We start from the raw sequence: 56069 nt of genomic DNA, 5'->3' as shown, positions 1-56069 counted from the left end.
TCACGGCGTACAGCGGGCCGTCGAAGTCGTCGGCCGTGGGGTCGGCGGTGGTCGCCCAGATGGTGACCTCGTCGTCGTTCGAGTCGTTGCTGTCCGCGGGGACGATGGCGGCACCGAGGTACCAGCCGCCGTCACCCTTCTGGATGTTCGCGAACTCGGTGGTGTCGTGCGACCCGACCGCCTTGTCGATCATGTCGACGGCGGCGCTGGCGGCCACGTCGCACTGGGCCGACTGCGACTTCTCCTCGGAGCCGGGGACCTTGCCGACGGGGTTGATGTTCTGCGCTCCGCCGGGGTCGCAGGCGGTGAGCAGGAGGGCTACGGTGGCGGCGCCGAACAGCGCCGTGACGGTCTTCGCTCGCGTGGACATGGCCCTGAACGTAGGCCGGCCCCGGTGGGCGGCGGTTCAGCCAGGAGCGTCCCCCGACGACGGACGGGAGGCCCGGCGCACGTCGTGCCCCGGGCCTCCCGTCCGTCACCTGGTCCCGTTGCCGGACCGGCGTCCCGTCACAGGATCGGGGTGCCGCCGGTGACGGCGACCCGCGCGCCGGAGACGTAGCTGCCGTCGTCACTGGCGAGCAGCACGTAGACGGGCGCGAGTTCGGCCGGCTGGCCGGGACGGCCGAGCGGCGACTGCTTGCCGAACTGCTCGACCTGCTCCGGCGGCATCGTCGACGGGATCAGCGGCGTCCAGATCGGACCGGGGGCGACGCTGTTCACGCGGATCCCGCGTTCCCCGAGCAGCTGCGCCAGCGCGGCCGACAGGTTCGCGACGCCGGCCTTGGTGACGTCGTAGGGCGCCAGGTTCGGCTTCGGGTTGTCGGAGTTCACCGAGCTCGACCCGATGATCGACGACCCCGGGCCGAGGTGCGGCAGCGCGGCCTTGACGAGGTGGAAGTAGGCGCTGAGGTTCGTCGCGAGGGTGTGGTCCCACTCCTCGTCGCTGATCTCCTCGATCGTCTCGTGGGTCATCTGGTAGGCGGCGTTGTTCACGAGGACGTCGAGCCCGCCGAGTTCCGAGACCGCCTGGTCGATGACGGATCGGCAGTACGCGGGATCGCTCACGTCGCCCGGGAAGAGCACGGCCTTCCGACCGGCCTCCTCGATCCAGCGCTTCGTGTCCTGCGCGTCGTCCTCCTCTTCCGGCAGGTAGCTGATCAGGACGTCAGCACCCTCGCGCGCGAACGCGATCGCGACGGCCTTCCCGATGCCGCTGTCCCCACCGGTGATGACGGCGCGCTTGCCGGTGAGCTTGCCGGAGCCGCGGTACGACTCCTCGCCGTGGTCGGCCTTCGGGGTGAGTTCCTGGTCGCTCCCCGGGGGCTGCTGCTGCTCGGTCATGTCTCTCCCTGTGGTCGGTTTCCCTGGACGTCCCCGATGCTGGGCGGGCGCCACTGAACGCCTGTCCAGGGTCACGGCGTACCCCGTTCGATGCTCGAAGATGTGTACCCGGCACGTCGGCGGCCTACCGTGGCACCGGATCAGGGAACCGTCACCGCGACGGAAGCTCCTCTTCACCAGGGAGCAACGTTGAAGTACGTGAACTACGCGGGCACGGTCCGTGTCCTGACGAGCGACTCGATCGCCGACGCGGTGATCCGGTACGCCGCCGCTCTGCACCAGAGTCGGCTGAGCGACGTCGTGTCGATCCCGACGGCCGACGACTTCGGGGTGGCGAGCACGATCGAGGTGCTCCTGGCCCCGGCGATCCCGGTCGCCCTCGAGCCCGCTCCGGACGACGACCTCGAACCCGAGGGCGAGGTGTTCCTGCTCGAACTCGGTCGGCGCACCGAGGCCGTGCTCGCCGTCGACACCAACGCGTCGCCGCCGGACTTCGGGCGCTGAGCGGTCGCTCCGCGGGGGCGCTGCCTACGCCACCGGCCCCTCGGTCAGGTCCGTCCGGGTGTCCGCGTGGATCACCTCGTCGTGCTCGAACGTCAGTGCTGCGGCCCGCAGCCGTGCCACGAACACGGTGTCCTCAGCCTCGAGTTCGTCCTCCTCGGCGTCCTCGACGACGAGCTGGCTCGACGGACCGATGAGCACCTTGGTGGTCGTCATGGTGCCGTCGGCCGCCACGGCGGGGATCGCCACGGTGTCCGCACGGCTGCCCCCGGCCAGTGCGGCGGCGTACTCGATCACGGCATCGGCCACGTCGTCGCTCGTCAGGATCGTCGAGCGGTCGTACTGGATGTACTTCATGTTCGACCTCCTGGAGCACAGCCAACAGCGCCGTTGCTGGCCGCCGTACAGGAACACGGCGCGTCGCTCGTTGCGCCGACGCCGACTTGTCGTCAGGATCATCACGTGCCCGAGACCATGCACCGCCTGCTGCGGGAGATCCAGACCGCCGAGCCGTCGGTGGCGGCCGAGGCGATGGCCCGGACGCACATCACCCACGGACTGTCGGTCGAACCGACGGACGCCGAGTTCGTGTTCGAGGAGCGCGTGCGCGGAACGGCGCTGCTGTCGCTCGAGTCGACCCGCTGCACCGGGGTCCTGAGCGGCACGATCGAGCCCGGCGACGCGATGATGATCTTCTGGATGAAGTCCGGGGTCGCCCAGCTCGACGAGAACACCGTGAAGATCGGCCGGCCGACGCTCTTCCGTCAGGGGCCCCAGCGCTTCCGCTGGATCGCCTGCAACAAGGACGTCCTGCGGATCGACCGCTCGATCGTCGAACAGGTCGCGGCCGAGCGCGGCGACTGGGCCCCGGGTCCCATCGAGTTCCGTCCGCGGCACGTCCCCGAGGGTGCGCCGCTCGCTGCCTGGTGGCTCATGGTGCGGTCCATCGCACAAGAGGTCCTGGCCGGACCGGACGCCGTCCCGATCGAACGCGAGCGGGAGCTCGCGCGCTTCGCCGCCGGTGGGCTGCTCACCGCGATCCCGCACTGGCCCGTCGGGCAGCACGAGCCGGCGATGGCCGCCACCGCCCGCTTCGCCCGTGCCGAGACCTTCCTGCTCGAGCACGCCACCGAGCAGATCACCGTCGACGACGTCGCCGAGGCCGCAGGCCTGAGCGTGCGTGGCGTGCAGGCGGCGTTCCAGCGGCACCACGGCATCACCCCGACCATGTACCTGCGTCGCATCCGGCTGCTGCTCGCCCGCGAACAGCTCGAGTCGGGCGACGGTCGGAGCATCGCCGAGATCGCCCGGGCCACCGGGTTCGCCCACCTCGGCCGGTTCGCGGGGAGCTACCGCGAGGAGTTCGGCGAGCTGCCCCGGCAGACGGCGTCCACCGCGCGGGACGGCGCCCGCGCCTAGCGAGCAGCCGCGCGGGCCCGCAAGAATCCCGCAACCGCCCGCCGTCCGGCCGATCGCCGACGATCGTCGCCCTACGTTTGCGCTGCACGGACACGCAGCCACGACGAATGGAGACCCCATGGCCGGCTCAGCAGCACCACCCGTCCCGACCACGGCCGTCCCACCGACGACCGATCCGTCGACGTTCGGCCGTCGGCTCGTCGAGGACGCCTCCTACGCCCGTGAGCACTTCGTCTTCACGGCACTGCTCGGATCCCCGCTGCTGCCTCGGATCGTCCGGCGGCTGCTGCTCCGTGCCGCCGGGGCACGCGCCGAGTCCGGAGTGGGCACCGGGTTCTCGCTGACGGGCGACCCGAAGCACCTCACCATCGGCCGGGGCGTCTTCTGCAACCGCAACGTGACCGTCGAGGCCGTCGCCCCCGTGACGATCGGTGCGAACACCGCGATCGGGATGCAGGTGCTCATCATGACGAGCCACCACGAGATCGACGCCGAGGGCCGGTGGAGCGACGTCGCGACCGGCCGCCCGGTGGTCGTCGAGGAGCACGTCTGGATCGGCGGCCGCGCTACGATCCTGCCGGGCGCCCACATCGAGCACGACGTCGTGGTCGCCGCCGGCGCCGTGGTCGTCGGCCGCCTGGCGGCGCACGGCGTCTACGCCGGCGTCCCCGCCAAGCGGATCCGTGAGCTCGCCCCGTCCGCGCGACCGCCGGTGGTGGACCCCGCCGTGTGACGGCCTGGAGGCCCGTGGCGGCGCCGCCACGCGCCTCCCGTCCGGCGTCGGTGCTGCTTCGAACACGCCGGTGTGTTGCTGCGACGCCGTGCCGTCGTCGAGACGCCGCCGAATGTGGAGGCGTCTCGACGACCTGGCGGCGCCGAACGAAGACGACGGCGTCTCCTTCCGCGGGGACGCGCACTCTGCCAGCATGATCACGACGCGGGCGACGACGCCCGCGCAGGACGAGGGAGATCGTCATGACCGTTCGCCTCAACCCCTACCTCGGGTTCCGGAGCGGAGCCCGCGAAGCGCTCGAGTTCTACCACTCGGTCTTCGGCGGCACGCTCACCATCGGCACGTTCGGTGAAGCCGGCATGAGCCAGGACCCCGCCGACGCCGACAAGGTGATGCACGGCCAGCTCGACGGCGACGAGGGCCTGCTCCTGATGGCCTCGGACGCGCCGTCCGGCATGCCGACGCCGGCCGAGAGCAGCATCTCGCTCTCGCTCAGCGGTGACGACCACGAACTGCTGACGCGGTGGTGGAACGGCCTCGCCCAGGGCGCAACGATCGTCGAACCGCTCACCACCGCCCCCTGGGGCGACACCTTCGGCATGCTGACCGACCGCCACGGGGTGTCGTGGCTGGTCAACATCAGCGGCGCGACGAGCTGAGCGGCACCGAACCCACGCGTGCCGGCACCGGCCACCGCGGCACCCAGCACCGGACCTGCTCGGCGTAGCGACGGAAGTCGTCGCCGAACCGTTCCGCCAGGTCGGATTCCTCGAGCGGGCGGACGATGCAGTTCCAGACCACGGAACCGGCGACCGCGTAGACGACGACCAGCCACGACGACAGCAGCAGGCCGACGGCGACGCCCTGGGTGATGCCGGCCAGTGCCATCGGGTTCCGCACCGATCGGTACGGCCCGGCGACCACCAGGCGGTTCGCGGTGGCCGAGGGAAGCGGCGTGCCTTCGCCCTTCGTCGACATCGCCGCTGCCGACGCGATGCCGAGCGCGCTGGCCAGCAGGAGCACGACCACACCGACGACGGTGAGGGTGGTGACGAAGGGTGCCGGCAGTTGCGGGTGGAGGCCCCAGCGGTGCTCGGCGAACGCGATGAGCAGGGGGAACGCCCCGAGGAACAGGCCCCAGAAGACGACGATCTGCAGCGCGGTCGCGGTGACGTGCCGGGAGCGCGGGGCGCTGGCGTCGGCGGTGCGGATCCGCAGCGGACCGCTCGTCACCCACTCCGTCGGGACCCGCCCGAGCAGCACCAGGGCGAGGGCGAGGGCCGAGCCGATCGTGGCGGCGAGCATGACGAGCACGCCCCAGCCGGCCTCGCCGGTCACGGTCGCCCAGACGCTCAGGGCGACGAGCACCAGGGCGGTCCACACCGTCGTGACCACCGCGGCGGCTCGGACACCGGCGGCGGCGAGCGCTGAGGCGACGACGAACAGCGGGACGTCGAACACGGCGACGAGCACCGGGTCGAGCGAGCCGAGCGTCGCCGTGCGGATCCAGGGCAGCGTCGCGACGGCGATCCACCAGGCCGATCCACCGACGGCTTGCAGCGCGTAGTACCGCCGGCCCCAGGACATGGGTGCACGGTAGCAGTGCGCGGCGAGGGGCCGGGCCGTGGGCGCCCTCGCTCCCGCTGGGGGGTCAGTCGGTGTGGTTGATCTGTCCGAGCCAGCGACCGAAGGACGGGGTGCGCTCGTCGTGCAGGGTGGGCAGGACGGGCTTCGGCAGGCAGGCGCGCTCGTCGGTGACGGTTCCGGCGCCGGTGCTCTTGTGGAGGTCGAGGCTCATGGTGGGCTCCTTCGTGGTCGGTGGAGTGTTCGACACCGGGCGGGGCCGTTCCATTCCCATCTGACCCGGCCCGCCCTGCGCAGTCGTCCAGCACGGCCGGGTTTGCTCGACCGCATGAGCGAGCACGACGACGAGCAGACCCGGGCCGACTTCGACGACGCGGTGAACATGACCGCCACCGAGTTGCGGAAGTGGCTCGACACCGACGAGTCGAAGTCCGTCGGGCAGAAGCCCTCGGGTGGCGGCGAGTCGACCGGGCACGAGAGCGGCCGACACATCATCCGCATCCTCGAGAAGCACAGGGCCGACCGCACCGACGACGACCTGGCGCACATGCGGAAGGTCGTCGGCTACGTCGCCCGGCACTCGGAGCAGCGTCCCGACGGCGACGTGCACGACACCCCCTGGCGGTACTCGCTCATGAACTGGGGCCACGACCCGGAGAAGCACTGACGGCATCGGGCAGAATGGGTGGTGTGAACGAGACGGGCATGCCGCGCTTCCGACGGATCTGGTCGACCGTGCAGGTCGGTGTCCTCGCGATCGCCGTCGCGTTCTGCGTCGTGATGCTCGTGATCGGGCAGGGCAAGCTCGACCGGGTCTACGCGGTCGCCGCGGTGTTCTTCGGACTCGCCCTGGTCGGGCACAGCACCTACCTGTGGCTCGTCGCACGGGCGAACCGCCGTCCCTGACGCTCGTCCGCTTCGGCGATCCCGGCTAGGCGTTCTGGTGGACCCGCAGCCAGTCGATGGTCATCTGCTGGGGGAACCGTGTCGAGGCGTCGGGCGAACCCGGCCAGTTCCCGCCGACCGCGACGTTGAGGATCACGAAGAACGGCTTGTCGAACACCCACGTCGCCGAGCCGACGTCGGCCCGGGTGACCGTCCGGTACGCGATGCCGTCGACCGTCCAGGTGATCGAGCCGGGGCGCCAGTCGACCCCGTACACGTGGAAGTCGTCGGCGAACGCTGCTCCGGACGGGTTCGTGTACGCCGCCGAGATGCCCTGCGCGCCGGAGTACCCGGGCCCGTGCACCGTGCCGTGCACGATCCCCGGCTCGTACCCGACGTTCTCCATGACGTCGATCTCGCCGCACGCCGGCCAGCCGACCTGCCCGATGTCCGCGCCGAGCATCCAGAACGCCGGCCAGATGCCCTGGCCGCGGGGGATGCGGATCCGCGCCTCGATGCGGCCGTACCGCGCGGTGTAGGTGCTCTCGGACTTCAGCCGGGCCGACGAGTACGACCCGTCGGCCTCGCGGTGTGCGGTGATCACGAGGTTGCCGGCACCGTCGAGCGCCGCGTTCCGCCGCGAGTCCGTGTAGGTCTGCAGCTCGGCGTTGCCCCAGCCGCCCGCACCCAGGTCGTACCGCCAGATCCCCGGGTTCGGCGCGCTGCCGGCCGGGCCGTCGAACTCGTCGGCGGCGAGCAGCACGGGGGCAGCGGTCGGCGCCGCAGCTCCGGTCGCGGCCTGTGCCGACTCGTCCGAACCGATCGCCGTCGCGCCGAGGGCGGTCGTCGCGGCTCCGGCGAGTCCGAGCGTCATGAAGCGCCGTCGATCGATGTGCTGGTCCATGTCGTGCTCCCTGCAGCGCGATGGTGGTGTGGTCGTCGGATCATGCACCATCCGGCCGCACCTGAACAGGCCCGGATCCCGCTTCGTCCGCGGGACGCACCCGTCAGCCGAAGCGCATCGCCAGCGGCACGAGCAACCCCGCGACCCACACGAGCACCATCACGAGGGCGCCGACCGCGATGAGCCGTCGGCGACGCCGCAGCTTCGGGCTCCGCTCCTCGCCCCACATCTGTGCACGGACCAGCACCCGGTTCGCCTGCTCGACGACCTTCCGCACCTCGGGGTCGTCGACGTCGAGGACACCGGCGCGGGCGTGCTCGGCGATGATCGCGGCTTCGTCGACGGTCAGGTCGTCCTTGCGCATGCTCCATCTTCGCACCGCGTGCAGGGGTACGACCCGGCTGTGCGGGAACGGACCACGGCCGGGTACCAAGGACACATGGGACATCGGTACCGCGGGAAGATCGTCGTCATCACCGGAGCATCGAGCGGCATCGGGAGGGCCGCCGCACACGAGTTCGCCCGGCAGGGCGCCACGCTCGTGCTCGCCGCACGCGGGCACGACTCGCTCGAGGCCGCAGCCGCCGAGTGCCAGAAGCTCGGCGCCGAGGCGATCGCGATCCCGACCGACGTCGCCGACGAGCACCAGGTCAAGGACCTCATCGGCACGGTGACGACCCGCTTCGGTCGCATCGACGTCTTCGTCGGCAACGCGGCCCTGTTCGTCTACGGCCTGTTCGAGCAGACCCCCACCGAGGCGTTCAAGCGCGTCGTCGACACGAACCTGTACGGGCACCTCAACGCGATCACGCACCTGCTGCCGCACTGGAAGCAGCGCGGGAAGGGCACCTACGTGCTCGTCGGCTCGATCCAGTCGCTGCTCTCGGCGCCGTACCAGTCGGCGTACGTGACGAGCAAGCACGCTGCGCTCGGCCTGGTCGACGTGCTCGGCGACGAGTTCGCGGGCACCGGCATCAAGTTCACCGCGCTGCTGCCGTCCACGATCGACACCCCGATCTACCAGAACGGTGCCAACTACACCGGCAAGACCTCGCACCCGCTCCCGCCCACCGTCTCGGTCGAGCGGGCCGGACGTGCCGTCGTGCAGGCCGCCACGCATCCCAAGCGCTACCGCTTCGTCGGACGGATCCAGGCGTCGCTCGTGCCGCTGCAGTACGTGTTCCCGGGCCTGTTCCACAAGATCACGAAGCCGATGGTGGAGACGTTCGCGCTCCGTGGCAAGGGCGCCCCCACCGACGGGAACCTCTACGCCCCCGCCGACGCCGCGAACGCGACGGACGGCGGCTGGGTCGCGAAGCGACGGCGCGTCACGCGCCCCCTCGTCTGGCTCGGCGTCGCGGCTGCGGGCGCGGCGGTCGTGCTCGGCCGCTCGCGTCGGTAGACGCGTCCGCTGACGGACGGGAGGCCCGGTGCCAGCTGGCACCGGGCCTCCCGTCCGTCCGTGCGTGCGTCCACAGCCGGGCGTACCTGCCCGAACCGGGCGTACCTGCCCGATCCGGGCGTACCTGCCCGATCCGGGCATACCTGCCCGAACCGGGCGTACCTGCCCGAACCGGGCGCACCTGGCGGAATCGGGCGTACCTGCGGTGTTCTTCTTGGCAGGTACGCCCGATCTCGCCAGGTATCGCAGCTGTTCTGGGAAGGAACGGGCAGCTAGAAGAGCTTGGCGCTCGCGCGCCGGGCACCCTCGCCGAGGGACTCGAGCTTCGCCGCGGCGATCTGCGGGTGCACGCGACCGCCGAGGCCGCAGTCGGTGCCGGCGATCACGCGCTCACGCCCGACCACCGAGGCGAACCGCTCGATGCGCTGCGCGACGAGGTCGGGGTGCTCGACGACGTTCGTGGCGTGGCCGACGACACCCGGGACGATGACCTTGCCCTCGGGCAGGGTGACGTCCTGCCAGACGGTCCACTCGTGCTCGTGGCGGGCGTTCGCGGCCTCGAACGAGTACGCACCGGCGTCGATGTCGAGCATCAGGTCGACGATGTGGCGGAGCTCGATGTCGGTGGTGTGCGGACCGTGCCAGGAGCCCCAGCACAGGTGGAAGCGCACGCGGCTGGTGTCGAGGCCACGCAGCGCGTGGTTGAGCGCCTCGACACGGATGCGGGTGAAGGCGCGGTAGTCCTCGATGCTCGGCTCGGGGTTGATCTGGTCCCAGTTCTCGGCGATCGAGGGGTCGTCGATCTGCAGCACGAGGCCGGCGTCGAGGATCGTCGTGTACTCCTCGCGCAGGGCGTCGGCCCACGCCCAGATGTGTTCTTCCTCGGTCGCGTAGTACTCGTTCGCGATGCGGGCGGCGGAGCCGGGGGAGAGCGCCGTGATGAAGCCGTTGTCGGCGCCGGCGGCCTCGACTGCGTGCTTGAGGTTGGCGGCGTCGGTGGCCGCGGCCTCGTGGCCGGTGTACGTGATCGGGCCGGTCGTGGTCGGGAACGCGGTGGCGTTCTTGCCGGTGCCGATGCCCGACTCGGGGTCGGTGTAGGCGTCGTGGAAGATCGTCCAGTCGCGGCGGTCCGGAAAGCTCGTGAGCCGGATGTTCCCCGGGGTGGACCGGACCGGCTGCTGCGAGAAGATGTTCTCGTCGGTCAGGCTCAGGCCGCTGACGCGCTGGAACGAGTAGCCCCACCAGGCGCCGTAGTCGACGCTGTTCGACATCGCCTTGCCGAACTCGCCGTCACCGGGCTGCGTGATGCCGAGCGCGGTCTGCCGTGCGACGACGTCGTCGACGGCCGCGCTCGTCAGGGCGCGGACCTCGTCGGTGGTCTCGAGCGTGAAGCCGTCGGCGGCCACGGGCCGTGCGGCGTTCGCGGCGATGAGCTCCGGGGTGCGGGGGAGCGATCCGGCGGTGGTGGCCTGGATGCGGTCGGTGTTCTCGAAGGGCATGCGCTGCCTTCCTCTCGATGGGTGCGGACTGTCGGGAGTCGGGGGCCGCGCGCGAGGCTTCGCGGTGCGCTGCAGTGCCACTCTGCCACGAGGGGCCGGGCCCGTTACGTTCCGCGACTGTGGCTTCGTGCGGACGCCGAACGACAGGGTCGATGTCGTACGACACCGACTCGGTCGCCTGTTGCGTGCGCGGACGGTTGCACGCGCGTGCGAACGACAGGGTCGATGTCGGACGACGTCGACGGTGTCGTTCCGCATCGGCCCGCCCGCGCCCCGCCCGCCGCCCGCCGACGCACGGCGACACGATCGTCGCGCCACCGGGCCACGAGTCGTACGGTCGACCCATGAGCACGACGACCCCGACGAGCGACACCACCACGACGAACCCGGCCGCACCGACCTTCGCCGAATCGTGGACCGCCTGGCACGACGACCACGAGCAGGCCCGGGCGAGCGAGCACGGCTTCCTCGCGATCACGAGCATCCGCTGGCTCACCGCCACGCCGGAACGGTTCGACGACGCCCCGGGCACCTGGTCGACGGACGAGGACGGCCCGGTGGTCGCACTGACCGACGACGAGACGATCGAGGTCGACGGACAGCCGGTCACCGGGACGCACCGGTTCGGCCCGCTGCCGGAGCGCTCGAGCACGAACGTGGTGTGGCACGACGGCGACGAGGCCGTGGTGATCGAGGTCGCCCGGCGCGGCGGCAGTGACCTGCTGCGCCCGCGGCACCCGTCGAACCCGACCCGCGTCGAGTACCAGGGCACCCCGGCGTACGCCCCTGCTGAGCGCTTCGTCGTGGACGCGCACTTCGAGCCGTTCGACACTCCGCGTGAGGTCACCGTCGGCAGCGTCGTCGACGGCCTGCTGCACGTGTACGAGGCCCCCGGCGTCCTGACGTTCGACCTCGACGGGCCGCGGTCGCTCCTGGCGTTCAACGGGCACGCCGGCGGCCTGCACGTGCTGTTCACCGACCGCACGAGCGGGGTCACGACGTACGCGGCGAACCGGAGTCTCGACATCGCCGCACCGGATGCCGACGGTGCCACCCGCATCGACTTCAACCGGTCGAAGAACCTGCCGTGCGCCTACACCCCGCACGCGACCTGCCCGCTGCCGCCCGCCGAGAACCGGCTCGACGTGGCGATCGAGGCGGGCGAGCAACTGCCCGCAGCCTGACCGCGGAGCACGCACGGCCCGCCGAGCACACACGGCCCCCGGGCACGCACGCCCCGCCGCGCACGCACGGCCCCGGGCGCGCACCGGCGCAGCCGACCCGTCCACGAGAATGGGGGAGCCATGCCACGACCCACCTCCCGCATCCCGCTCAACACCCTCGCCGTCCCGTTCGGCCTCGCCGGCTTCGCCGAGACGTGGTCGTACGCCGCCCCCGTGCTGCACCTGCCCACCGTGGTGCCGCAGGTGTTCTGGGCGATCGCCGCCGTCGCGTGGGTGTGGCTGCTCGGTGCGCACATCGTCCGGGGCGCACGCGTCAGTGAACGGCTGGTCGACCAGCTCCGCCACCCGGCGCAGGGCCCGATCGCCGCGCTCGTCCCCGCGACCGCGATGCTGCTCGGCGTCGACCTGGCGCGGTTCGCCCCCGTCGCCGGGCAGGTCGTGGTGCTCGCCGCCGTGGCCACCGCGGCCGGGTTCGCCGCCTGGCTGCTGAGCACCTGGTTCGAGGGCCGGCTCGCCCTGGAGTCCGTGCACGGCGGCTACCTGCTGCCGACCGTCGCCGCGGCCCTGGTCGCCGCGGTCGCCACGCACGAGGTCGGCGTCGGCTGGCTGTCCTGGCCGGCCCTCGGCGTCGGCGTGTTCTTCTGGGGCGTCATGACCGGTCTGCTGCTCATCCGGCTGGCGTTCCGACCGGCGCTGCCGGGGCCGCTCGTGCCGACGATGGCGATCCTGGTCGCGCCGCCGGCGGTCGCCACCCTGTCGGTGTTCGCCCTCACCGACGGTGCTGTGACCCTGCCCGTGCAGGCCATCGCGGGCCTCGGCGTCCTGATGGTCCTCGTGCAGCTGGCCCTGCTGCCGCGGTACGTCCGCCTGGCGTTCTCGCTCGGGTTCTGGTCGTTCGTGTTCCCGGCCGCCGCGGTCGCCACCGCCGCAGTGGAGTGGTTCCGGGCACTCGCGCTGCCGTCCGCCTGGATCCCCACCGCCACGTTGCTGGCGCTGCTCAGCGTGCTCGTCGCGGTCGTCGGTGCCCGCTCGATCGGCCTCGCCGTGCACCACCTGCTCGGGCAGGCCGAGCGCACCCTGCACGACGCCGACGACGAGGACGCCGCCCCCGGCCCCGTGACGGGCGCGACGCGCGTGGTCTGACGAGCGGGGCGGTCGGGCCGCGCAGGCGGCGGACGGGAGGCCCGTGGCGGCCCCGCCCCGCGCCTCCCGTCAGGTCGCTGGGACGCGTCTCCAGCCGCTGGTCGCCCGCCAGGCGGGCGCGTCGAAGTGGAAGACGCTGCCCATGCCGGGCTGGTCGAGGGCGCGCGTGATCGGGACGCCGCGCAGGTGGGCCAGGAGCAGCGCGCCGACCGCGCCGTGCGACACGATCGTGACGTCGCCGGTGGCGCAGTGCCGGCGGACGGCTGCGACGATGCGCTCCTGGGCGTCGATCGCCCGCTCCCAGCCGCGGACCGACTGCTCGGGTAAGGCGAAGAACGAGTCGACGACGGCCTCGAACTCGGACGGCGGCAGGTAGCCGGTCGCGCTCCGGTCGATCTCGCCCAGCAGGGGGTCGCGCTCGACCGGCAGTCCGACGGCGCTGGCGAGCAGGTCGGCGGTCTCGACGGCCTTGCGCTCGGTGCTCGAGACGATCCGCCGGGAGCCCGGCGTCCACGCGAGCCGGTGTGCGGCGGCGGCCCGGACGCGTCCCTTGGGCGACAGCCCCCACGACTCGATCGGGACCGCGGGGTCGACCACCACTTCCGCGTGGGTCAGGAACGACGAGACCATCCGGCGATCCTCGCACGGTGCGCGGTGCGTCACACGGCGACACCGTCGGTCACGTTCCGCAACACCGCTTCGCCGCCCGGCCGAACCGTCCTAGCGTCGCCCCATGACCGTGCCCGACCGCATCACCCTCGTCACCGCGCTGCAGGGCGCCGGGTGGCACCCCGCCGCCTGGCGCGCCGCCGGCCCAGCAGCGCAGCGCCTCACGAGCCTCCGGCACTGGCGCGACGTCGTCGTCGAGCAGGACCGGCTCGGCATCGACGCCGTCACCCTCGAGGACTCCTTCACCGCCGGCCCCACCGACCCCGACGGCGACCTCGACACGTCGACCGTCGTCGGCCGCCTCGATGCCCTCCTCGTCGCGAGCGCGGTCGCCCCCGCGACCCGCGCGATCGGTCTGGTGCCGACCGTCTCGGTCACGCACACCGAACCGTTCCACGTCGCCACGGGCCTCCAGACCCTCGACCACGTCTCGCTGGGGCGGGCCGGTTGGCGGATCCAGGTGAGTCCGACGACCCGCGAGGCCGCCCTGTTCGGGCGCCGCCCCGGCGGCGACGACGCTGCCACGCTGTTCGACGAAGCCCGCGAGGCCGCCGAGGTCGTCTCCCGCCTCTGGGACAGCTGGGACGACGACGCGATCATCCGCGACGTCACGACCGGCCGGTTCATCGACCGCGACCGCATCCACAACGCGGCGTTCTCCGGTTCGTTCGTCTCCGTGCACGGCGCGTCGATCGTGCCGCGGTCGCCGCAGGGGCGCCCGCCGGTGTTCGCGCTCGCGCACCGCGCTGACGCGGCGGCGTTCGCGGTGGACGCCGCGGACGTCGTGCTGGTCACGCCCGGCTTCGACGGCCTGGAGGATCGGGGTGCGCTGGACCTCGTCCGTGACGCCGAGCAGGCGGCCGGGTCCGACCTCCGTCGTCCCGTCCTCGCGGACCTCGCGGTGCTCATCGGGTCGTCGCCGGCAGCCGCCGCCGACGAGCTCGCCGCGCTCGACGCGGCAGCGGGCGCCCCCTACGCCGTCGGCGCCGGGTCGGACACGTCCGTCCTCGCGACGACGGTGCCGGACCTCGTGGCACGGATCGGGGACCTGCGGGCCCTCGGGTACGCCGGCGTCCGGCTCCGTCCGCTGCGCATCCCGATCGACTCGACCGCCATCGCGCGGCAGCTCGTCCCGGCGCTCGTCACCGCGGGGCTCCGCGCCGACGTGGCGTCCCGTCCCACCGCCGACCTGCGCACGCGGCTCGGCATCGCGCCGGCGGTCAGCCGGTACGCGCGTCCTGCCGTCACCGGTGCCGGTGTCGGTGTCGGTTCCGTCTCCTCGGGGGTCTCAGCATGAGCGCCAAGCGTCAGGTCCACCTCGCCGCCCACTTCCCGGGCGTCAACAACACCACCGTCTGGAGCGACGACCGCGCCGAGAGCCAGATCGCGTTCTCGTCGTTCGAGCACTTCGCCCGGAACGCCGAGCGGGGGTTCTTCGACTTCCTGTTCCTCGCCGAGGGGCTGCGGTTGCGCGAGCAGAAGGGACGCATCCACGACCTCGACGTCGTCGGACGCCCGAACACGCTCGCGATCCTCGCCGCGCTGGCCGGGGTCACCGACCACATCGGGCTCGTCGGCACGCTGCAGACGACCTTCAACGAGCCCGTGGAGCTCGCCAAGCAGCTCGCCACGCTCGACCACCTGACCGACGGCCGCGCCGGCTGGAACGTCGTGACGAGCTCGGACGCGTTCCACGGTGCGAACTTCCGCCGCGGCGGGTTCCTCGACCACGCCGACCGGTACACGCGGGCAGCGGAGTTCGTGGAGCTGTCGCGTGAGCTCTGGGACTCGTGGGAGTCGGACGCGATCGTGGCGAACGGGTCGGGCGCCGCCGGGACCCTGGCCGCCGGCGCCTTCGCCGACCGCTCCCGCATCCACGACGTCGACCACCACGGTCCGCAGTTCGACGTGACCGGCACGTTCCCGGTGCCGCGCAGCCCCCAGCGGCACCCCGTGGTCGTGCAGGCCGGCGACTCCGACGAGGGCCGCGACCTCGCCGCCGGGCACGCCGAGGTGGTCTTCTCGCTGCACACCGAGTTCGACGACGCGCAGTCGTTCTACCGCGACGTGACCGAGCGACTCGAACGGGTCGGACGGTCGAAGGACGAGCTGCTGATCCTGCCCGGCGCGACCTTCGTGCTCGGCGACACGGCGGACGAGGCCGAGGAACGTTCCCGGGCGATCCGCCGCGCCCAGGTCAGCCCGGCGACGGCGATCGCGTTCCTCGAACAGGTGTGGAACCGCGATCTGTCGTCGTACGACGTCGACGGGCCGTTGCCCTCGATCGAGCCGGACCTGGAGGGCGCCGACATCACCCGTGGCCGCGTCCGTCACACCCGCGACGTCCCCGCGCTGGTGCAGTCGTGGCGTGACCTCGCCGCGGCCGAACACCTGTCGATCCGTGACCTGGTCATCCGGGTCTCGACCCGTGGCGGCTTCGTCGGGACGCCCGCACACATCGCCGCCGAGATCGACCGGTACGTGCAGGAGCGCGCCACCGACGGCTTCGTCGTCGTGCCGCACACCAACCCGTACGGGCTCGACGAGTTCGTCGACCGGGTCGTCCCGCTGCTGCAGGAGCGCGGCGTCTACCGGCAGTCGTACGACGATGGCGCCACGCTCCGGCAGACGCTCGACCTGCCCGGACGGGTCCTCGACCGGCAGCGGGTCCTCGCATGAGCCGCGTCCCGCTCTCCGTCCTCGACCTCGTCCCGGTGAGCAGCGGGTCGACCCCGGCCCAGGCCCTGGCGAACACGGTCGACCTGGCCGTCGCCGCGGAACGTGCCGGGTACGCCCGCTACTGGCTCGCCGAGCACCACCTCAACCCCGGCGTGGCCGGCAGCGCACCGACCGTCGTCATCGGTGCGGTCGCCGCAGCCACCTCGACCATCCGGGTCGGCAGCGCCGCGACCCTGGTCGGCAACACCCGGGGGCTGCAGATCGCCGAGACCTTCGGTACGCTCGCCGCGCTGCACGGGCCGCGCATCGACCTCGGGCTCGGCCGCTCAGGAGCACCAGCGCCGGGCACCCCGAAGCCGCCGTCGCTCGCCCCGCGGACCGACCAGGTCGTCGACGGCCTGCTCGTCCCCGCGCCGTTCGAGTTCCGCATCGCGCCGGGCAGCAGGTTCGCGCTGCAGGGTGAACTGCTCGGCCGAGTGCCGGGGGACGTCGACCGGTTCGAGGGCGAGCTGGAGCTCATCCGTGGGCTGTTCGCCGGCACGTGGTCGCGGGACGGTGCGGTGGTCGAGGCCCCGCCGGCCGGGGGTGCCGCCGTCGAGCTGTGGATCCACGGCTCCACCGGCGGCGAGAGTGCCCGGATCGCCGGCGCGCTCGGCCTGCCGTACGGCGCGAACTACCACACGTCGCCGGGCACGGTCCTGGCGTCGGTGCAGGCCTACCGCGACGCGTTCCGCCCGGGCGTGCTCGACGCCCCGCACGTCATCGTGTCGGCCGACGTGCTCGTGGCGCCGACCGCGGCCGAGGCGGACGAGCTCGGGCTCGGGTACGCCCAGTGGGTGCACTCGATCCGCTCCGGCGTCGGGGCGATCGAGTACCCCACCCCGGACCAGGCTCGGGAGGTGCGGCTCCCCGCTGAGGCCGAGGCGTCGGTGGCGGACCGGCTCGCGACGAGGTTCGTCGGCGAACCGGTACACGTCGCGGAACGGCTCGAGACGCTCCGGCGGGTGACGGGAGCGGACGAGTTGCTCGTCACGACGATCGCGCACGACCACGACGCCCGGGTGCGCTCCTACGAGCTGCTCGCTGCGGAGTGGGCGGCGCCTGTCGTCGAGGGGGAGTCCGCTCTGGCTGCGCGCTAACTCGCTGCGTGTGCATGGTCCGACGTCCCACCTGTCGTTCGACGGGTGGGACGTCGTTCGTTGCCCACGCATCGGGTGCGTGTGCATGTTCCGACGATCCACGAGTCGTTCCCCTGGTGGATCGTCGATTGTCGATTGTCGATCGTCGAGCGGGGAGTGCCGCCCCCCCCCCCGCACGCACGACACCCCCGCGACCACGATGGCCACGGGGGTGTCACGGCACACCTCAGCTGTTGTCGAGCGGCAGGCCCTCGGGGTTCACCTCGGACGTCTTCACGGCCTCGTTCGACAGGTTGTAGGCCGCGAGCCACTTCGCGTAGGTGCCGTCCTCGATGAGCTCGTTGATCGCCGCCGCGACGGGCTTCGCGATCCCGCTGCCCTGCTTCGTCGTCGCGGCGATGAGCCCCTGCAGGGACGAGCCGGCGCCGGAGTACGTGCCCGCGGTCTTCGTCGCCTTCGCGGTGCCCTTGCTCTGCGTGTTCTGGTAGGCGATCGTCGGGTTCGGGCCGAAGTATGCGTCGATCTTGCCCGAGTCGAGCGCGAGCTTGATCGCGTTGCCGTCCGGGTAGTACTTGATCGTGAAGTCCTCGCCCTTCGCCCGGAGTTCCTTCTGCCACTCGAGCAGGATGTTCTCCTGGTTCGTGCCGGAACTCACGGACAGGGTCTTCCCGGCGAGCACGGACGGGTCGCCGTCGAAGCGCAGCGAGCTCGACGCCAGCACCTGGAACGCCAGGTTGTCCTGCCGGTACGAGGCGAAGTCGTACTTCTCCTTGCGCTCCTCGGTCACCGTGACGTTCGAGAAGCCGGCGTCGTACTTGCCGCTGTCGATGCCGACGAACAGGTTGTCCCACGTGGCGTTCTGCACGTCCGCGCGCAGCCCGAGCTTCGCGGCGACGAGCCGTCCGAGGTCGGGCTCCGAACCGGTGATCGTCTTCTGGTCGTCACCGGTGAAGGCGAGCGGCGGGAACCCGGCGGGCAGGGCCCCCACGCCGATCGTGAGCTTGCCGGATTTCCGGACCGCGGCGGGGAGCGCGTCGTGCAGCTTCGTGTCCTCGGTGACCTCGACGGTCGTCTCCTTCGCCGCACCGTTCGAGGCGGCGCCGATGGTGACGGAGCCGTCGGGTGCGCCGCTCGTGTCGGCGGAAGCGCCCGCGGAGCACCCGGCGAGGGCGACGACGACGCCGGCTGCGAGGACGAGGAAACCGGCGCGGTTGCGCCAGCGGGCGGGGGTGATCGTGGACATGGTTCTCCTTGGGGTGCGTGCGGGGATCAGGGGTCAGGGGTCAGCGGACGCGGGACAGGAAGTCGCGCGTGCGGGTGTGCTGCGGGTGGTCGAGCACCTGGGCCGGCGGCCCCTGCTCGACGACCCGCCCGTGGTCGAGGAACACGACGTGGTCGGCGACCTCGCGGGCGAAGGCGATCTCGTGGGTGACGATGACGAGCGTGGTGCCCGTGTCCGCCAACCCCCGGATGACCCCGAGCACCTCGCCGACGAGCTCCGGGTCGAGCGCCGAGGTCGGCTCGTCGAGCAGGACGACCGACGGCTCGAGCGCCAGGGCCCGGGCGATCGCGACGCGCTGCTGCTGCCCGCCGGACAGCTGCCGGGGGCGGGCGGAGCCGCGGTCGCCGAGTCCGACCCGATCGAGCAGGGTCTGAGCCCGCGCTCGGGCCGTGGCGACGGGGACCCCGGCGGCGATCGGCCCCTCGGCGACGTTCTCGAGCGCGGTGAGGTGCGGGAACAGGTTGAAGTGCTGGAACACGAACCCGATCCGGGCACGCTGTCGCAGGATGTGCCGCTCGGGCAGCTCCTTCCAGCGCGGGACCCCGTCGCGGCCGGTGCGCAGGCGGACGCCGATGGGCTCGTCGCCGACGGTGACGACCCCGCGGTCGAGCGGTTCGAGGTGGTTGATCGCCCGGAGCAGCGTGGACTTGCCGGAACCGGAGGGGCCGAGGACGACGGTCACGCTGCCGGACGGCAGCGACAGGTCGACGCCGTCGATGACGACGCTGTCCCCGAACGCCTTGACGGCTCCGTGGATCGCGATGGCGGCGCTCATCAGATGCTCCTGTCGTCGACGGTGGAAGCGGACCCGGACGCGACCGCGCGCTCGGCGGCGGCTGCCCGTGTGCGGCGACCCGCGCCTCCAGGCCGTCCCGGACCACGTCCGGTCCCGCCGCCCCGCAGCGCGCTCCGCACCCGCTGCCACGGTGTCGGCGGCAGCGCACGGACCGACCCGCGGGCCGTCCAGCGCTCGACGTAGTACTGCACGATCGAGACCGCGCTGGTGAGCGCGAGGTACCAGATGGTGGCGACGACGAGCAGCGGGATGATGTCGCCCGGGTACGTGCTCGACAGGTTCTGCACCACGCCGAACAGGTCGAGCAGCGACACGTAGAACAGCAGCGACGAGGCCTTCAGCAGGCCGACGACCTGGTTCACGAACGCCGGGACGATCGACCGCAGCGCCTGCGGCATGATCACCCGCAGGAACTGCCGGCGACGGGGGAGCCCGAGCGCCTGCGCCGCCTCGTGCTGCCCGTGGTCGACGGCGAGCACCCCGGCACGGACGATCTCGGACGCGTAGGCGATCTCACTGAGGCTCAGCCCGATGACCCCGATCGCCAGGTCGCCGAGCAGGTTCGCGGTCGGCACCTCGAACTGCGGCCCGAAGGGGATCCCGATGCCGATGGTCGGGTACAGCGACCCGAGGTTGTACAGGAAGACGAGCACCAGGATGAGCGGCACCGACCGGAACAGCCACACGTACCCCCACGCCAGCCCGGACAGCACCGGGTTGTGCGACAGCCGGGCGATGGCCACCAGGATCCCGCCGGCGAAGCTGATCACGGCGCTCAGCGCGGTGGCGGTGAGTGTCAGCTGCAGGCCGGTCAGGACGGCGGGGCTGAACAGCCACTTGCCGACGGCCGGCCAGCCCCACTTCTCGTTCGTGAACAGGGTCTCGCCGAAGTTCAGCAGCACGACGAGCACGAGGGCCGCGGCGATCCACCGCAGCGGGTGCCGCAACGGCACGACGGAACGGTCGAGTGCGGCGTGTCCGGCCGCGTCGATGGTCGCGGTCTCCGGCCTGGAGGCGCGGCTCGCCCCGGTCGTCCGGCCCGCGTCGTCGACGCTGGTCGCCTCCCACTGCGGGGCTCTGGTGGTCTCGGTCATGTCGCGACCGTAGGAGGGCCGGACGCCGCCGACAACGCCTCGCGCAACACCCCGCCACGCGGCGCAACACCCGGCCATCCGGCGCAACGCGGCGTCACAGAACGGTGTCCTGCGTGACGTTCCGTGACGGCCGACGGAGCGCTACCGTTGCGCCATGACAGCGCATCGTGTGACCGCCCCGGTGCCCCCGGCGGACGGCACCAAGGTGAAGGGTCCGGCGTCGTACTTCCCGAGCATCGAGACGACGTACGGACGCCCGGTGCAGGAGTGGCTCGACCTGGTCGCCGACCGGCTCGCCGACCACCAGCACATGGAGGTCGTCGGGTGGCTCAAGGCCGAGCACGGCCTCGGGCACGGGCACGCGAACGCCCTGGTCGCCTACGTGAAGCAGGGGCTGGCCTCCTGAGCGGTTTTGCGTGGCGTGGTGCCGCGGCGGTCGCGGTGCGTGGTGCGGCGGTGTCGGTCGCGGTGCGTGGTGCGGCGGGTGTCGGTGGTCGTTCCTAGCGTGGGGGCGTGGCCGAACCCGTCGATGCGTGGTGGCGCCGCCGACAGTGGTCGCGCGGCGAAGCGGTGCCGTACGCCGTCGGACAGTTCCGCGCCGACTGGGCTCCGTACCCGGTGCTCATCCGGCAGTACCACCCCGACTGGAACCACGGCGTCGTCCTGACCCAGGTCCCCCCGGCGGCCGAGGTCCTGCTCACCTGGGAGTGCGACGTCGGGCACGTCTTCGTGGCGACCCCGTCCGAACAGCGGTCCCGCCCGGGCCGTGAACGTCGGCGATCCGTCTGGTGCCCCGAGTGCGCGGTGCAGGCCCAGCCGCAGCGGTGGCCGGTGCTGCCGTCGGACTGGCCCCAGGCGGTCCCCGTGCCGCAGCGGGTCGTCCGGAGTTCCGGACGACAGACGCTGCCGGCGGCTCCGGTGCGCGGGGTCCCGGCCGGAGCCGTCGCGTCGAGCCGTTCCCGGTCCCGTCGGCCCGTCGCCGGGTCCGCCGGTTCGGCCGGAGGGGCGGCACGGCGGATTGCTCAGCCCGTTCCCCGCACGATCTGCCCGAAGACCCCGCGGCTGCCGTCGGGTGAGTCGTTCACGAGCGTCTGCGCCCCGGCGACGGCGTCGGCGGTCGAGGCCGAACTCCGCGGCATGCTGTCCGAGCGGTTCGCGTTCACCTACGACCACTCCGCGATCCGACTCGACCGCCCGTTCTTCGACCACGTCGAGGCCTGGCCGGACATCATCCTGCCGGAGCTCCGCGTCGCCATCGAGTACGACTCCACCGGGCGGCACGGCCTCGAGCACGTCGGCCCGCGGCAGGAGACCGACCGGAAGAAGGACCGCGCCGTCCGCGCCGTGGGGTGGGAGGTCGTCCGCATCCGCACCGGGCGGCTCCCCGCGCTCGGCCCGCACGACCTCCAGGTGTCGGGGATCTCCGGCCGGACCGTCGACCGGCTGGCGGACACCCTGCGCGAGCTCCGGGGCGCGCTGTTCGTCGACGCGTACGCCCGGTGACGCCGTCGATCGGGGTACACGCGCGACCCGGCGGGGTACGGCCCGGCTGGGAGCGGTCGCGAGCGACGGGTAGGTATACATGGTGACCACCGTCTTCTGTCTCCACGCCCTCGGCGCGAGTTCCGAGGAGTTCGCGCTGCTGCGCGCCGAGCTCCTCGGTGACCTCGACCTGATCGGCATCGACCTGCCCGGCTTCGGCCGCAGCCCGGCGTCGTCCGGCACCACCGTCGAGGAGATGGCCGTCCTGGTCGAGCGCGCGATCGGGGCGAGCGGCTCGACGGAGTGGATGCTCCTCGGACACTCGATGGGCGGCAAGGTCGCCACGGTGGTGGCCGACCGCACGATCTCCGGCGCGAACGGCCTGTTCGGGCTGCGGGCCGTGGTGCTCCTCGCCGCGTCCCCGCTCGCTCCGGAGCCGATGGACGACGACCGCCGCTGGACGATGCTCTCGTGGGCTGCCGGTGGCCCGATCGGCACCGATGACGCCGAAGAGTTCGTCGCCGCCAACACCGCGTCGCCCCTGGCGCCCGCGCGGCACATCGCGGCGGTGCAGGACGTCGAGCGGACCGACCCTGCCGCCTGGACAGACTGGCTGTCCCGCGGCAGCCGCGAGGACTGGTCGGACGCCGCACCGAACCCCGTGCCCGCCCTGGTGCTCGCCGGTGTCGAGGACGGCGACCTCGATGCCGACGCCCAGCGCCGCCTGACCCTGCCGCACTGGCCGAACAGCGAGCTCCACGTCGTCGACGGCGCCGCCCACCTGCTGCCCTGGGAACAGCCCGAGGCCGTGGCCGAGCGCATCCGCGACTTCTGGCAGCGCCGGGTCGCGGGGTCGCCGGTCGTCCCCGTGGAGCACGCCCGCGTGATCGCCTCGCCGCGGGTCAGCGCCCGGACCCGCGGCCTGCTCGCCGAGCGCGCGCTGCCCGACGACCCGTCGGCCGCACCCCACGCGCTGACGCCGACGCAGTTGGACACCCTGCGCGCCGTCGCACGGATCGTCGTCCCGCAGCCCGGCACCGACCAGGTCGACCTGGCGCTGCGGGTCGACGCGCAGCTGGCCGCGGGGCTCGGCGACGGCTGGCGGCCGGACGGCCTGCCGGTGGACGCCGAGGCCTACCGTGCCGCGCTCGACGTGCTCGCTGCACCTGCCCGCGACGGCGTGCTCGACCAGGCCCTCGAGTCCGTGGCGGTCGGGCGGTACCGCGCTGACGGCGACCTCGACGCCGAGCAGCTGCGCGCGTGGTTCGAGGACGCCAGCGTCGACCTCGTGAAGCACTGGCTCGCACACCCCGCCACCATGGCCGCCATCGACTTCGACGGCTACGCGAACGGCGGCGACGGCATCCGCAAGCAGGGCTTCCAGCTGCTCGCGGCGGGCGAGCGCGAGGCCTGGGAACCCGAGGCCCCCGCCGGCACCACCACCACGATCGACACCGCACCGACGACCGGAGCTGCACGATGAGACTCGACGGACAACGCACGTACGGCACGGACGACGTCGTCGACGTGGTGGTGGTCGGCACCGGGGCCGGGGGAGCACCGCTCCTCGCATCGCTGGCCCGCCGAGGCCTGACGGTCGTCGCGCTCGAGGCCGGCCGCAACACCGAGCCGGGCGACCACGTCCCGGACGAGGTCGCCGCCCCCGGTGACATCAACTGGATGGACGAGCGGCTGAGCGGCGGCGGAGCCCCCACGGCCTTCGGCCCCAACAATAGCGGCACGGGCGTCGGTGGCTCGACGCTGCACTGGGGCGCGTTCACCCCGCGGCCGAGCGAGCACGACCTGCGGCTGCGGACCGAGAGCGGCGCGGGGCAGGACTGGCCGATCAGCCACGCCGAGCTCACCGGCTGGATCGAGCAGGTCGAGCACGACGTCGGCGTCGCCGGCCCCGAGCACTACCCGTGGGACCCCTCCCGCCGGTACCGGATGCGCCCACCGGCCCGGAACGCCTCGTCGGACATGATGATGCGCGGCACCGCGGCCGCCGGGATCACCGCGACCGACGCCCCGGTCGGCCTGACGACCGAGGACCGGCACCAGGAGCACCACGGGCTGCGCCAGGCCTGCGTGTCCTGCGGCTCCTGCCACCAGGGCTGCCGCAACGGCTCGAAGGTGTCGATGGACACGACGTACCTGCCCGCCGCCGTGGCGTTCGGTGCCGAGATCCGTCCGGAGTCCTTCGTGCACGGCATCGAGCTCGACGCGGCGGGACGGGTCGAGGCGGTCCTGTACACCGCCGACGGGCGCGAGCACCGCCAGCGCTGCCGGTCACTCGTCCTCGCCGCGGGCGGTGTCGAGACGCCGCGACTGCTGCTGCACACCGGTGTCGCGAACGGCAGCGGGCAGGTCGGCCGGAACTTCACGGCGCACGGAGCCACCCAGGTGTGGGCGCGGTTCGACGAGTCGATGCGCTCGTACCGTGGGTACCCGTCGTCGATCATCACCGAGGACTTCGTCCGACCGGCGGACGCCGACTTCGCGGGCGGCTACCTCATCCAGAGCCTGGGCGTGCAGCCGCAGACCTTCGCGACCTCGCTGGTCCGGGGCGGCGGACTCCGCGGTGCCGAGCTCGTCCGGGCGCTGCAGGACTACCCGTTCTCGGCCGGCGTCGGCATCAACGCCGAGTGCCTGCCGTACGACGACAACCGCCTCGAGCTGACCGACGAACTCGACGAGCACGGTGTCCCACGTGCCCGGGTCTCGTTCACCCCGGGCTCGAACGAAGAGGCGATCCGCCGCCACGCGGTCCGCACGATGACGACCATCGTCGAGGCCGCTGGCGGTCAGGACGTCCGGGTGCTCGACCGCACGGCGCACACGATCGGCACCGCGCGGATGGGCACCGACCGCGAGACCTCCGTCGTCGACCAGGACGGCCGCTCGTGGGACGTCCCGAACCTGTGGATCGCCGACAACTCGGTGTTCCCGAGCGCGGTCATCGCGAACCCGGCGCTGACGATCATGGCGCTCTCGCTCCGCACCGCCGACCGCATGCTGCAGGCCGTCTGAGCAGGAGCCCCGACCGCCCGGTCGGGGCTCAGCCTCGGAGCGCGAGCGCCTCGCTCGTCCACCGGGCGTGCAGGTCCCACGGGTCGTCGACCCCGGCAGCGACGGTGTCCACGTGGGCGAGGAGTTCCGGCGTGACCCGGAACCACTCGGTACCCGGGTACCGGCTGGCGGCGAACGTGGCGTGCCGTCGGCGTTCGAGGGTCCGGTCACCGCGCTCGAACGCCAGCAGGTCCTGGTGCGGGATCGCCGCGAGCCGCTGCCGGGGATTCATCGTCGTGCCGATCTTGATGCGGTCGCCGAAGTCGTCGCGCATCCGCAGGTAGTAGACGACGTCGACGCGCGGGGGAGCGAGGTCGCCGTCCGGCACGTCACCCCACCGCCACTCGCACCGGGCGCACACCATCCCCGAGGGGTAGCGCACCCCGATCCGCGAACCGCACGCCGGGCACGGGCCGGGCAGGGCGTCCTCGACGCCGGGGTGTTCGGCCGCGAGGTCGGCGACGAACGCGACGTGCGCGCCGCACAGGGGGACGCCCGCGAGCCCGTCCGCGAGCACGCCCGCGCAACCCGGCACGCAGCACGACGAGGTGACCATGCGCCGAACGCTAGCCCGACCCACCGACGTGCCCCGGGCCTCCCGGCCGCCGCGCGCGCTGGGCCCACCGGGCGTCCCGGGCGTCCCTGGTCGAACCGGGCGTCCCTGGTCGAATCGGGCGTACCTGGTCCGATCTTCTGACCAGGTACGCCCGTTCCCACCAGCCATCGCGCCCGTTCTGGGAAGGAACGGGCGTACCGACCAAGAACGGGCGGGCCGGGCGTACCTGGTCGAATCGGGCGTACCTGGTCCGTTCTTCCGACCAGGTATACCCGTTCCCACCAGCCATCGCGCCCGTTCTGGGAAGGAACGGGCGTACGTGCGACAGCCGGGCGCCCCGGCCGCCGGGCGTGCCGGCCGAGAACGGGCGTGCCGGGCGTGCCTGGTCGAATCGGGCGTACCTGGTCCGTTCTTCTGACCAGGTATGCCCGTTTCAACCAGCCATCGCGCCCGTTCTGGGAAGGAACGGGCGTACCTGCGGGAAACGGGCGCCACGCACGTCCGCCGATCCGGGCGTACCGCCCGAGAACGGGCGTACCGACCGAGAACGGGCGTACCCGGTCCGTTCTTCCGACCAGGTATGCCCGTTCCCACCAGCCATCGCGCCCGTTCTGGGAAGGAACAGACACGTAGGCCGCCGTCAGTCGGTGAAGATCACCCCGACGGGCTCGCGCTTCTCCTCCTGGAACTCGTCCTCACCACGACCGAGCGCCCAGTACGCCGACAACGACATCTCGCGCTTCTCCAGCCCCCAGTCGTCCTGCAACAGCCGACGGATCGCCTTCATCGCGGTCCGCTCGCCGTGCGCGAAGACCTGGACCGGCCTGGAGGCACGCGGCAGCCCGCGGGCCGTCTCCAGCAGGAGCGTGCCCGGCTGGGCGCCGGTGGCGTCCCGGTGCAGCCACCGCAGGTCGACCCCGGCCGGGTGCCGGATGTCCTGCTCGTCGGCGGGCCCTGCCACCTCGACCAGGGCGACCCCGGTGGCGGAGTCGGGCATCGACTCGAGTGCCGCGCCGATCGCGGGCAGGGCGCTGTCATCACCGAGCAGCACGTGCGTGACGGCCGGGTCGGTGCTCGGCGCGTAGCCGCCACCGGGCCCGGACAGGGCGAGCCGGTCGCCCGGCTGCGCGGACGCTGCCCAGGGACCGGCGAGGCCCTCGTCGCCGTGCACGACGAAGTCGATCGCGATGGTCCGCGTGGTGTGGTCGACCGCCCGCACCGTGTAGGTGCGGCGGGCGGGGCGGTCGTGTTTCGGCAGGGTCTCGCGCAGGGCCTCGAGGTCGTACGGCGGCACCAGTCCGAGCGACGGCTTCGCGAGCAGGAGCTTGACGTACTTGTCGGTCGAGCCGAGCCGGTCGGGGTCGGCCTGGGCGACGAAGTCCTCGAAGGCCGAGCCGCCCAGGTGCACGCGCACCATGTGGGGCGAGAGCCGTTCGGTGCGGTCGACGACGAAGACGTGCTGGGGGCGTTTGGGTTTCGAGCTCATCGTGGGGGAGCTTCCTCTCGCGGGTTCGGCGCCACCTGGGTGATCCCTGCTTGACGCGCGCATCACTAAGGTTAGCCTTACCTCATGGACTCGACCGTCATCCCGTTCTCCGAGCTGCTGCGGCGTCGCACGCGGCGCTCGCACGGTGCCTCGGCCACGAGCGGCTTCATGCAGGACCTGCTCGGCGGCGACTGCGACGTCGCCGACTACGCGGCCCTGCTCGGACAGTACGCCTTCGTGTACGACGCGCTCGAGCGGGCGGCGGAACGCATGGCCGACCACCCCGTGGCGGCGCCGTTCGTCACCGCGCAGCTCACCCGGATGCCGGCGATCCGTGCCGACCTCGAGTACCTGATCGGCCCGGACTGGTCCGAACTGGTGTGCCCGCTGCCCGCGACGACCGCGTACGTGCGACGCCTCAACGAGGTCGCGGCGGAATGGCCCGGCGGCTTCGTCGCACACCACTACACGCGGTACCTCGGCGACGTGTCCGGCGGGCACGTGATCGGGCAGGTGCTGGCCGAGCGGTTCGGGTTCGACACGAACGGTGTCCTGTTCTACATCTTCGACCAGGTCGCCGACCCGAGCGACTTCGAGCACACCTACCGCGCCCAGCTCGACGCCGCGCCCTGGACGGCCGACGAGCAGGAGCGGGTGATCGCCGAGGTCGAGCTCGCCTACGACCTGAACCGTGGGCTGCTCGCCGGCCTCGATGCCCGCCGTGCTCCCTTCCGTCAGGAGCCGGGGGACACGACGGTCGCCGCCGTCACGGCCTGACCGCACAGTGGGTGTCGTCGAGGCAGGCCAGCGCGGACCCTGCCCCGCGTCCGTCCGGACCCGGCCCCGCGTCCGTCCGGACGGTCGACTTCATGCGCCCCCGGGTGCCGATACGCTGCTGGGACCCGGGACCAGCCTCCCGGACGACCCGGAAAGGACTCCATGACGGCGATCGACGGATCTGCACGCCACGAGCGCGCGCGGGACGACGTCAGCGGTGCGGTCGACAGTGACCTGCGCGCCGACGTCCGGTACCTCGGCAACCTCCTCGGCCGGGTGCTGCGGGAGAACGGGGGCGACGAACTGCTCCACGACGTGGAGTCGTTGCGCGCCGCCGTGATCGACGCCTACGAGGGCGACCACGCCGAGGGCGCAGCGCGGGCCCAGGCGATCGTCTCGGGCATGTCGGCCGAACGCGCCGAGGCCGTGGCGCAGGCGTTCACCACCTACTTCCACCTGACGAACCTGGCCGAAGAGCACCACCGCGTGCGGGTCCTCCGGCAGCGCGGTGACGACGGTGGCGTGGCCGGCGACTCGTTCCCCGCCACCTACGCCGAGCTGGTCGCCGAGGTCGGCGAGGCCGAGGCCGCTGAGCGCCTCCGCACCCTGCGGTTCCACCCGGTGCTGACGGCCCACCCGACCGAGGCCCGCCGCCGCGCGGTCACCACGGGTGTCCGCCGCATCACGGACCTCATCGACAAGCGCGACCGCGCCCGCAACGCGACGGCCCGCGCCGAGAACGAGCGCCGCCTGCTCGAGGAGATCACGACCCTCCTGCGCACCTCCCCGCTGCGCACCACCCGGCCGACCCCGCTCGACGAGGTCCGCACCGCGATGAGCGTGTTCGACCAGACCCTGTTCGAGATCGTCCCGCAGGTCTACCGCCTGCTCGACGACCGGCTGCAGGGCGACGACGCCGGCCGCGCTCCCGTGATCGCGCCCGCGTTCGTGCGGTTCGGCACCTGGATCGGCGGCGACCGCGACGGCAACCCGCACGTGACGGCCGACGTCACCCGCCAGGCCGCCGAGATCGCGGCGGAGCACATCCTGCTCGGCCTCGCCCGCGCGACCACCCGCATCGGCAGCGCCCTGACACTCGACGCGAGCGACACCCCCGCCGACGCCGGCCTCACCGCCCTCGTCGCCGCGCAGGAGTCCCTCGACCCGGGCATCGCCGAGCGCATCGGCGTCCGCGCACCCAACGAGACCCACCGTCGTGCGCTCCTGTTCGTCGCCGCGCGCATCGACGCCACCCGGACCGGCACCACGCCGCTGGCCTACGACGGCCCCGAGGCGCTGCTGGCCGACCTCCGCACGATCCAGGCGTCGCTCATCGCAGCCGGCGCGATCCGCCCGGCCAACGGCGAGCTGCAGAACCTGATCTGGCAGGTCGAGACCTTCGGGTTCCACCTGGCCGAGCTCGAGGTCCGGCAGCACTCCCAGGTGCACCGCACGGCCCTCGCCGAGATCCGCGCGGGTGGCGAACTGAGCGAGACCACCGAAGAGGTCCTCGCCGTCTTCCGCACGATCGCCGGGCTGCAGTCCCGCTACGGCGTCCGCGCGGCGAACCGGTACATCGTGTCCTTCACGCAGTCCCCGGCAGACCTGGCGAACGTGCACGAGCTCGCGGTCGCCGCGCTCGGGTCCGCCGAGGCTGCGCCGGTGCTCGACGTCATCCCGCTGTTCGAGACCTTCGCCGACCTGCACGCCAGCGTCGACATCCTCGACGAGGCCGTCCGCACCGAGGCGTTCCAGCGACGCCTCGCCGCGACCGGCCGTCGGCTCGAGGTCATGCTCGGCTACTCGGACTCGTCGAAGGACGTCGGCCCGGTGTCCGCGAACCTGGCGCTGTACGACGCCCAGGCCCGCATCGCCGACTGGGCCCGCGACAACGACATCGAGCTGACCCTGTTCCACGGCCGGGGTGGTTCGCTCGGCCGGGGCGGCGGTCCCGCCAACGAGGCCGTCCTCGCGCAGCCGCCGGGATCGATCGACGGCCGGCTCAAGCTCACCGAGCAGGGCGAGGTCATCTTCGCCCAGTACGGCGACCAGGACATCGCCGCGCGCCACCTCGAGCAGATGGCCTCGGCGACGCTGTTCGCGTCGACGCCGTCGAACGAGGCGCGGACCGCCGCCGCGGCCGCCCGGTTCGCCGACCTCGCCCAGCAGCTCGACGACGTCTCGCGCGTCGCGTTCTACGACCTGGTCAAGGCCGACGGCTTCGCGCCGTGGTTCGCCCGGGTCACCCCGATGGAGGAGATCGGCCTGCTGCCCCTCGGCTCCCGCCCGGCCCGTCGTGGCCTGTCGGTGGAGTCGCTGGAGGACCTCCGCGCCATCCCGTGGGTGTTCTCGTGGACGCAGGCGCGCATCAACCTCGCCGGCTGGTACGGGCTCGGCTCCGCGCTCGAGGCCGTCGGCGACGTCGATGTCCTCCGCGCCGCCTACGCCGAGTGGCCGCTCTTCGCCGCGATGATCAAGAACGTCGAGATGTCGCTCGCGAAGACCGACGAGCACATCGCCCGCCGGTACCTCGAGCTCGCCGACCGCGACGACCTCGCCGCGAAGGTGCTCGACGAGATGGTCCGCACCCGCGACTGGGTGCTCCGCGTCTCCGGCGGCAGCGACGTGCTCGAGGACCGACCCGTCCTCGCCCGCGCCGTGCGCCTCCGCAGCCCGTACGTCGACGCACTGTCGCACCTGCAGCTCCGTGCGCTGCGCGCCATCCGCACGTCCGGCAGCACGGACCCGACGGACGCCGACCACCGGCTCCTGCTGCTCACCGTCAACGGGATCGCGGCCGGCCTGCAGAACACGGGCTGACGCCCCCACCCGACGGACAGGAGGCCCGGTGCCAGCTGGCACCGGGCCTCCCGTCCGTCCGCGCGCACGTCCCGGGCCGCGCCGTCGAGTGGTCACGAGGCGTCGGCTGCGCCGTCGCCGGGCGACGGAACACGACCACTCGGCGGACGTGAGCGGGGTGTCGTGACCGCGTGCGTCCCCGGACGGGAGGCCCGTGGCGGGCCCGCCACGGGCCTCCTGTCCGTCCCCGCGCACGTCGCAGGGCCGCACTTCGTGAGCAGGAACGGTCGCCTCCGGCACCGCGAACCGACCGTTCCTGCTCACGAAGTGCCCGTCGAATCGATTCGGGGACGCGTAGCGTGTCCGAGGTGACGACGGAGCGCAGCCTGGGACCGACGACGACCGTGCTGCCCCCGATCGTGCCGCTGGCGCTCATCGTCGGGGTCTCGCCGTTCGCGACGGACATGTACATCCCCGCACTCCCGGCCATCGCGCGCGACCTCGACACGACGCCCGGCGCCGTGCAGCTGTCGCTCACGGCGTTCCTCGTGGCCTTCGCGGTCGGCCAGCTGCTCGTCGGACCGGTGAGCGACGGGATCGGTCGTCGGCCGATGCTCGTCGTCGGGACCGCCCTGTTCGCCCTCGCGTCGGTCGGCTGCGCGCTCGCCCCCGACGTCGTGACGCTGGTGGTGGCCCGCGTCGCCCAGGGACTCGCCGGTGCCGCGGGCGCCGTGGCCGGTCGGGCGATGGTGTCCGACGTGACGAGCGGCACCCGGATGGCGAAGGTGTTCGGCACGCTCGCGGCCATCAACGCGATCGGGCCGGTGGTGGCCCCGCTGGCCGGGGGAGCGGTGCTCACGGTCGGCACGTGGCGGCTCATGTTCGTCGTGCTGGCCGTGCTCGGTGCCGTGTTCTTCGTGGCGGTGGTCCTGCGGTTCCGCGAGACCCTGCCGCCGGAGCGTCGTGGTGGCGTCGGGTTCGCGGCGAACGGGCAGCGGATCCGCGAGCTCCTGGCGATCCAGCGATTCCGGGCCTACGTGCTGAGCGGGGTGCTGTCGACGGTGGGGTTCTTCGCCTACATCGCGACGAGCTCGTTCGTGTTCCAGTCGGAGTTCGGGTTCTCCGAGGGGCTGTACACGCTCGTCTTCGCCACGAACGCGTCGATGATGATCGTCACGACGCTGTTGTTCGGCCGGCTCGTCGGGCGGTTCAGCGAGGACGCCCTGCTGACCCTGGGTCTGCTCGTCGGGACGGTCGGAGCCACCGCCGTGCTGGTGTCGGCGCTCCTCGGGCTCGGGCCGGTGCCGGTGTGGTGCGCCCTCGCGGTCGTGACGGCCGCGTGGGGCTTCGTCCTGCCGGCGGCGATGACCCGCACGCAGCACGTCGGTGCGGCACACCCGGGCACCGCGGCTGCCCTGCAGGGCGGCCTGACCTTCGGCATCGGCGGTCTCGGCACCCCGCTCGCCGGCGCCCTCGGCGGCACCGCACTGGCGATGGGCGGGGTGATGGCAGCGCTGATGGCCGCGGCCGTCGTGGTCCAGGTGACGGCGACGCGGCGAAACCGGTCCCACAACTGAGGGGCTGAGCCGGTAGGTTGCTGGTTGCAAGGCGCACCGATCTGAGGAGACCCACCGAGATGGACATCGTCGTACACGAGGCGGAGACCGACACCGCCGTCCTGGAGTGCAGCGGCCGGCTCAACATGGTCTCCGCGCCCACGTTCCGCGAGACCGTCGCCCAGATCGTCGGCAACGGGCGTTCGCGGCTCGTGGTCGAGCTCTCCGGGGTCGAGTTCATGGACTCCTCCGGCCTCGGCGCCCTGGTCGGCAGCCTGAAGACCGCGCGGCAGGCCGGCGGCGACCTCCGCATCGCGGCACCGTCGGAACAGGTCCAGATGGTGCTCAAGCTCTCCAACATCGACAAGATCCTGCGGACGTACCCCGACGGGGACGCCGCGGTGACCGACTGGTGATGACCGCCCCCGTCGCCGAGCACATGCTCGCACTGGCGTGCCCTCCGGACGACGTGTCCGCCGTGCACGAGTTCCTGGCGGGCGTGTGGCAGCACGAGCCGTCCATCGCTGCCGAGGACCGGATGGCCCTCGAGCTCGCCCTCGTCGAACTCACCTCGAACGTCATCGAGCACGGCGCCCGCCCGGACGGTGTCTCGTGCGAGCTCCGGCTCGAGATCGGTGACGAGCGCTTCCAGGCGCTGCTGTCCGACGACGGGGTCGCGGCGACGGTGGACCCCGACGCCGCCGTGCTGCCCGACGACTTCGCCGAGGGCGGTCGTGGGCTCGCCCTCGTCCGCATGGTCGTCGACGACCTGCGGTACGAACGCGTCGCCGACCGGAACCGCTGGACGGTGCTGCGCTCCCGGCACTGAGCGGGAGCACGGCCGTCGCGCACCGACGGAGCCCACCGGTCGTCCGCCCAGCGCACTCCGTGGGCCGCAAACCGCAATGACGGGTCGGCGATTGTCGCGTTTCCCGGACACCGTGTCACGATTCGCGCGATGACTGTCGACCCAGATCCCCGGATCCGGTTCGAGACGTCCGGCGCCGGACTCGACGCGGCCGTGCAACTGTACGAAGAGGCCTACGAGAGCACGGGGTTCTCGGCGTCCCGGACCGATCGTCCGTTCGCGTACCGGTTCCAGGTCGTGGGCGACGGATCGATGACGTTCCGCTCCACCCGGTTCGACGGGCGGATGCAGGGCGAGGTCGAGGTCCCCGACGAGTACGTCGTGATGTGGACGTCGGACGGCGGTGGCCGCGTCGACGTCGGTCGCCAGGAGGTCGACTTCGCACCGGGGGCCCCGCGGGTGTTCCCGACGCGGCGTCCCTTCGTGTTCGACCTGCAGGACGTCCGCCAGAGCCTCGTGCAGTTCGACCGCACGTACCTGGAGGGCGTCGCCGCCGAGGTGCACGGCACCCGGCCCGGCCCCCTCGTGTTCGACCACACCGCAGCGCCCCGGCCCGAGGACCTCCGCGCCTGGAACGCCCGGGTGCAGCGCGCCGCGGCGATCGTGCTCGGCCCGGCACCGCTCACCGCACTGGCCCTCGCCGAGACCGTGCGGGAGACCGCGCTGGCGTTCCTCGACACGTTCCCGCACGAGACCATCGCCCCCGACGTCGCGCTGCCACAGGGTGCCACTGGTCGCGTCCGCGAGGCCGTGGAGTTCATGCACGCCTTCGCCCACACGCCCGTCACGACGACGGACGTCGCCGAGCACGTCGGCCTGAGCGTCCGGGGGCTGCAGCAGGCGTTCCAGCGGCAGGTCGGAACGGCGCCGAACGCGTTGCTGCGGGGGATCCGGCTGGACCGCGTGCACGAGGAACTCCGCCGCGCGTCGGCGGGCGACCTGACGGTGGCGAGCGTTGCCTTGCGCTGGGGCTTCGCGCACCTCGGTCGGTTCTCGGCGGCGTACGCGTCGCGCTTCGGGCAGTACCCGCGCGACACGCTGCAGCAGCCCCGGGGCGCAGTCCCGCAGCTCTGAGCTGGGCAGTGCACCGCGCGTCACACTCCGGAACGGTGCCTCGCTTCTTCGCTACGCTGCCCCGGTGAGCAGAGCGCGACCGTGGGTGATCGTCCCCGGCATCTGGAACTCGGACCCGGACCACTGGCAGTCCGTCTGGGAGCGGGAGCAGCAGGACGAGCGCGACGAGCACGACGAGAACGACGAGCACATCCAGCACGACCACCGCCCCCAGCAGCCCGCCGCCGTCCGCATCGCCCCCACCTCGTGGAGCGACCCGGACCCGGACGACTGGCGCGCCGCGATCTCCACGGCCGTGGCCCCGTGCCCGGAGCCCCCGGTCCTCATCGCCCACAGCCTCGGCGTCCTGGCCGTCGCCGACTGGCTCGCCACCACGGCGGACGCTCCCGCGCTCGTCGCCGGTGCCTTCCTCGTCGCCCCGCCCGACCCACTCGGGGACACGTTCCCGGACGAGGCATCGGGCTTCGTGACACCGCGTCCGGTGCCCCCGGCCCAGCAGGTCCCGACACGCCTCGTCGTGAGCGACGACGACCCGTACTGCAGCGCGGACCGGGCACTCGTGTTCGCCGATGCGATGGGCGCGGACGTCGTCCGTGTCGGCGCTCTCGGGCACGTGAACGTCGCGAGTGGCGTCGGTGCCTGGCCCGCGGGCCGGGAACTGCTGCGGGCGTTCGAGGACGGCCTCCGCCCACCTCGGTGACGACGGGCGCGACACGCCGCTCAACTCCGCCGCGATATGGCAGGCGGTGCAGCGACACACCGCGGATGTCCCGCGTTTCGGCCCGCGCGATATTTATCCTTCGGACATGGAGACCCAGTCCGGCGCACGCACCCCGCTCGTGGACCCGTTCGGCCGCGAGCTCGAGGAGTGGCTCCGCGACGCACCGGCGACCCGTGCCCCCTACGTGCCGGACCTCGTCGTCCCGCCCGTCACCGGCCCCGTGCAGCGCCCCGGACGCGCCGCGAGCAGCACCTCGACCGCCGACGAAGCGGTCGTCGACCCGACGACCGCCCCGGCGCACGTCGCCACCTCGACCCCGGCTGACGAGACGGCCCCGGCCGACGAGATCAGCCCGTCGGCACCCGCCGCCCCCGCGTTCCGCCGCGACCGCGCCCGCCACGCCGCCGTCTGCGCCCCGTCCTTCCCGGAGCCGCCGGAGCGTCTGGCCCTGCGCATCGAGGACCTCGCGGTGGAGGTGTCCTCGTCCACGGGCCGCAGCAGCATCGAGCGCATCGTCCTGCTCGAGGACGAGGTCCGCCGCCGTGACGAGGACCTCGCTCGCCTCGCCGCGTGGGAGGCCACCGTCGCCGGCTCGGAGGACCCCGAGGTGACGGCCGCCCGCGCCTTCGCCCACACCGTCTTCGCCGACCTGCTCACCGACGCCGCCGCCGAGGCGGACCGCCGCGACCGTGCCGCAGCCCGCCGCGCAGCGACCGCGCCGGTGGCGCTCGTCACCCGGCCGGCACCCGTGCCGACCCGCGCAGCACCGAGCGTCCCCGCAGCAGCGCAGGCCGCACCCACCGCGGAAGCCGCGCCGGTGGTGGCACTCGTCACCCCGGAACGCGACGAACCCGTCCGACCGGTGCTGGGCCTCCCGGCCGTGTCCCCGGTGTCCGCGGCCACGCGACCCACCCCGCTCGTCCTGCCCGCCACCGGGCCGACGGTCATCGACCGCGCGGCCTTCGCCGCAGCGCTCACCGCGCACCAGGGCGTCACCGCGAGCACGCCGGTCGTCCTGCCGGACGCCGTCGCCGCACCCGTCGTCCCGGCCCCCGTCGTGGACGCGACGGAAGCCGACACCGACTCCGCCACGGCGGCAGCGCCGGCCCCGGCCGGCTGGTGGTCGCGACTCGTCGACCGCCTGCTCGGCCTGCTCGGTCGTCGCTGACGACCCGCGGCCGCGGCGCGGTCGGCTGCACCGCTTCCGGTCACAAGGCTTCCGGCTGCACTGCCTGGAGGCCCGGATCACCCCACACGGACCGGCTGCCCCGTGCGGGGCGGTCGCCTCGGTAGACTGACGGGATGCCGACGCTCCGCGAACTCCAGGCCGTGATCGAGGACCTGTGGCCCGCCGCCGGTGCCGAGTCGTGGGACTCCGTCGGACTCGTCGCGGGCGATCCGGCCGCCACCGTCGAGCACGTGCACCTCGCCGTCGACGCGGTCCCCGCCACCGCACGGGAAGCCGTCGAACTCGGTGCCGGGCTCCTGCTCACGCACCACCCACTGCTGCTCCGCGGGGTGACGACGATCGCCGAGTCGACCTACAAGGGCAGGGTCCTCGCAACGCTGGTGCGTGGCGGCAGCGCCCTGCTCGCGGCGCACACCAACGCCGACGTCGTGACGACCGGCACCTCGGCCGTCCTCGCCGACCGCCTCGGGCTCACCGAGCAGCGCCCGCTCGACGCCGGAGCCGACCCCGACACGGGCATCGGTCGCGTCGGCGTGCTGCCCGAGGGGACGACCCTCGGCGCCCTCGCCCGGAAGCTCGTCGACCTGCTGCCGCCCACGGCCACCGGGGTCCGCGTCTCCGGTGACTTCGACCAGCCCGTCCGCACCGTGGCGCTCTGCGCGGGTGCCGGCGACTCGTTGCTCGGCCACCCCGCCGTGCTCGACGCCGACGTCTACATCACGAGCGACCTGCGGCACCACCCGGCCTCGGAGTTCCGCGAACAGGCGCTCCTCGGCGGCGGGCCGGCGCTCATCGACACCTCGCACTGGGCCACCGAGTGGCTCTGGCTCGACGTCGCCGCGGAGCAGCTGCGCACCCGGGCCGGGGTCCGCGTCACCGTGAGCGACCTCCGCACCGACCCGTGGGACTTCGCCGTCCTGCCGGCCGCCGAACCCACCACCCCCACAGAAGGAGCCTGACCATGAAGGCAGCACCCGAGGACCAGGTCATCCTCCTCGACGTCCAGCGTCTCGACAACGACGTCACCCGCATCGCGCACCGCATCACGTCGTTGCAGAAGGGCGACCAGCTGACCGAGCTGAGCAAGCAGGCCGCGGCGCTCCGGAGCGAACTCGTCGCCGCCACCGGCGAGGTCGAGGACGCCGAGCGCGACCTCGCCCGCCTGGAGTCCGACACCGCGGTCGCGCAGGCCCGTGTCGAACGCGACACCACGATGCTGCAGAACGTCGCGAACGCGAAGGACGCCGCTGGACTGCAGAGCGAGCTCGACTCGCTGCAGCGGCGCATCGGCGGCCTCGAGACCGCCGAGCTCGAGATCATGGAGAACCTCGACGGCCTCCGCGCCCGGGTCGGTGACATCGAGGCGAAGCTCGCCGACGTCGAGGCCGCCCGCGGTGGTCTGGTCGCCGAGCGCGACGCCGAGATCGCCCGGCTCACGGCCGACCGCGAGTCCGCCGAGCAGGCCCGTGCCGACGTCGCCGCCAAGGTGCCGGCTGAGTTGCTCGCCCTGTACGACCGGCAGCGTGCGCGCTACGGCTTCGGCGCCTCGCTGCTGCAGGGCGGCGTGTCGACGGCCTCGGGCGTGGCGCTCAACAACTCCGACCTGCAAACCATCCGCCGGGCTGCGCCTGACGACGTGGTGCTGTGCCCCGACAGCGACGCGATCCTGGTGCGGACGGCCGAGTCCGGGCTGTAGACGCGAGCGACGTCCGTGGCGGAGGCGCGGTGCCAGCTGGCACCGCGCCTCCTGTCCGTTCGTGGGCTGGTCGCAACGCGTCGCTTGCCGGGCGCCGAAAGGTCACGAACTGTCGGCTGCGGCCCTGCCGGCCGACAGTTGGTGACCACTCGACGAACCTGAGCGGGGAGTCGTGACCGTGCGTGCCGCCTGACGGGAGGCGCGTGGCGGCGCCGCACCGCGCCTCCCGTCCGTCGTGGGCTGGTCGCAACGCGTCGCGTGCGTGCCGCCGAGCGGTCACGAACGGTCGGCTGCGGCCGTGCCGGCCGACACTTTGTGACCACTCGGCGAACCTGAGCCGGGAGTCGTGACCGTGCGTGCCGCCTGACGGGAAGCCCGTGGCGGCGCCGCACCGCGCCTCCCGTCCGTCGTGGGCTGGTCGCAACGCGTCGCGTGCGTGCCGCCGAGCGGCCACGAACCGTCGGCTGCGGCCGTGCCGACCGACGGTTGGTGACCACTCGTCGGACTTGAGCGGGGAGTCGTGACCGTGCGCGCCGCCTGCCGGGAGGCCCGTGGCGGCGCCGCACCGCGCCTCCGGCCCGTCGTGGGCTGGTCGCAACGCGTCGCGTGCGTGCCGCCGAGCGGTCACGAACTGTCGGCTGCGGCCGTGCCGACCGACAGTTGGTGACCACTCGGCGAACCTGAGCGGGGAGTCGTGACCGCGCGCGCCGCGCGCGACGTCCGCGCGACGCGGGCCAACGCGGCACGGAGAAGGGGCGAATGGGCCGGCCGTACGCCGGGTTCTGTCCCGCCGCTTGCACGGCGGTGACGGCCATCTCTCTCGGACCGACGTTGCCGTCGGCCTCCAGCGGTCTACCCGAGGACTCGGCGAGCAGCCTCAACGTCCTCTGTCTGACCTTGCTCCGGGCGAGGTTTACCGAGCGGATCCGGTCACCCGGACCCCTGGTGGTCTCTTACACCACCGTTTCACCCTTACCGACGTTGCCGCCGGCGGTCTGCTTTCTGTGGCACTGTCTCGCGGATTGCTCCGGGTGGGTGTTACCCACCGCCCTGCTCTGTGGAGCCCGGACGTTCCTCGGCGCTCCCGGGGGAGCGACGCGACCGTCTCACCGACCCATTCGCTGGAGCGAGTCTACCCGGCTCCGCGGCGCCCGATGCGAGGGGAGCCCCACGCACACGCGTACCTGATGAGAACGGGCGTACCTGGTCGGAAGTTCCGACCGGGTACGCCCGATTCGACCAGGTACGCCCGACCGGGCGCCCCCGACCAGGTACGCGCGACCCGGACTAGACGCTGCGCGCCGCCAGGGTCGCGGCACCGATGATGCCGGCGTTGTTGCGGAGCGTCGCGGGGATGATGTCGGCCTGCAGGTCGAGCAGCGGGAGGAACTCCTCGTACTGCTTCGAGACCCCGCCGCCGACGACGAACAGCTCGGGGGAGAGCAGGGCCTCGAGCGTCGAGTAGTACTTCTGCAGGCGCTTCGCCCAGTGCTTCCACGACAGGTCGTCGCGCTCCTTGGCGGCGAACGAGGCGCGCGACTCGGCGTCGTGCCCCTCGATCTCCAGGTGCCCGAGCTCCGAGTTGACGATGAGCACGCCGTCGTTGATGAGCGCGGTGCCGATGCCGGTGCCGAGCGTCGTCACGATGACCAGGCCGTCCTTGCCCTTGGCCGCACCGAACTGCTGCTCGGCGAACCCGGCGGCGTCGGCGTCGTTGACGAAGTGGATGGAGCGGCCGAGTTCCTTCTCGAACAGCGCCTCGGCCTCGAAGCCGATCCACTTCTTCGACACGTTCGCGGCGGACATCGTCTTGCCGTCCCGCACGATCGCCGGGAAGCAGACGCCCACGGGGACGTCGTCACCGGGGGCGAGCTCGCCGATGATCTCCTTGACCACCGCCGTGATGTCCTGGGGCTTCCCGCCCTCGGGCGTGGCCTTCTTGATGCGGTCCGTGGTGAGGGCGCCGGACGCAACGTCGACGATCGCGCCCTTGATGCCCGTACCACCGATGTCGACGCCGACTGCGAGGGAGATCATGAGGTTGTCGTGCCTTTCGGTTGCCTGCCGGAGGTGTCCGGTCAGGAGACGGTGAGGAGCTCCGCGCCGCGTTCGGTGACGACGAGGGTGTGCTCGAACTGCGCGGTCCACGACTTGTCACGGGTCGAGACCGTCCAGTCGTCGGACCAGATGTCGGCCTCGATGCCGCCGAGCGTGAGCATGGGTTCGATGGTGAACACCATGCCGGGTTCGATCACCGTGTCGTACTGCGGTGCGTCGTAGTGGGGGATGATCAGGCCGGAGTGGAACGCCCGACCGACGCCGTGTCCGGTGTAGTCGCGGACGACGCCGTAGCCGAAGCGCTTCGCGTACGCCTCGATCGCGCGGCCGATCACGTTGACCTGCCGGCCCGGGGCGACGGCCTTGATGCCGCGACGCAGTGCCTCTTCGGTCCGGGTCACCAGGTCCGACACCTCGGGCGCTGCCTGCCCGACGACGAACGTGCGGTTCGTGTCGCCGTGCATGCCGTCCTTGTAGGCGGTGATGTCGATGTTGACGAGGTCGCCCTCCTGCAGGACGGTGTCGTCGGGGATGCCGTGGCAGATGACCTCGTTGAGGCTCGAGCAGAGCGACTTCGGGTAGCCGCGGTACCCGAGCGTGGAGGGGTAGGCACCGTGCGCGACGACGAACTCGTGCCCGATCCGGTCCAGCTCGTCCGTGGTCACACCGGGGCGGATGGCCTCGCCGACGGCGTCGATGGCCTGCGACGCGATGCGTCCGGCGACGCGGATGCGCTCGACCTCGTCCGGCGTGTAGGTGTCACCGAGACCGTGCTCGTGGGGCTCGACCTTCCCGACGTACTCCGGACGCTCGATGTCCTTCGGGACGGCGCGGTGCGGGGAGATGCGGCCGGCGGTCAGGTGTCCGTGTTCGTCCCGGGGCATGCGGACCACTCTAGCCGCGGCGCGACGCGCCGAGCGCAACCGCCCCAGGGCGCAGCCCGACGCGCCGAGCGCGACCGCCCCGGGGTGCGGCCCGACGCGCCGAGCGCAACGCCCCGGGGTGCGGCGCGACGTGGTGGACGTGACTGCCTGGAGGCCCGGTGCCGGTCCGCCGGACCGGCACCGGGCCTCCAGGCAGTTGCGTGGGTACGGTGGGCGGCATGAGCGAAGAACGCATCGAGTCCCAGTGGTGGTTCAACGACAAGACCGGCCAGGTCGAGCAGGGCCCGCAGTCCCCGCAGCGTGACCGGATCGGCCCGTTCGCGACGCGTGAGGAGGCGCAGCACGCGCTCGACCGCATCGCCGCGAACAACGAGAAGTGGGACGCCGAGGACCGCTGAGCACCGCGGCCGGCGCCCCGCCGACGCCCCGGTGACGGCGCGTCGCACGGCCCCGCACACACCGCCGGACCACTAGCCTGGGACGAGGCCCGCCAGCGGCCACCCGATACACGGAAAGGTCGTGCATGGACAAGCAGACGGACTTCGTGCTCCGCACCATCGAGGAGCGCGGCATCAAGTTCATCCGACTCTGGTTCACGGACGTCATCGGGACGCTGAAGTCGGTGGCGATCGCCCCGGCCGAGGTCGAGGGCGCGTTCGCCGAGGGCATCGGGTTCGACGGCTCCGCGATCGAGGGCCTCACCCGTTCCTACGAGGCCGATGTCCTGGCACACCCGGACCCCTCGACCTTCCAGATCCTGCCGTGGCGCGGCGAGATCGACCCCACCGCGCGGATGTTCTGCGACATCACGACGCCGGACGGGCAGCCCGCCGTGGCCGACCCCCGCAACGTGCTGAAGCGCACCCTGGCGCGGGCGAGCGACCGCGGGTTCACGTTCTACACGCACCCCGAGATCGAGTTCTACCTGCTCAAGAGCCGCGAGTGGAAGGACGGCGGCCCGCAGCCCGTCGACCAGGCCGGCTACTTCGACAACGTCCCCGGCGGCAGCGCGCACGACTTCCGCCGCCGGTCGGTCCGGATGCTCGAGGACCTCGGCATCTCGGTCGAGTTCTCGCACCACGAGGCCGGCCCCGGGCAGAACGAGATCGACCTCCGCTACGCCGACGCACTGACGATGGCGGACAACATCATGACCTTCCGCACCGTGGTGAAGGAAGTCGCGATCGAGCAGGGCGTCTACGCGACGTTCATGCCGAAGCCGATCTCCGGCCAGCCCGGTTCCGGCATGCACACCCACGTCTCGCTGTTCGAGGGCGACCAGAACGCCTTCTACGAGGCCGGTGGCCAGTACCAGCTGTCGCAGACCGCCAAGCACTTCATCGCCGGCGTGCTCAAGCACGCGCCGGAGATCACCGCGGTGACGAACCAGTTTGTCAACTCGTACAAGCGGCTCTGGGGCGGTGACGAGGCCCCCTCCTTCGTCACCTGGGGCCACAACAACCGCTCGGCCCTGGTGCGCGTGCCGCTCTACAAGCCGAACAAGGGCCAGTCCTCGCGCATCGAGTACCGCGGCATCGACTCGGCGGCGAACCCGTACCTGGCGTACTCGCTGCTGCTCGCCGCCGGCCTCAAGGGCATCGAGGAAGAGTACGAGCTCCCCGCCGAGGCCGAGGACAACGTCTGGAGCCTCAGCGACTCGGAGCGTCGGGCCCTGGGCTACAGCCAGCTGCCCGCGAGCCTCGACCACGCGCTGAGCCTCATGGAGGACTCCGAGCTGGTGGCCGAGACCCTCGGCGAGCAGGTGTTCAACTTCGTGCTGCTCAACAAGCGGCAGGAGTGGAAGCGCTACCGCGACCAGGTCACCCCGTTCGAGCTCGACACCAACCTCGGCGCGCTCTAGAACCGAGCGCCCTGACCCCTCGGGAGCACGTTCCACATGACCGGTCGGACGACGACGTCACGTTCGGAGCTGGCCCGTCTGGGGTTCGCCGAGCTGTCGGAGAGCCTCGAGCGGGCTGCCGACCTGGAGGCCCGGTTCGGCCCCGACATGCCGCTGCCGGTCGCCGGGTCTGCCGCGCTCTGGGGCGGCACCGCTGATCCGGACGGCGCCCTGCGGATGCTCGAGCGGCTGCTCGAGCGCGCGCCGGACGAGCTCCGCCCCGTCCTGACGGACGACGCCGCGACCGAGCGCCTGATCCGCCTGCTCGGCGCCTCGATCGGGCTCGGGGAGTTCCTGCACCGCCGTCCGGCCGAGCTGGCACTGCTGCTCGAACCGGTCGGCGAACCGTGGTCGCAGGAGCGCTACACGGCGTCGCTGACCGAGGCCGTCGACGGTGCCACGGGTGAGGACGCCCGGATGCGCCTGCGGGTGCGCTACCGCCGACACCTGGCCCAGATCGCCCTGTTCGACGTGCTGCACCCCGTGCCGACGGACGCGTTCCCGGCCGTCGCGGCGGGCCTCGCCGACCTGGCGGGCGCCACCCTCGACGCCGCCGTCGACATCGCGCGGCGCGAGGTGCCGTTCCCCGCGGCCGACGTCGCGGCGACCCCGCTCGCGGTGATCGCGATGGGCAAGGCCGGTGCCCGCGAGCTCAACTACGTCAGCGACGTCGACGTCATCTTCGTCACGGAGCCCACCGACGACGTCCCCACCGACCGGGCCGTGCTCGTCTCCACCCGCATCGCGATCGCCGCCATGCACGCGATCACCGACCTCGCCGCCGAGCCCGCCCTGTGGGAGGTCGACGCGAACCTCCGGCCCGAGGGCAAGGACGGTGCACTCGTCCGCACCCTCGACTCGCACGTGGCGTACTACGAGCGCTGGGCAAAGGGGTGGGAGTTCCAGGCGCTGCTCAAGGCCCGCCCGATCGCGGGATCCTCAGACCTGGGTGCCCGGTACGCCGAGGCCGTCGCGTCGTTCGTGTGGAACTCCTCCACCCGGCCGGGGTTCGTCGAGTCGGTGCAGCGCATGCGCGAGCGGGTGACCGAGCACATCCCCGACGCCGACGTCGACCGGCAGCTCAAGCTCGGCCCCGGTGGCCTGCGGGACGTCGAGTTCACCGTGCAGCTCCTGCAGCTCGTGCACGGCCGTGACGACCCGTCCGTGCGGGTGCGATCGACGCTCGAGGCGATGGACGCCCTGACCGACGCCGGGTACGTCGGCCGTGCCGAGGCCGCTCGGTTCGGGCCGGACTACGCGCTGCTCCGGGTGCTCGAGCACCGCATCCAGCTCCGTCGCCTGCAGCGGACGCACCTCATGCCCTCCGACGAAGAGGAGCTGCGGGTGCTCGCCCGGTCGAGCGGCGTCGCGGCGTCGGCGCCGGCGCTCGAGGCCCGCTGGCGCGCCGTGAAGCTCGAGGTCCGCGGGCTGCACGAGCGCCTGTTCTACCGGCCGCTGCTGTCCGCGGTGGCCTCGACCGAGGACGAGATCGTCCTGACCAACGACCAGGTCGTCGACCGGCTCGCCGGTGTCGGGTTCGTCGACCCCGCCGGAGCCGTCGGCCACATCCGCGCCCTCACGCAGGGGACGAGCCGACGCGCGGCGATCCAGCGGAACCTGCTCCCGGTGCTCCTGCGCTGGATGGCCGAGGGGCCCGCGCCGGACCGTGCGCTGCTGGCCTTCCGGCGGTTGAGCGACGGGCTGGGGGAGTCGAGCTGGTTCCTCCGCATGCTGCGCGACTCGTCCGGCGCCGCACACTCGCTCACCACGGTGCTGTCCGAGTCGGCGTTCCTGTCCGGGCTGCTCGAGCGGTTCCCCGAGGCGGTCGCCTGGCTCGACGAACCCGAGGCGCTCCTGCGTCCGCGGCCGATCGACTCCCTGCTCGCCGAGATGACCGCGACCACCGCCCGGCACGGCAACGACGTCGACGGCTCCGCGGCCCTGCTCCGGTCGGCCCGACGTCGGGAGACCCTGCGGCTCGGCATGGCCGCCGTGCTCGGCTCCCTCGACGTCGACGGCCTGGGCCCGGCCCTGAGCGACGTCACCGAGGCCACCCTCGCCGGTGCCCTCGCGCTCGCCCGCCGGGACGCCCCCGAGGGCTTCGAGTTCGGGATCATCGCGATGGGCCGGTACGGCGGGCGGGAGCTCGGCTTCGGGTCGGACGCCGACGTGCTGTACGTGTACCGGGCCCCCGACCTGGCGCCCGAGGTCGCGTCACGGACCGCCCAGACCATCGTGCGCGAGCTCAACCGCCTGACCGAGGACACGATCCACCCGCTCGACCTCGACATCGACCTGCGCCCCGAGGGCAAGAACGGTCCCGTGGTGCGGACGCTCGAGTCCTACGGCGCCTACTACGCCCGCTGGTCGCTCACGTGGGAGGCGCAGGCGCTCCTCCGCGCCCGCGGTGCCGTCGGTGACGCACAGCTCCTGCGTGACTTCGAGCACCTCGCCGACCGCACGCGGTACCCGGAGCGGATCGACGACCACCAGGTGCGCGAGGTCCGCCGCATCAAGGCCCGCGTCGAGTCGGAGCGGCTGCCCCGCGGCGCCGACCCGGCCCGGCACCTCAAGCTCGGTCGCGGGTCGCTCAGCGACGTCGAGTGGTTCGTGCAGCTCCTGCAGCTGCAGCACGCGCTCGAGATCCCGTCGCTCCGCACCACGTCGACGCTCGAGGCGCTCGACGCCGCGGTCGACGCCGGACTCGTCGGTGCCGAGGACGGCGAGCGGCTCGGGGCCGCCTGGCGCTTCGCATCGCGCACCCGGAGCGCCCTCGTGCTGTGGTCGGGGAAGACCACCGACGTGCTGCCCGTCGACCGCGTGCAGCTCGAGGGCGTCGCACGGCTGATGGAGTACCCGCCGGGCTCCGCGAGCCGCCTCGAGGACGACTACCTCGGCGTCACGCGGCGCGCACGGCAGGTGTTCGAGCGCGAGTTCTACGGCACCTGACCCGCCGCCGACGCAGCGCCGAGCACCTCGCGACACGCCCGAGCGTCTGCGGACGGACCCGACCTGAGCAGCCATCGAAGGTTAATTCTCCGTGTCGCATGACGTCCCCCGACGGCACCCTCTTCGTACCCCTGTTCGAAACAGAGCCCGGCTCGTTACCGGGCCGTGACCGAACTCCCACCGGACCGCGAGGGGACCTTTTCCGACGTCCCCCGACACGCCGCGTGATCACCTGCTGACCTGGGCTTTCCGTCGGACCCGACCCGTGCCTCCAGGCCGCACCTGTCGCCCATCAGGGCGACCCGGCGTCGAGGCGTGGTCCGCAGGAGTGCTGTCAGCACCACGGGGGACCGCTCCGACCGGCCGAGAGGGGGACCGGTGTGTACCCCGTAACGCGCCCGTAACGCCCCCGGACGGGGGCCGCGTTGCGCGCGCGTTCAGGTTCTGCATCAATTGCATCACCCGAACCGGCCCTGATTCCCCGATGAAGCGGAATCTCCACCTCGAACGTTGAAGCAGGGATCAGTGTTCACCTTCATTCTGCAGATCAGGCAGATGGTCGAAGGCCACCCCGAGTTCTACCTGTTCGCCGTGTACTCCGCGGTGATCTGGTTGCTCTGGTTGCTCAAGGTCGTCATCTCCGCCCGCTACCGCCCCTTCACCGGCACCTTCGTCGGTACCACCAGCGTCGTCGTCCCCGTCGTGGACGAACCGCTCGACCTCTTCCGTGACGTCATCGGCCGCATGGTCGAGCAGCAGCCCGGCGAGATCATCGTCGTCATCAACGGTGCCCGCAACGAGGCGCTCGAGGAGGTCTGCGACGAGTTCGCCCCGCTCGTCCGCTGGACCCACACGCCCATCCCGGGCAAGCGCAACGCCGTCAAGGTCGGCACCGAGATGTCCAACGGCGACATCACCGTGCTGGTCGACTCCGACACCGTCTGGACCCCCGGCGCGCTCGAGGAACTCCTCAAGCCGTTCGCCGACGAGTCCGTCGGTGGTGTGACGACCCGGCAGCGCATCCTCGAACCGGAGCGCAGCTGGATCACCCGCTGGGCCGACTGGCTCGAGAACTCGCGGGCGCTCTACTCGATGCCGGCGCAGAGTGTCCTCGGGCAGATCGGCTGCCTGCCCGGGCGCACCATCGCGTTCCGCCGGAGCATCCTCATGCGGGTGATGGACCGGTTCATGCACGAGAAGTTCATGGGCGTGTTCCTCGAGGTCTCGGACGACCGGACACTGACGAACCTCACGCTCAAGGAGGGGTACCGGACCGTCTACCAGTACACGTCGCTGGTCTACACGGACGCCCCGCTGCAGGTGAAGAAGCTGTTCAAGCAGCAGCTCCGCTGGGCCCGCGGCTCGCAGTACAACACGCTGCGGATGCTGCCGTGGATGCTCGGCCACGCCCCGGTCCTCGCGGCGTTCTTCATCACCGACATCATCCTGCCGTTCATGCTCTTCGGCGTGATCGCCGGCTGGATCTACCGCGCCTTCACCGGCCAGGGCGAGAACCTGTACCAGGGCATCCTGTCGCAGTACGGCTTCTCGACCGGGTTCGTCTACGTCGCGGCGCTCATGGTGATCTCGAGCGTGCTGAGCATGGCGATCCGCCAGATGCGGCACCTGTCCGAGAAGCCGAGCGACTTCTTCCGCCTGCCGATGTTCATCATCGTGTCGACGTTCTTCCTGATGCCGATCCGGCTCATCGGCTTCTTCCGCCTGGCGCACGCCTCCGGCTGGGGGACCCGGGCCGGCGCCTACGCCGGTGGTCCGATGCAGGAGGACCCTGCGGACGCCGTCCAGCCGCTGTCCTCCACGGCGCAGATCCCGGTCAGCCCGATCGACGCCGAACGTGCCCGGTCGGCCGGGTCCGGGCAGGCGGGTTCGGGCGCTGGTTCACCCGCTCCGCTCGAGACCGTCGACCAGGTGGCCGTGGACCGTGCGTTCGACGAGCTCTTCGGCGCCGACGCGGCGACCAACTCCACCACCACCGTGCTCGCCACCCGCCGTGAGGCCGCAGCCGCGGTCGCGCAGCAGGAGGCCCAGCGAGCAGCCGCGCCGGCCCCCGCCCGAGCCCGCCGGTACAACCCGTACGCAGCGATCCCGTACGTGATCGGCATCGCGATCTTCGCCCTGGAGGCGTTCCTCATTGTCTGACTTCATCCGTTCCTCGAGTGCTTGGTGGGCGCAGTCCAGCAAGCACGCCCGCCGGACGGCCATCGGCACGACCGCCATCGTGCTGGCGCTCGGCCTCATCACCTGGTCGGTGTGGATCTCACCCTCCGGCCCCGTCTCGACCGCCGTGCACCAGGCTCTGGGCGTCGAGGCGCCGAAGGCCAAGAAGGTGTCCGCCGCCGAGCTGCAGACGCAGCTCGACGCCGCCCAGGAGCGCATCTGGACGCTCGAGGGCAAGCTCGACTCCCGCACGGCCCAGGCCGGGTCGCGTGGCGACCAGATCTCGGAACTCAAGGCGCAGATCGCGTCGCTGCAGTCCCAGCTCGGTTCCGCGAAGGACTCCGGAGGCTCGTCCAACGTCAACGCCGCGGGTTCCGGCAGCGGTGGCTCGGGTTCCGGCGGGTCCGGTACCGGTTCGGCCGGTGCGTCCGGGTCCGGCTCGGGCTCGTCCGACAACGGGTCCGGCAGCGGCTCCGGTTCCGGCAACGGCTCCGGGTCCGGCCCTGGTTCCGGCAACGGTGGCGGCTCGAAGCCGAACCCCGGTCCCTCGACCGACCCGGGTGCCACCCCGGTCGTCACGCCGACCAAGGCCGAGATCCTCGGCCAGCAGTCGCGCTGGTACGGCCTGTACACCGCGCAGTCCCCGTTCAACTGGGCCGAGTACGACGAGGTCTCCCGTCAGGTCGGCACCGCGTCGAACATGACCGGCTTCTTCCAGGGCTTCGACCAGGAGTTCAACGCCCCCGCGGTGCAGCGCTCCTGGGCCAACGGCCGTGTCCCGCTCATGACGTGGGAGACCGTGCCGGCGCAGACCGGCAACGACCAGAAGTACGTCCCCGGGTACACCAACGAGGACATCTCCGGTGGGTCGTTCGACGCCTACCTGACGAAGTACGCCAAGGCGCTGGCGGCCAACGGACAGCCGATGGTCATCCGTCTCGACCACGAGATGAACGGCTCCTGGTACAACTGGTCCGAGGGTGACGACCAGAAGAACCCGGCCGGCTCCTACGTGAAGATGTGGCAGCACGTGCACGACGTCTTCCAGGCGAACGGCGCGAACAAGTACGTCATCTGGGACTGGTCCCCGAGCCGCATCGACAAGCTCGGCAACCCGAAGTACCAGACGCTCGACTACATGCAGCAGTACTACCCGGGTGCGGACTACGTGGACTGGGTCGGCATGAGCGGCTACTACCGCGACGCCACCGAGCAGCCCACGTTCGGCACGACCTTCGGAGCGACGCTCACGCAGCTCCGCCAGATCGCGCCGGGCAAGGGCATCATGCTCAACGAGATCGGGGCGACCGAGACCGGCACGAGTGTCGCGAACCCGCAGAAGACGCAGTGGATCAACTCGCTCTTCGATGCGCTGGCGGACCCCGCCAACAAGGACATCGTCGGCTTCGCGTACTTCAGCGAGACCGCGACCACCATCATCGACGGCAAGCGCACCACGAACGACTGGCGTCTCAACTCCCGCGCCGATTCCCTCAAGGCCTTCGCCGAGGGCATCAAGCGCAACGACATCGACTACGACCTGCAGGAGGTCACGCAATGAGCGAGTCCAAGAAGTCGACCGCATCGGCCGACACCCGCCCCGCACCCGTCATCAGCGTCATCGGCACCGGCTACCTCGGCGCCACCCACGCGGCCGCCATGGCCGAGATGGGCTTCGAGACCATCGGTGTCGACATCGACCCGTCGAAGCTCGCCGCACTGTCCGCCGGTGAGGTCCCGTTCTTCGAGCCCGGTCTGCCCGAGCTCATCACGAAGCACGTCGCCAGCGGCAAGCTCCGCTTCACCTCCGACATCGCCTCGGCCGTCGCGGCTGCGGACGTCCACTTCGTGTGCGTCGGCACCCCGCAGAAGGCCGGGTCGCACGCCGCGAACCTGGCCTACGTCGAGAGCGCCACCCGTGGCGTCGCCGAGAACCTCACCCACCCGGGCCTCATCGTCGGCAAGTCGACGGTCCCGGTCGGCACGGCAGCGCGGCTCCGCGGTATCGTCCGCGAGTTCACCCCCGCCGGCATCGACGCGGAACTCATCTGGAACCCCGAGTTCCTGCGTGAGGGCAAGGCCGTCGAGGACACCCTGCACCCGGACCGTCTGGTCTGGGGTGGAGCCTCCGAGGCCGCCGACGCCGTGATCCGCGAGGTCTACGCCGCACCGATCAGCGAGGGCACCCCGGTCATCACGACCGACCTCGCCACCGCGGAGCTCGTCAAGGTGAGCGCCAACGCGTTCCTCGCCACGAAGATCTCGTTCATCAACGCGATCTCCGAGATGTGCGCCATCACCGGCGCCGACGTCTCCACGCTCGCCGACGCCCTCGGCCACGACGCCCGCATCGGCCGGAAGTTCCTGAACGCCGGCCTCGGCTTCGGCGGCGGCTGCCTGCCGAAGGACATCCGGGCGCTCATGTACCGCGCGAACGAGATCGGCGCGGGCCAGGTCGTCGGCCTCATGCAGCAGGTCGACGAGATCAACATGGGGCAGCGCCAGCGGGTCATCGACATGGCGATCGACTCGGCCGGGGGATCGGTGCTCAACCGTCGCGTGGCCGTCATCGGTGCCGCGTTCAAGCCCCTGACCGACGACGTCCGGGACTCCCCGGCGCTGAACGTCGCCGCTGCGCTGCACCTCCGCGGCGCGCAGGTGACGCTCTGGGACCCGGAGGCGATGGAGCCCGCGAAGCGCTCGTTCCCGACGCTGAGCTACGCCGCGTCGATGACGGACGCGATCGAGGGCGCCGACGTCGTCCTCGTGCTCACCGAGTGGGAGGACATCATCACCGCCGACCCGGTCGCCCTCGGTGACCTCGTCGGGCGCCGCGTCGTGATCGACGCGCGCAACTGCCTCCCGGTCCTCGACTGGGTGAAAGCGGGGTGGACCGTCCGTTCCCTGGGACGTCCCACGCCGGTCACGGGTGCACCCGTGAGCGTCGCAGCGGGGACGAACGACGCGTTGGCCACGAGCCGCTAGTCACCGTTCGCGAGACGGGGTCCGTGCCGGGCGGCGCGGGCCCCGTTCCCGTGCGCCCGGGGGCTGGTCTGTCCGGGCGTACCGGGTCGAATCGGGCGTCCCTGGTCGAATCGGGCGTACCTGGTCGGAAGTTCGGACCAGGTACGCCCGATCCTGCTTTCCAGTCCGGCTGCTTTGGGAAGGAACGTGCGTCGCGACCGCCTGGAGGCCCGGCGTCCGCCCGCTGGACCGGCACCGGGCCTCCAGGCGGTCGCGTCCGTACCCCGCGCGCACGGTGGCAGCGTCCTCTCGCGAAAGCGACAGAATCCCGCGGAACGTTCGCGGCGTTCTGTCGCTCTCGCGGGTGCCAGCGCCCTGGCAGTCAGCGCACTGTCGCTTTGGCATACACACGAAGGGCCCCGCACCTGACGGTGCGGGGCCCTTCGTGTGGTGTCAGCGGGACTCAGACCCCGAAGTACAGCTCGTACTCGAACGGGTGCGGGCGCTGGGCCAGCGGGAGGATCTCGTTCTCGCGCTTGTAGTCGATCCAGGTCTGGATGAGGTCCTCGGTGAAGACGTTGCCCTTCGTGAGGAACTCGTGGTCCGCCTCGAGCGCGTCGAGCGCCTCGTCGAGGGAGCCGGGGACCTGCGGGATGCCCTTTGCTTCCTCGGGCGGGAGCTCGTAGAGGTCCTTGTCGACCGGCTCGTGCGGCTCGATGCGGTTCTGGATGCCGTCGAGGCCCGCCATCAGCTGCGCGGCGAAGGCGAGGTACGGGTTGCCGGAGGCGTCGGGCGCGCGGAACTCGATGCGCTTGGCCTTCGGGTTGGTGCCCGTGATCGGGATGCGGATCGCCGCCGAGCGGTTGCCGGCCGAGTAGACCAGGTTGACCGGAGCCTCGAAGCCCTTGACCAGACGGTGGTACGAGTTGATCGACGGGTTGGTGAACGCGAGCAGCGCCGAGGCGTGCTTCAGGATGCCGCCAATGTACCAGCGGGCGAGGTCCGACAGGCCGCCGTAGCCGTTCTCGTCGTAGAAGAGCGGCTTGCCGTCCGACCAGAGCGACTGGTGGGTGTGCATGCCCGAGCCGTTGTCGCCGAAGAGCGGCTTCGGCATGAACGTGGCGACCTTGCCCCACTGGTCAGCCGTGTTCTTGACGATGTACTTGAACTTCAGGATGTCGTCCGCGGCGTGGACCATCGTGTCGAACTTGTAGTTGATCTCCTGCTGGCCGCCGGTGCCCACCTCGTGGTGCGAGCGCTCGAGCTCGAAGCCCGCGTCGATCAGCTTGAGGGTGATGTCGTCGCGCAGGTCGGCGGTCTTGTCGACCGGCGACACGGGGAAGTAGCCACCCTTGTACGGGGTCTTGTTGGCGAGGTTGCCGCCCTCTTCGTCACGACCGGTGTTCCAGGCGCCCTCTTCGGAGTCGACCGCGTAGAAGGACTCGTTCTGCGTGACCGAGTAGCGGACGTCGTCGAAGATGTAGAACTCGGCCTCGGGGGCGAAGAACGCGGTGTCCGCGATGCCCGTCGACGCGAGGTACTTCTCGGCCTTCTTCGCCACCTGGCGCGGGTCGCGGCCGTAGATCTCGCCGTTCCGCGGGTTGTAGATGTCGAAGATCATGATGAGCGTGCGCTCGGCGCGGAACTGGTCGACGTACGCCGTGGTGACATCGGGGATCAGCTGCATGTCGGACTCGTGGATCGACGCGAAGCCGCGGATGGAGGAGCCGTCGAACAGCTGGCCGACCGAGAAGAAGTCCTCGTCGACGGTGGATGCCGGGATGTTGAAGTGCTGCTGCACACCGGGCAGGTCCGTGAAGCGGATGTCGAGGAACTTGACGTCGGTGTCCTTGATGAAGGCCAGGACCTCGGAGGAATCGCTGAACATGGGGCCGATCTCCAATGGGTTGGGTGATGTCGGAGGCACCGGTCAAGGCACCTCCGACGAGGCTATTGACACGGGGTTTCCCGGACATGACTGGTTTGTTTCGGGCGTGTTACGCCCGGGCCGTCGCCTACGCTGGGGACCATGGCCCGCAGCACTCCCAGTCCGTCCGCGCCCTCCGAGCACCCGGACGGATGGCCGGGCAAGGACCTCGGTCTGCCCGAGTCCGGGCCCCGGAGTGTCGGGCGGATCGGTCGGCGGGTCGTCGCGCTCCTGATCGACGGCGCACTTGCTGACCTGGTCGCCTACGTCACCGGGGTCTGGTCGCCGGTGAACGGTTCGGGCGACATCGCGCACTCCTGGGTGCAGATCGCCATCTTCGCTGTGCTGCAGATCGTGTTCATCTGCCTGCTGTCCGGGTCGTTCGGGCACATCTGCGTCGGGCTGCGGGTCGTCCCGATGCGCGGGGGCTACGTGGGGGTGTGGCGGCCGATCCTCCGGACGGTGCTGCTCTGCCTGGTGGTCCCGGCGCTCATCATCGACCGCGACAGCCGTGGTGCGCACGACCGCATCGCGGGGACGGTGCTCGTCCGCCGCTGATCGCGTCGGCCGGGGTTGCGGGTGCGGCGCGCGGGTCGTGGCTGTCGTCCGCGCCGTCGCACCGTGCGAGGTTGCTCATCGGGTGCGAGCTTGCCTGCCCCATGCGCCGTCGGAGTCCCGCACCGAGCTGGCAACCTCGCACGGTTCAGCGAAGGTCGCACGGTGCGTGCTTCGCGAACACCCCCGCCCCCGCCGGCACTCCACGCACGCACGAGAACGCCCCCGACCAGATCTGGTCGGGGGCGTTCTCGTGCGTGTGGAGCCTGGGTCAGCGCGGCCGTCCGGCGCGGGCCCGCATCGGGTCCATGCCCTTCGGGATCGAGGCCGCGGGGCTCTGCGTCAGCGAGTCGAGACGGTTCGCGACCGCCAGGACCTCGTTGCGGTTGAGCGACTTCTTGAGCTTGTTCATGGCACGGGGCAGCTTGTGCAGCGTCAGGCTCTCACCGGTGCCGTCACCCACGTGCAGCACGTGCACGGCGACGTTCGGGACGATGCGCTGCACCTTGCGGCGCTCCTCGTCGACCTGGCGGTTGAGGTTGCCACGCTGGCCCTCGGTGATCAGGACGACGCCCGGGCGACCCACGGCGCGGTAGACCGCTGCCTGCGAGCGACCGTGCACCGCGACGGGCATCTCGCTCGAGCGCCACTGGCGACGGAGCGAGTTCGACAGCACGGCACCGACGGCGCCGGGCTGGCCTTCGATCTGCGAGTACGCGGCGCGTTCGGCCAGACGGCCGAGCACGATGAGGAAGAGCAGCACACCGAGCAGCACACCGGCGACGATCCACAGGACGATCGCGAGCCAGTTCTGCCCCGGCAGGAGCAGCGCCAGCAGGACACCGAGGACGACCGGGCCGACGAAGGCGAGGGCGAACCACCAGACCGACGACGGGTCGGCCTTTCGGGTCATCTGGAAGACCTGGAACATCTGCTTGAGACGCCCCGGCTCCTTCGCCTTCTTGTCTGTGGAAGAGCTGCGTGCCATGCGAACAGGATACGGCCTCCGTGCGCCGGGGGAGACCGTCGCGTGTCCGGCTGTGCGCGAACACGTCTTGTCCACAGGTGGTGCGGGAGAGCCTGGAGGCCCACCGCGCCACCGCCACGCTGGTCACCATGGAGACGAGCACCGACGACCACCCGGATCGCTGGATCGCGACCGGCAACGAGCACGACGTGCTCAGCTGGATCGCCGACCGCTCCGCGGCCGCCGAGCGGCACCTCGTCCCGGTGGCCGCGGTCGGTCGGACCCCGACGGGGCATCTCGTGGTCGACCTCGACCGGCCGACCGGCACACCGGTCGTGGCGGCGCTCGACCGGCTCGGCACCCCGACCACCGGCGTCGCGGTGACCCTGACGGTCCCGCTCCTGGAGCTCCTGGTGGCGGTGCACGACGGCGCGGTCCTGCTCGGTGCCGCCGGCATCGACGACGTGCTGGTGGACGACTCCGGGGCCGTCGTGCTCTGCGACCGCCCGACGAACGCGACGAGCCCGACGACAACGAACCCGATGAACCAAACCAACGCGAGGACCCCGACGCGCGCCGTGCACTCGACCGACGCGACCCGCACCCTCGTGCTCGCAGCCCGGACGGTGTGGGACCGCGTCGACCCGGCCGATCCCGCTCAGCAACCGGTGCTCGACGCGCTGCAGGACGCCCTCGACGGTGACGGACCGAGCGCACGAACGGCACTCGACGTCGTCCACGGCACCGCCCCGCCCCGGCCGTTCCGCTGGACCCCTGTGCCGAGCGACCTCGTGTTCGCCGAACCGCCGACACCGGACGGGCAGGACGGACTGCTCGAGCGCCTGCGGGACGTGGTCGAGCACGGCGTCCCGCTCGGAGCCGACCGACGGCTCCCGCTCCGCCGCGTGCTCGTGGGGTTCGTCGTCGCCGTCGGGTCGGTGGTCGCCGCCCTGACCCTGCTCGGCGGCGGGTGACGCCGAACCCGCCCGTGAACGGGAACGGGAACGGGAACGGCCCCGGTTCCCACGAGGGGAACCGGGGCCGTCGGCCGTGCTGCTGGGATCAGTACCCGAGGTTCGGGGCGAAGTTGCCCTCTTCGAGACGGTTCTTCACCGCGACGAGGTACCGCGAGGCATCCGCACCGTCGATGATCCGGTGGTCGTACGACAGCGCCAGGTAGACGAACGAGCGGATGGCGATGGCCTCCTGGCCGTCGACCTTCACGACCGCCGGACGCTTCGTGACGATGCCGGTGCCGAGGATCGCCGACTGCGGCAGGAACACCACGGGGGTGTCGAACAGCGCGCCACGCGAACCGGTGTTGGTCAGCGTGAACGTGCCGCCAGCCAGCTCGTCGGGCTTGAGCTGGTTGTTCCGGGTGCGCTCGGCGAGGTCCGCGATGGACTTCGAGAACTGCGCCAGGTCCAGCGAGGCCGCGTCCTTGATGACCGGGGTCAGCAGGCCGCGCTCGGTGTCCACCGCGATGGAGACGTTCTCGGACTCCGGGTAGACGATCTCGTCACCCTCGACCGTGGAGTTGATCTTCGGGTGGGCCTTCAGTGCCTCGGACGCCGCGAGGGCGAAGAACGGCATGAAGGAGAGCTTCGAGCCGGTCTTCTCGAGGAACTCCGCCTTGTGGGCGTCGCGGAACTGCGCCACCTTCGTGACGTCGACCTCGACGACGCTCGTGAGCTGTGCGGTCGAGGTCATCGACTGCACGGCACGCTCGGCGACCACCTTGCGCAGGCGGGTCATCTTCTCGCGGGTCCCGCGCAGCGGCGAGACCTCGGCGACGAACGGGCCGGACGCGGCGGCGGGTGCTGCTGCTGCCGAGGCGGCCGGGGCCTTCGCGGCGGCGGCGAGGACGTCCTCCTTGCGGATGCGCCCCCCGACACCGGAGCCGGTGACCGTGGACAGGTCGACACCCTGCTCGTTGGCGAGCTTGCGCACCAGCGGGGTGACGTAGCCGGAGGCTGCGCCGTCCTGCGTGGGGTTCGGCACCGCTGCGGCGGCCGTGGTGCTCGGCGCGGACGCCGGAGCAGGAGCGGCCTGGGCCGGCACGGCTGCCGGCGGAGCGGCTGCGGGCCCGGAAGGACCTCGCGGCGTTCACGGCGGCGCTCGGTGCGCGTGGGGGGCCGTACCACGTGCTCGGCACCGGCG

The 56069-nt window shown here is 71.9% G+C and carries 53 protein-coding genes and 1 other RNA gene (1 of these 54 running past the window's edge); 34 read left to right on the top strand and 20 right to left on the bottom strand.

What is annotated here, in order from left to right:
• Positions 1-370, bottom strand: the 5' portion of a protein-coding gene (locus DEJ04_RS09400) for a hypothetical protein (protein ID WP_110863897.1). It extends 128 nt beyond the left edge of the window; only the first 370 of its 498 coding nucleotides appear in the window; it begins with the start codon at positions 368-370; the stop codon falls past the left edge of the window.
• Between the two features lie 137 nt (positions 371-507).
• Positions 508-1341 carry an SDR family oxidoreductase gene (locus DEJ04_RS09395; RefSeq protein WP_071405286.1) on the bottom strand — a complete coding sequence of 278 codons (834 nt, stop codon included), beginning with the start codon at positions 1339-1341 and terminating at the stop codon, positions 508-510.
• Between the two features lie 189 nt (positions 1342-1530).
• Between DEJ04_RS09395 and DEJ04_RS09390 the strand changes: the two genes are divergently transcribed.
• Complete coding sequence (locus DEJ04_RS09390; protein WP_146248681.1) at positions 1531-1845, top strand: hypothetical protein; 315 nt, start codon at positions 1531-1533, stop codon at positions 1843-1845.
• Positions 1846-1869: 24 nt separating this feature from the next.
• Here the strand turns inward: DEJ04_RS09390 and DEJ04_RS09385 are convergent, their stop codons facing one another.
• On the bottom strand, positions 1870-2199 hold the full coding sequence (locus DEJ04_RS09385; protein WP_111046903.1) for a hypothetical protein: 330 nt from the start codon (positions 2197-2199) through the stop codon (positions 1870-1872).
• Between the two features lie 105 nt (positions 2200-2304).
• Here DEJ04_RS09385 and DEJ04_RS09380 point away from each other — a divergent pair, with 105 nt between their 5' ends.
• From DEJ04_RS09380 to DEJ04_RS09370, 3 genes are all read left to right on the top strand, one after another.
• Entirely contained in the window at positions 2305-3261 is a 957-nt protein-coding gene (locus DEJ04_RS09380) for an AraC family transcriptional regulator (protein WP_111046902.1), read from the top strand.
• Positions 3262-3379: 118 nt separating this feature from the next.
• Positions 3380-3994, top strand: coding sequence for a DapH/DapD/GlmU-related protein (locus tag DEJ04_RS09375; RefSeq protein WP_111046901.1), 615 nt, complete (start codon positions 3380-3382; stop codon positions 3992-3994).
• A gap of 242 nt (positions 3995-4236) precedes the next feature.
• Positions 4237-4653: a VOC family protein gene (locus DEJ04_RS09370; protein ID WP_111046900.1), complete on the top strand. Its 417-nt coding sequence runs from the start codon at positions 4237-4239 to the stop codon at positions 4651-4653.
• Here DEJ04_RS09370 and DEJ04_RS09365 read toward each other — a convergent pair.
• Together DEJ04_RS09365 and DEJ04_RS18400 are read right to left on the bottom strand one after the other, a co-directional pair.
• Positions 4634-5581 carry an isoprenylcysteine carboxylmethyltransferase family protein gene (locus DEJ04_RS09365; RefSeq protein WP_111046899.1) on the bottom strand — a complete coding sequence of 316 codons (948 nt, stop codon included), beginning with the start codon at positions 5579-5581 and terminating at the stop codon, positions 4634-4636. The genes DEJ04_RS09370 and DEJ04_RS09365 overlap by 20 nt on opposite strands.
• A 64-nt stretch (positions 5582-5645) precedes the next feature.
• Positions 5646-5792, bottom strand: coding sequence for a hypothetical protein (locus tag DEJ04_RS18400; protein ID WP_164941096.1), 147 nt, complete (start codon positions 5790-5792; stop codon positions 5646-5648).
• Between the two features lie 114 nt (positions 5793-5906).
• On the opposite strand from DEJ04_RS18400, the gene DEJ04_RS09355 reads away from it, so the two are divergent.
• Complete coding sequence (locus tag DEJ04_RS09355; RefSeq protein ID WP_111046898.1) at positions 5907-6245, top strand: DUF3140 domain-containing protein; 339 nt, start codon at positions 5907-5909, stop codon at positions 6243-6245.
• 38 nt (positions 6246-6283) lie between these two features.
• Positions 6284-6484, top strand: coding sequence for a hypothetical protein (locus DEJ04_RS09350; protein WP_111110269.1), 201 nt, complete (start codon positions 6284-6286; stop codon positions 6482-6484).
• 25 nt (positions 6485-6509) lie between these two features.
• On the opposite strand, the gene DEJ04_RS09345 is transcribed toward DEJ04_RS09350, so the two are convergent.
• Positions 6510-7367, bottom strand: coding sequence for a family 16 glycosylhydrolase (locus tag DEJ04_RS09345; protein WP_111046966.1), 858 nt, complete (start codon positions 7365-7367; stop codon positions 6510-6512).
• Between the two features lie 103 nt (positions 7368-7470).
• Positions 7471-7731, bottom strand: a complete 261-nt coding sequence (locus tag DEJ04_RS18395; protein WP_181437781.1) for a hypothetical protein — start codon at positions 7729-7731, stop codon at positions 7471-7473.
• 75 nt (positions 7732-7806) lie between these two features.
• Here DEJ04_RS18395 and DEJ04_RS09340 point away from each other — a divergent pair, with 75 nt between their 5' ends.
• Complete coding sequence (locus tag DEJ04_RS09340) at positions 7807-8769, top strand: SDR family oxidoreductase (RefSeq protein ID WP_181437780.1); 963 nt, start codon at positions 7807-7809, stop codon at positions 8767-8769.
• Positions 8770-9041: 272 nt separating this feature from the next.
• Here DEJ04_RS09340 and DEJ04_RS09335 read toward each other — a convergent pair whose 3' ends face one another.
• Positions 9042-10268, bottom strand: a complete 1227-nt coding sequence (locus DEJ04_RS09335) for a cobalamin-independent methionine synthase II family protein (RefSeq protein WP_111046896.1) — start codon at positions 10266-10268, stop codon at positions 9042-9044.
• Positions 10269-10612: 344 nt separating this feature from the next.
• Between DEJ04_RS09335 and DEJ04_RS09330 the strand changes: the two genes are divergently transcribed.
• Positions 10613-11452: a DUF1684 domain-containing protein gene (locus tag DEJ04_RS09330; protein WP_111046965.1), complete on the top strand. Its 840-nt coding sequence runs from the start codon at positions 10613-10615 to the stop codon at positions 11450-11452.
• Between the two features lie 120 nt (positions 11453-11572).
• Positions 11573-12595, top strand: a complete 1023-nt coding sequence (locus DEJ04_RS09325) for a transporter (RefSeq protein ID WP_111046895.1) — start codon at positions 11573-11575, stop codon at positions 12593-12595.
• Between the two features lie 69 nt (positions 12596-12664).
• Here the strand turns inward: DEJ04_RS09325 and DEJ04_RS09320 are convergent, their stop codons facing one another.
• On the bottom strand, positions 12665-13225 hold the full coding sequence (locus DEJ04_RS09320) for a histidine phosphatase family protein (protein WP_111046894.1): 561 nt from the start codon (positions 13223-13225) through the stop codon (positions 12665-12667).
• Between the two features lie 103 nt (positions 13226-13328).
• Here DEJ04_RS09320 and DEJ04_RS09315 point away from each other — a divergent pair, with 103 nt between their 5' ends.
• From DEJ04_RS09315 to DEJ04_RS09305, 3 genes are read left to right on the top strand one after another with little or no spacing between them, the layout of a single operon-like run.
• Positions 13329-14561, top strand: coding sequence for an LLM class flavin-dependent oxidoreductase (locus DEJ04_RS09315; protein ID WP_111046893.1), 1233 nt, complete (start codon positions 13329-13331; stop codon positions 14559-14561).
• The gene (locus DEJ04_RS09310) at positions 14558-15943 is read left to right on the top strand and encodes an NtaA/DmoA family FMN-dependent monooxygenase (RefSeq protein ID WP_111046892.1); all 1386 of its coding nucleotides are present in this window, start codon (positions 14558-14560) and stop codon (positions 15941-15943) included. The genes DEJ04_RS09315 and DEJ04_RS09310 overlap by 4 nt, the downstream gene beginning before the upstream one ends.
• Positions 15940-17082, top strand: a complete 1143-nt coding sequence (locus DEJ04_RS09305; RefSeq protein WP_111046891.1) for an LLM class flavin-dependent oxidoreductase — start codon at positions 15940-15942, stop codon at positions 17080-17082. The genes DEJ04_RS09310 and DEJ04_RS09305 overlap by 4 nt, the downstream gene beginning before the upstream one ends.
• Before the next feature lie 226 nt (positions 17083-17308).
• Here DEJ04_RS09305 and DEJ04_RS09300 read toward each other — a convergent pair whose 3' ends face one another.
• Genes DEJ04_RS09300 through DEJ04_RS09290 form a run of 3 tightly spaced genes read right to left on the bottom strand, consistent with a single transcriptional unit; the run spans position 17309 to position 20254 of the window.
• Positions 17309-18325 (bottom strand): transporter substrate-binding domain-containing protein, encoded by a 1017-nt coding sequence (locus tag DEJ04_RS09300; RefSeq protein WP_111046890.1) that lies wholly within the window; start codon positions 18323-18325, stop codon positions 17309-17311.
• 40 nt (positions 18326-18365) lie between these two features.
• Positions 18366-19139 carry an amino acid ABC transporter ATP-binding protein gene (locus DEJ04_RS09295; RefSeq protein ID WP_111046889.1) on the bottom strand — a complete coding sequence of 258 codons (774 nt, stop codon included), beginning with the start codon at positions 19137-19139 and terminating at the stop codon, positions 18366-18368.
• Positions 19139-20254 (bottom strand): amino acid ABC transporter permease, encoded by a 1116-nt coding sequence (locus DEJ04_RS09290; protein WP_111046888.1) that lies wholly within the window; start codon positions 20252-20254, stop codon positions 19139-19141. The genes DEJ04_RS09295 and DEJ04_RS09290 overlap by 1 nt, the downstream gene beginning before the upstream one ends.
• A gap of 154 nt (positions 20255-20408) precedes the next feature.
• On the opposite strand from DEJ04_RS09290, the gene DEJ04_RS09285 reads away from it, so the two are divergent.
• The 4 genes from DEJ04_RS09285 to DEJ04_RS09270 all read left to right on the top strand — a co-directional run bounded on the left by DEJ04_RS09285 (position 20409) and on the right by DEJ04_RS09270 (position 24766).
• Positions 20409-20660 (top strand): DUF4287 domain-containing protein, encoded by a 252-nt coding sequence (locus DEJ04_RS09285; protein ID WP_111046887.1) that lies wholly within the window; start codon positions 20409-20411, stop codon positions 20658-20660.
• A gap of 107 nt (positions 20661-20767) precedes the next feature.
• Entirely contained in the window at positions 20768-21757 is a 990-nt protein-coding gene (locus tag DEJ04_RS09280) for a hypothetical protein (RefSeq protein ID WP_111046886.1), read from the top strand.
• 82 nt (positions 21758-21839) lie between these two features.
• A complete protein-coding gene (locus DEJ04_RS09275) occupies positions 21840-23219 on the top strand; it encodes an alpha/beta fold hydrolase (RefSeq protein ID WP_181437779.1) in 1380 nt (459 codons plus the stop codon).
• Entirely contained in the window at positions 23216-24766 is a 1551-nt protein-coding gene (locus DEJ04_RS09270) for a GMC family oxidoreductase (RefSeq protein ID WP_111046884.1), read from the top strand. The genes DEJ04_RS09275 and DEJ04_RS09270 overlap by 4 nt, the downstream gene beginning before the upstream one ends.
• Before the next feature lie 28 nt (positions 24767-24794).
• Here DEJ04_RS09270 and DEJ04_RS09265 read toward each other — a convergent pair whose 3' ends face one another.
• Positions 24795-25361, bottom strand: coding sequence for a GIY-YIG nuclease family protein (locus tag DEJ04_RS09265; RefSeq protein WP_111046883.1), 567 nt, complete (start codon positions 25359-25361; stop codon positions 24795-24797).
• A gap of 640 nt (positions 25362-26001) precedes the next feature.
• Positions 26002-26847 carry a siderophore-interacting protein gene (locus tag DEJ04_RS09260; RefSeq protein ID WP_111046882.1) on the bottom strand — a complete coding sequence of 282 codons (846 nt, stop codon included), beginning with the start codon at positions 26845-26847 and terminating at the stop codon, positions 26002-26004.
• An 84-nt stretch (positions 26848-26931) separates the two neighbouring features.
• Here DEJ04_RS09260 and DEJ04_RS09255 point away from each other — a divergent pair, with 84 nt between their 5' ends.
• The 10 genes from DEJ04_RS09255 to DEJ04_RS09210 all read left to right on the top strand — a co-directional run bounded on the left by DEJ04_RS09255 (position 26932) and on the right by DEJ04_RS09210 (position 37527).
• Entirely contained in the window at positions 26932-27624 is a 693-nt protein-coding gene (locus DEJ04_RS09255; protein WP_111046881.1) for a heme oxygenase (biliverdin-producing), read from the top strand.
• A 162-nt stretch (positions 27625-27786) separates the two neighbouring features.
• Positions 27787-30444, top strand: coding sequence for a phosphoenolpyruvate carboxylase (locus DEJ04_RS09250; RefSeq protein WP_111046880.1), 2658 nt, complete (start codon positions 27787-27789; stop codon positions 30442-30444).
• A 347-nt stretch (positions 30445-30791) separates the two neighbouring features.
• Positions 30792-32000: a multidrug effflux MFS transporter gene (locus tag DEJ04_RS09245; RefSeq protein WP_258371341.1), complete on the top strand. Its 1209-nt coding sequence runs from the start codon at positions 30792-30794 to the stop codon at positions 31998-32000.
• A gap of 59 nt (positions 32001-32059) precedes the next feature.
• Positions 32060-32395, top strand: coding sequence for an STAS domain-containing protein (locus DEJ04_RS09240; protein ID WP_017886068.1), 336 nt, complete (start codon positions 32060-32062; stop codon positions 32393-32395).
• Entirely contained in the window at positions 32395-32808 is a 414-nt protein-coding gene (locus DEJ04_RS09235) for an ATP-binding protein (protein WP_111022921.1), read from the top strand. The genes DEJ04_RS09240 and DEJ04_RS09235 overlap by 1 nt, the downstream gene beginning before the upstream one ends.
• Positions 32809-32937: 129 nt before the next feature.
• Positions 32938-33921: an AraC family transcriptional regulator gene (locus tag DEJ04_RS09230; protein WP_111046878.1), complete on the top strand. Its 984-nt coding sequence runs from the start codon at positions 32938-32940 to the stop codon at positions 33919-33921.
• A gap of 64 nt (positions 33922-33985) precedes the next feature.
• Entirely contained in the window at positions 33986-34621 is a 636-nt protein-coding gene (locus tag DEJ04_RS09225) for an alpha/beta hydrolase (protein ID WP_111046877.1), read from the top strand.
• A gap of 106 nt (positions 34622-34727) precedes the next feature.
• The gene (locus DEJ04_RS09220) at positions 34728-35810 is read left to right on the top strand and encodes a hypothetical protein (protein ID WP_111046876.1); all 1083 of its coding nucleotides are present in this window, start codon (positions 34728-34730) and stop codon (positions 35808-35810) included.
• 134 nt (positions 35811-35944) lie between these two features.
• Positions 35945-36790 carry a Nif3-like dinuclear metal center hexameric protein gene (locus DEJ04_RS09215; RefSeq protein WP_111046875.1) on the top strand — a complete coding sequence of 282 codons (846 nt, stop codon included), beginning with the start codon at positions 35945-35947 and terminating at the stop codon, positions 36788-36790.
• A 2-nt stretch (positions 36791-36792) separates the two neighbouring features.
• Positions 36793-37527 (top strand): zinc ribbon domain-containing protein, encoded by a 735-nt coding sequence (locus DEJ04_RS09210; protein ID WP_027465445.1) that lies wholly within the window; start codon positions 36793-36795, stop codon positions 37525-37527.
• 756 nt (positions 37528-38283) lie between these two features.
• On the opposite strand, the gene rnpB is transcribed toward DEJ04_RS09210, so the two are convergent.
• The 3 genes from rnpB to map all read right to left on the bottom strand — a co-directional run bounded on the left by rnpB (position 38284) and on the right by map (position 40469).
• Positions 38284-38644, bottom strand: an RNA gene (gene rnpB, locus DEJ04_RS09205) — RNase P RNA component class A.
• A 170-nt stretch (positions 38645-38814) separates the two neighbouring features.
• Positions 38815-39564 (bottom strand): polyphosphate--glucose phosphotransferase, encoded by a 750-nt coding sequence (gene ppgK, locus DEJ04_RS09200; RefSeq protein WP_181437778.1) that lies wholly within the window; start codon positions 39562-39564, stop codon positions 38815-38817.
• Between the two features lie 41 nt (positions 39565-39605).
• Positions 39606-40469 (bottom strand): type I methionyl aminopeptidase, encoded by an 864-nt coding sequence (gene map / locus DEJ04_RS09195; RefSeq protein ID WP_071403965.1) that lies wholly within the window; start codon positions 40467-40469, stop codon positions 39606-39608.
• A 218-nt stretch (positions 40470-40687) separates the two neighbouring features.
• On the opposite strand from map, the gene DEJ04_RS09190 reads away from it, so the two are divergent.
• The 6 genes from DEJ04_RS09190 to DEJ04_RS09165 all read left to right on the top strand — a co-directional run bounded on the left by DEJ04_RS09190 (position 40688) and on the right by DEJ04_RS09165 (position 50481).
• Positions 40688-40867 carry an SPOR domain-containing protein gene (locus DEJ04_RS09190; protein WP_111023013.1) on the top strand — a complete coding sequence of 60 codons (180 nt, stop codon included), beginning with the start codon at positions 40688-40690 and terminating at the stop codon, positions 40865-40867.
• 125 nt (positions 40868-40992) lie between these two features.
• Positions 40993-42330 (top strand): type I glutamate--ammonia ligase, encoded by a 1338-nt coding sequence (gene glnA / locus DEJ04_RS09185; protein ID WP_027465449.1) that lies wholly within the window; start codon positions 40993-40995, stop codon positions 42328-42330.
• A 36-nt stretch (positions 42331-42366) separates the two neighbouring features.
• Positions 42367-45318 (top strand): bifunctional [glutamine synthetase] adenylyltransferase/[glutamine synthetase]-adenylyl-L-tyrosine phosphorylase, encoded by a 2952-nt coding sequence (locus DEJ04_RS09180; protein WP_111046874.1) that lies wholly within the window; start codon positions 42367-42369, stop codon positions 45316-45318.
• 525 nt (positions 45319-45843) lie between these two features.
• Positions 45844-47478, top strand: a complete 1635-nt coding sequence (locus tag DEJ04_RS09175; RefSeq protein ID WP_111046873.1) for a glycosyltransferase family 2 protein — start codon at positions 45844-45846, stop codon at positions 47476-47478.
• Positions 47471-49057, top strand: coding sequence for a glycosyl hydrolase (locus tag DEJ04_RS09170; protein WP_111046872.1), 1587 nt, complete (start codon positions 47471-47473; stop codon positions 49055-49057). The genes DEJ04_RS09175 and DEJ04_RS09170 overlap by 8 nt, the downstream gene beginning before the upstream one ends.
• Positions 49054-50481 carry a UDP-glucose/GDP-mannose dehydrogenase family protein gene (locus DEJ04_RS09165; protein ID WP_111046871.1) on the top strand — a complete coding sequence of 476 codons (1428 nt, stop codon included), beginning with the start codon at positions 49054-49056 and terminating at the stop codon, positions 50479-50481. Before DEJ04_RS09170 ends, DEJ04_RS09165 begins: the two co-directional genes overlap by 4 nt.
• 442 nt (positions 50482-50923) lie before the next feature.
• Here DEJ04_RS09165 and glnA (DEJ04_RS09160) read toward each other — a convergent pair whose 3' ends face one another.
• Positions 50924-52348 carry a type I glutamate--ammonia ligase gene (gene glnA / locus DEJ04_RS09160; protein ID WP_027465453.1) on the bottom strand — a complete coding sequence of 475 codons (1425 nt, stop codon included), beginning with the start codon at positions 52346-52348 and terminating at the stop codon, positions 50924-50926.
• 141 nt (positions 52349-52489) lie between these two features.
• On the opposite strand from glnA (DEJ04_RS09160), the gene DEJ04_RS09155 reads away from it, so the two are divergent.
• The gene (locus DEJ04_RS09155) at positions 52490-52945 is read left to right on the top strand and encodes an RDD family protein (RefSeq protein WP_071244549.1); all 456 of its coding nucleotides are present in this window, start codon (positions 52490-52492) and stop codon (positions 52943-52945) included.
• Between the two features lie 268 nt (positions 52946-53213).
• Here DEJ04_RS09155 and DEJ04_RS09150 read toward each other — a convergent pair whose 3' ends face one another.
• Complete coding sequence (locus tag DEJ04_RS09150; protein WP_027465455.1) at positions 53214-53930, bottom strand: DUF4191 domain-containing protein; 717 nt, start codon at positions 53928-53930, stop codon at positions 53214-53216.
• Positions 53931-54058: 128 nt separating this feature from the next.
• Between DEJ04_RS09150 and DEJ04_RS09145 the strand changes: the two genes are divergently transcribed.
• Positions 54059-54883 (top strand): hypothetical protein, encoded by an 825-nt coding sequence (locus DEJ04_RS09145; RefSeq protein WP_146248679.1) that lies wholly within the window; start codon positions 54059-54061, stop codon positions 54881-54883.
• Positions 54884-54971: 88 nt separating this feature from the next.
• On the opposite strand, the gene sucB is transcribed toward DEJ04_RS09145, so the two are convergent.
• Positions 54972-55970: a 2-oxoglutarate dehydrogenase, E2 component, dihydrolipoamide succinyltransferase gene (gene sucB, locus DEJ04_RS09140; protein WP_375334730.1), complete on the bottom strand. Its 999-nt coding sequence runs from the start codon at positions 55968-55970 to the stop codon at positions 54972-54974.
• Between the last annotated feature and the right edge of the window lie 99 nt (positions 55971-56069).

The sequence above is a fragment of the Curtobacterium sp. MCLR17_044 genome (genome assembly GCF_003234435.1).
GTDB lineage: Bacteria > Actinomycetota > Actinomycetes > Actinomycetales > Microbacteriaceae > Curtobacterium > Curtobacterium flaccumfaciens.
This window is presented reverse-complemented; position numbering and strand designations above follow the sequence as displayed.

Coding starts and splice junctions, on each gene's coding strand:
- DEJ04_RS09395 (WP_071405286.1), bottom strand. CDS start 1,341: ATGACCGAGCAGCAGCAGCCCCCGGGGAGCGACCAGGAACTCACCCCG.
- DEJ04_RS09385 (WP_111046903.1), bottom strand. CDS start 2,199: ATGAAGTACATCCAGTACGACCGCTCGACGATCCTGACGAGCGACGAC.
- DEJ04_RS09375 (WP_111046901.1), top strand. CDS start 3,380: ATGGCCGGCTCAGCAGCACCACCCGTCCCGACCACGGCCGTCCCACCG.
- DEJ04_RS09370 (WP_111046900.1), top strand. CDS start 4,237: ATGACCGTTCGCCTCAACCCCTACCTCGGGTTCCGGAGCGGAGCCCGC.
- DEJ04_RS09365 (WP_111046899.1), bottom strand. CDS start 5,581: ATGTCCTGGGGCCGGCGGTACTACGCGCTGCAAGCCGTCGGTGGATCG.
- DEJ04_RS18400 (WP_164941096.1), bottom strand. CDS start 5,792: ATGAGCCTCGACCTCCACAAGAGCACCGGCGCCGGAACCGTCACCGAC.
- DEJ04_RS09355 (WP_111046898.1), top strand. CDS start 5,907: ATGAGCGAGCACGACGACGAGCAGACCCGGGCCGACTTCGACGACGCG.
- DEJ04_RS09350 (WP_111110269.1), top strand. CDS start 6,284: ATGCCGCGCTTCCGACGGATCTGGTCGACCGTGCAGGTCGGTGTCCTC.
- DEJ04_RS09345 (WP_111046966.1), bottom strand. CDS start 7,367: ATGGACCAGCACATCGATCGACGGCGCTTCATGACGCTCGGACTCGCC.
- DEJ04_RS18395 (WP_181437781.1), bottom strand. CDS start 7,731: ATGCGCAAGGACGACCTGACCGTCGACGAAGCCGCGATCATCGCCGAG.
- DEJ04_RS09340 (WP_181437780.1), top strand. CDS start 7,807: ATGGGACATCGGTACCGCGGGAAGATCGTCGTCATCACCGGAGCATCG.
- DEJ04_RS09335 (WP_111046896.1), bottom strand. CDS start 10,268: ATGCCCTTCGAGAACACCGACCGCATCCAGGCCACCACCGCCGGATCG.
- DEJ04_RS09330 (WP_111046965.1), top strand. CDS start 10,613: ATGAGCACGACGACCCCGACGAGCGACACCACCACGACGAACCCGGCC.
- DEJ04_RS09325 (WP_111046895.1), top strand. CDS start 11,573: ATGCCACGACCCACCTCCCGCATCCCGCTCAACACCCTCGCCGTCCCG.
- DEJ04_RS09320 (WP_111046894.1), bottom strand. CDS start 13,225: ATGGTCTCGTCGTTCCTGACCCACGCGGAAGTGGTGGTCGACCCCGCG.
- DEJ04_RS09315 (WP_111046893.1), top strand. CDS start 13,329: ATGACCGTGCCCGACCGCATCACCCTCGTCACCGCGCTGCAGGGCGCC.
- DEJ04_RS09310 (WP_111046892.1), top strand. CDS start 14,558: ATGAGCGCCAAGCGTCAGGTCCACCTCGCCGCCCACTTCCCGGGCGTC.
- DEJ04_RS09305 (WP_111046891.1), top strand. CDS start 15,940: ATGAGCCGCGTCCCGCTCTCCGTCCTCGACCTCGTCCCGGTGAGCAGC.
- DEJ04_RS09300 (WP_111046890.1), bottom strand. CDS start 18,325: ATGTCCACGATCACCCCCGCCCGCTGGCGCAACCGCGCCGGTTTCCTC.
- DEJ04_RS09295 (WP_111046889.1), bottom strand. CDS start 19,139: ATGAGCGCCGCCATCGCGATCCACGGAGCCGTCAAGGCGTTCGGGGAC.
- DEJ04_RS09290 (WP_111046888.1), bottom strand. CDS start 20,254: ATGACCGAGACCACCAGAGCCCCGCAGTGGGAGGCGACCAGCGTCGAC.
- DEJ04_RS09285 (WP_111046887.1), top strand. CDS start 20,409: ATGACAGCGCATCGTGTGACCGCCCCGGTGCCCCCGGCGGACGGCACC.
- DEJ04_RS09270 (WP_111046884.1), top strand. CDS start 23,216: ATGAGACTCGACGGACAACGCACGTACGGCACGGACGACGTCGTCGAC.
- DEJ04_RS09265 (WP_111046883.1), bottom strand. CDS start 25,361: ATGGTCACCTCGTCGTGCTGCGTGCCGGGTTGCGCGGGCGTGCTCGCG.
- DEJ04_RS09260 (WP_111046882.1), bottom strand. CDS start 26,847: ATGAGCTCGAAACCCAAACGCCCCCAGCACGTCTTCGTCGTCGACCGC.
- DEJ04_RS09255 (WP_111046881.1), top strand. CDS start 26,932: ATGGACTCGACCGTCATCCCGTTCTCCGAGCTGCTGCGGCGTCGCACG.
- DEJ04_RS09250 (WP_111046880.1), top strand. CDS start 27,787: ATGACGGCGATCGACGGATCTGCACGCCACGAGCGCGCGCGGGACGAC.
- DEJ04_RS09240 (WP_017886068.1), top strand. CDS start 32,060: ATGGACATCGTCGTACACGAGGCGGAGACCGACACCGCCGTCCTGGAG.
- DEJ04_RS09235 (WP_111022921.1), top strand. CDS start 32,395: ATGACCGCCCCCGTCGCCGAGCACATGCTCGCACTGGCGTGCCCTCCG.
- DEJ04_RS09230 (WP_111046878.1), top strand. CDS start 32,938: ATGACTGTCGACCCAGATCCCCGGATCCGGTTCGAGACGTCCGGCGCC.
- DEJ04_RS09220 (WP_111046876.1), top strand. CDS start 34,728: ATGGAGACCCAGTCCGGCGCACGCACCCCGCTCGTGGACCCGTTCGGC.
- DEJ04_RS09215 (WP_111046875.1), top strand. CDS start 35,945: ATGCCGACGCTCCGCGAACTCCAGGCCGTGATCGAGGACCTGTGGCCC.
- DEJ04_RS09210 (WP_027465445.1), top strand. CDS start 36,793: ATGAAGGCAGCACCCGAGGACCAGGTCATCCTCCTCGACGTCCAGCGT.
- ppgK (WP_181437778.1), bottom strand. CDS start 39,564: ATGATCTCCCTCGCAGTCGGCGTCGACATCGGTGGTACGGGCATCAAG.
- map (WP_071403965.1), bottom strand. CDS start 40,469: ATGCCCCGGGACGAACACGGACACCTGACCGCCGGCCGCATCTCCCCG.
- DEJ04_RS09190 (WP_111023013.1), top strand. CDS start 40,688: ATGAGCGAAGAACGCATCGAGTCCCAGTGGTGGTTCAACGACAAGACC.
- glnA (WP_027465449.1), top strand. CDS start 40,993: ATGGACAAGCAGACGGACTTCGTGCTCCGCACCATCGAGGAGCGCGGC.
- DEJ04_RS09180 (WP_111046874.1), top strand. CDS start 42,367: ATGACCGGTCGGACGACGACGTCACGTTCGGAGCTGGCCCGTCTGGGG.
- DEJ04_RS09165 (WP_111046871.1), top strand. CDS start 49,054: ATGAGCGAGTCCAAGAAGTCGACCGCATCGGCCGACACCCGCCCCGCA.
- glnA (WP_027465453.1), bottom strand. CDS start 52,348: ATGTTCAGCGATTCCTCCGAGGTCCTGGCCTTCATCAAGGACACCGAC.
- DEJ04_RS09155 (WP_071244549.1), top strand. CDS start 52,490: ATGGCCCGCAGCACTCCCAGTCCGTCCGCGCCCTCCGAGCACCCGGAC.
- DEJ04_RS09150 (WP_027465455.1), bottom strand. CDS start 53,930: ATGGCACGCAGCTCTTCCACAGACAAGAAGGCGAAGGAGCCGGGGCGT.
- DEJ04_RS09145 (WP_146248679.1), top strand. CDS start 54,059: ATGGAGACGAGCACCGACGACCACCCGGATCGCTGGATCGCGACCGGC.